This window comes from Qipengyuania atrilutea (assembly GCF_013370205.1).
Taxonomy (GTDB): domain Bacteria; phylum Pseudomonadota; class Alphaproteobacteria; order Sphingomonadales; family Sphingomonadaceae; genus Actirhodobacter; species Actirhodobacter atriluteus.
Genome location: NZ_JABWGV010000003.1, coordinates 286,903 through 344,573, shown reverse-complemented (window position 1 = coordinate 344,573; position 57,671 = coordinate 286,903). Strand labels below are relative to the sequence as shown.

44 protein-coding genes (2 of these 44 only partly in view) are annotated in these 57,671 nt (G+C 62.7%); 17 read left to right on the top strand and 27 right to left on the bottom strand.

Annotated elements, in window-relative coordinates:
• A protein-coding gene (locus HUV48_RS09765) for a TonB-dependent receptor plug domain-containing protein (protein WP_176267596.1) crosses the window boundary here: on the top strand, positions 1-355 show its 3' portion. 1,778 nt of this gene lie to the left of the window's left edge; the window shows 355 of its 2,133 coding nt (coding positions 1,779-2,133); the start codon falls outside the window, past its left edge; the stop codon is at positions 353-355.
• Positions 356-420: 65 nt separating this feature from the next.
• On the opposite strand, the gene HUV48_RS09760 is transcribed toward HUV48_RS09765, so the two are convergent.
• The 12 genes from HUV48_RS09760 to HUV48_RS14520 form a co-directional block, all read right to left on the bottom strand.
• The gene (locus HUV48_RS09760; protein WP_176267595.1) at positions 421-1,116 is read right to left on the bottom strand and encodes a PIG-L deacetylase family protein; all 696 of its coding nucleotides are present in this window, start codon (positions 1,114-1,116) and stop codon (positions 421-423) included.
• On the bottom strand, positions 1,113-2,336 hold the full coding sequence (locus tag HUV48_RS09755; protein WP_176267594.1) for a glycosyltransferase family 4 protein: 1,224 nt from the start codon (positions 2,334-2,336) through the stop codon (positions 1,113-1,115). Before HUV48_RS09755 ends, HUV48_RS09760 begins: the two co-directional genes overlap by 4 nt.
• The gene (locus HUV48_RS09750) at positions 2,333-3,166 is read right to left on the bottom strand and encodes a sugar phosphate isomerase/epimerase family protein (protein ID WP_176267593.1); all 834 of its coding nucleotides are present in this window, start codon (positions 3,164-3,166) and stop codon (positions 2,333-2,335) included. The genes HUV48_RS09755 and HUV48_RS09750 overlap by 4 nt, the downstream gene beginning before the upstream one ends.
• Positions 3,163-4,662: a YcaO-like family protein gene (locus HUV48_RS09745; RefSeq protein WP_176267592.1), complete on the bottom strand. Its 1,500-nt coding sequence runs from the start codon at positions 4,660-4,662 to the stop codon at positions 3,163-3,165. Before HUV48_RS09745 ends, HUV48_RS09750 begins: the two co-directional genes overlap by 4 nt.
• Positions 4,659-5,474: an MBL fold metallo-hydrolase gene (locus HUV48_RS09740; RefSeq protein WP_176267591.1), complete on the bottom strand. Its 816-nt coding sequence runs from the start codon at positions 5,472-5,474 to the stop codon at positions 4,659-4,661. The genes HUV48_RS09745 and HUV48_RS09740 overlap by 4 nt, the downstream gene beginning before the upstream one ends.
• Positions 5,465-6,463, bottom strand: coding sequence for a Gfo/Idh/MocA family protein (locus HUV48_RS09735; protein ID WP_225871625.1), 999 nt, complete (start codon positions 6,461-6,463; stop codon positions 5,465-5,467). The genes HUV48_RS09740 and HUV48_RS09735 overlap by 10 nt, the downstream gene beginning before the upstream one ends.
• Complete coding sequence (locus HUV48_RS09730) at positions 6,463-7,575, bottom strand: class I SAM-dependent methyltransferase (protein WP_176267589.1); 1,113 nt, start codon at positions 7,573-7,575, stop codon at positions 6,463-6,465. The genes HUV48_RS09735 and HUV48_RS09730 overlap by 1 nt, the downstream gene beginning before the upstream one ends.
• A complete protein-coding gene (locus HUV48_RS09725; RefSeq protein WP_176267588.1) occupies positions 7,572-8,465 on the bottom strand; it encodes an HD domain-containing protein in 894 nt (297 codons plus the stop codon). Before HUV48_RS09725 ends, HUV48_RS09730 begins: the two co-directional genes overlap by 4 nt.
• Positions 8,462-9,652, bottom strand: a complete 1,191-nt coding sequence (locus tag HUV48_RS09720; RefSeq protein ID WP_217906766.1) for an inositol-3-phosphate synthase — start codon at positions 9,650-9,652, stop codon at positions 8,462-8,464. The genes HUV48_RS09725 and HUV48_RS09720 overlap by 4 nt, the downstream gene beginning before the upstream one ends.
• A 170-nt stretch (positions 9,653-9,822) precedes the next feature.
• Positions 9,823-10,605, bottom strand: a complete 783-nt coding sequence (locus tag HUV48_RS09715; RefSeq protein ID WP_176267587.1) for a Crp/Fnr family transcriptional regulator — start codon at positions 10,603-10,605, stop codon at positions 9,823-9,825.
• A 236-nt stretch (positions 10,606-10,841) separates the two neighbouring features.
• Positions 10,842-11,879, bottom strand: coding sequence for a sugar kinase (locus tag HUV48_RS09710; RefSeq protein ID WP_176267586.1), 1,038 nt, complete (start codon positions 11,877-11,879; stop codon positions 10,842-10,844).
• The gene (locus HUV48_RS14520) at positions 11,864-12,049 is read right to left on the bottom strand and encodes an SDR family oxidoreductase (protein WP_318656086.1); all 186 of its coding nucleotides are present in this window, start codon (positions 12,047-12,049) and stop codon (positions 11,864-11,866) included. Before HUV48_RS14520 ends, HUV48_RS09710 begins: the two co-directional genes overlap by 16 nt.
• Before the next feature lie 438 nt (positions 12,050-12,487).
• On the opposite strand from HUV48_RS14520, the gene HUV48_RS09700 reads away from it, so the two are divergent.
• Together HUV48_RS09700 and HUV48_RS09695 are read left to right on the top strand one after the other, a co-directional pair.
• A complete protein-coding gene (locus tag HUV48_RS09700) occupies positions 12,488-13,462 on the top strand; it encodes a glycosyltransferase family 4 protein (RefSeq protein ID WP_176267585.1) in 975 nt (324 codons plus the stop codon).
• A gap of 316 nt (positions 13,463-13,778) precedes the next feature.
• The gene (locus HUV48_RS09695) at positions 13,779-14,870 is read left to right on the top strand and encodes a helix-turn-helix transcriptional regulator (protein ID WP_176267584.1); all 1,092 of its coding nucleotides are present in this window, start codon (positions 13,779-13,781) and stop codon (positions 14,868-14,870) included.
• Positions 14,871-14,918: 48 nt separating this feature from the next.
• Here the strand turns inward: HUV48_RS09695 and HUV48_RS09690 are convergent, their stop codons facing one another.
• On the bottom strand, positions 14,919-16,418 hold the full coding sequence (locus tag HUV48_RS09690; protein ID WP_176267583.1) for a tryptophan halogenase family protein: 1,500 nt from the start codon (positions 16,416-16,418) through the stop codon (positions 14,919-14,921).
• Positions 16,419-16,593: 175 nt separating this feature from the next.
• Between HUV48_RS09690 and HUV48_RS09685 the strand changes: the two genes are divergently transcribed.
• From HUV48_RS09685 to HUV48_RS09670, 4 genes are all read left to right on the top strand, one after another.
• Positions 16,594-19,947 (top strand): TonB-dependent receptor, encoded by a 3,354-nt coding sequence (locus HUV48_RS09685; RefSeq protein WP_176267582.1) that lies wholly within the window; start codon positions 16,594-16,596, stop codon positions 19,945-19,947.
• Positions 19,948-20,082: 135 nt separating this feature from the next.
• On the top strand, positions 20,083-21,165 hold the full coding sequence (locus HUV48_RS09680) for a LacI family DNA-binding transcriptional regulator (RefSeq protein ID WP_176267581.1): 1,083 nt from the start codon (positions 20,083-20,085) through the stop codon (positions 21,163-21,165).
• Positions 21,166-21,267: 102 nt separating this feature from the next.
• Positions 21,268-23,637 carry a glycoside hydrolase family 3 protein gene (locus HUV48_RS09675; RefSeq protein WP_176267580.1) on the top strand — a complete coding sequence of 790 codons (2,370 nt, stop codon included), beginning with the start codon at positions 21,268-21,270 and terminating at the stop codon, positions 23,635-23,637.
• Between the two features lie 19 nt (positions 23,638-23,656).
• Positions 23,657-24,547: a glycoside hydrolase family 16 protein gene (locus HUV48_RS09670; RefSeq protein ID WP_176267579.1), complete on the top strand. Its 891-nt coding sequence runs from the start codon at positions 23,657-23,659 to the stop codon at positions 24,545-24,547.
• A gap of 100 nt (positions 24,548-24,647) precedes the next feature.
• Here the strand turns inward: HUV48_RS09670 and HUV48_RS09665 are convergent, their stop codons facing one another.
• On the bottom strand, positions 24,648-27,017 hold the full coding sequence (locus HUV48_RS09665; RefSeq protein ID WP_176267578.1) for a TonB-dependent receptor: 2,370 nt from the start codon (positions 27,015-27,017) through the stop codon (positions 24,648-24,650).
• Between the two features lie 109 nt (positions 27,018-27,126).
• Between HUV48_RS09665 and HUV48_RS09660 the strand changes: the two genes are divergently transcribed.
• Positions 27,127-27,759, top strand: a complete 633-nt coding sequence (locus tag HUV48_RS09660; RefSeq protein WP_176267577.1) for a TetR/AcrR family transcriptional regulator — start codon at positions 27,127-27,129, stop codon at positions 27,757-27,759.
• A gap of 115 nt (positions 27,760-27,874) precedes the next feature.
• Here HUV48_RS09660 and HUV48_RS09655 read toward each other — a convergent pair whose 3' ends face one another.
• Complete coding sequence (locus tag HUV48_RS09655) at positions 27,875-28,192, bottom strand: PRC-barrel domain-containing protein (protein ID WP_176267576.1); 318 nt, start codon at positions 28,190-28,192, stop codon at positions 27,875-27,877.
• Positions 28,193-28,213: 21 nt separating this feature from the next.
• On the bottom strand, positions 28,214-28,756 hold the full coding sequence (locus HUV48_RS09650) for a hypothetical protein (protein WP_176267575.1): 543 nt from the start codon (positions 28,754-28,756) through the stop codon (positions 28,214-28,216).
• A gap of 465 nt (positions 28,757-29,221) precedes the next feature.
• On the opposite strand from HUV48_RS09650, the gene xylB reads away from it, so the two are divergent.
• From xylB to HUV48_RS09625, 5 genes are all read left to right on the top strand, one after another.
• Positions 29,222-30,679, top strand: a complete 1,458-nt coding sequence (gene xylB, locus HUV48_RS09645; RefSeq protein WP_176267574.1) for a xylulokinase — start codon at positions 29,222-29,224, stop codon at positions 30,677-30,679.
• Positions 30,676-31,989: a xylose isomerase gene (gene xylA, locus HUV48_RS09640; protein WP_176267573.1), complete on the top strand. Its 1,314-nt coding sequence runs from the start codon at positions 30,676-30,678 to the stop codon at positions 31,987-31,989. The genes xylB and xylA overlap by 4 nt, the downstream gene beginning before the upstream one ends.
• Before the next feature lie 88 nt (positions 31,990-32,077).
• Positions 32,078-32,692, top strand: a complete 615-nt coding sequence (locus tag HUV48_RS09635) for a (2Fe-2S)-binding protein (protein WP_176267572.1) — start codon at positions 32,078-32,080, stop codon at positions 32,690-32,692.
• A 4-nt stretch (positions 32,693-32,696) separates the two neighbouring features.
• A complete protein-coding gene (locus tag HUV48_RS09630) occupies positions 32,697-33,689 on the top strand; it encodes an FAD binding domain-containing protein (RefSeq protein ID WP_176267571.1) in 993 nt (330 codons plus the stop codon).
• Positions 33,690-33,693: 4 nt separating this feature from the next.
• The gene (locus tag HUV48_RS09625; protein WP_217906765.1) at positions 33,694-35,910 is read left to right on the top strand and encodes a xanthine dehydrogenase family protein molybdopterin-binding subunit; all 2,217 of its coding nucleotides are present in this window, start codon (positions 33,694-33,696) and stop codon (positions 35,908-35,910) included.
• 48 nt (positions 35,911-35,958) lie between these two features.
• On the opposite strand, the gene HUV48_RS09620 is transcribed toward HUV48_RS09625, so the two are convergent.
• The 3 genes from HUV48_RS09620 to HUV48_RS09610 are packed head-to-tail and all read right to left on the bottom strand — an operon-like array spanning position 35,959 to position 41,523.
• Positions 35,959-37,302, bottom strand: coding sequence for an efflux transporter outer membrane subunit (locus HUV48_RS09620; protein ID WP_176267570.1), 1,344 nt, complete (start codon positions 37,300-37,302; stop codon positions 35,959-35,961).
• Positions 37,299-40,424 (bottom strand): efflux RND transporter permease subunit, encoded by a 3,126-nt coding sequence (locus tag HUV48_RS09615; protein ID WP_176267569.1) that lies wholly within the window; start codon positions 40,422-40,424, stop codon positions 37,299-37,301. The genes HUV48_RS09620 and HUV48_RS09615 overlap by 4 nt, the downstream gene beginning before the upstream one ends.
• Complete coding sequence (locus tag HUV48_RS09610) at positions 40,414-41,523, bottom strand: efflux RND transporter periplasmic adaptor subunit (RefSeq protein WP_176267568.1); 1,110 nt, start codon at positions 41,521-41,523, stop codon at positions 40,414-40,416. The genes HUV48_RS09615 and HUV48_RS09610 overlap by 11 nt, the downstream gene beginning before the upstream one ends.
• Before the next feature lie 140 nt (positions 41,524-41,663).
• Here HUV48_RS09610 and ku point away from each other — a divergent pair, with 140 nt between their 5' ends.
• Positions 41,664-42,494, top strand: a complete 831-nt coding sequence (gene ku, locus HUV48_RS09605) for a non-homologous end joining protein Ku (protein ID WP_176267567.1) — start codon at positions 41,664-41,666, stop codon at positions 42,492-42,494.
• A gap of 1 nt (position 42,495) precedes the next feature.
• Positions 42,496-45,024, top strand: a complete 2,529-nt coding sequence (ligD, locus tag HUV48_RS09600) for a DNA ligase D (protein WP_176267566.1) — start codon at positions 42,496-42,498, stop codon at positions 45,022-45,024.
• Here the strand turns inward: ligD and acs are convergent.
• The 8 genes from acs to HUV48_RS09560 form a co-directional block, all read right to left on the bottom strand.
• Complete coding sequence (gene acs, locus HUV48_RS09595) at positions 45,021-46,922, bottom strand: acetate--CoA ligase (protein WP_176267565.1); 1,902 nt, start codon at positions 46,920-46,922, stop codon at positions 45,021-45,023. The genes ligD and acs overlap by 4 nt on opposite strands.
• Positions 46,923-47,006: 84 nt before the next feature.
• A complete protein-coding gene (locus HUV48_RS09590; protein ID WP_176267564.1) occupies positions 47,007-49,070 on the bottom strand; it encodes a TonB-dependent receptor plug domain-containing protein in 2,064 nt (687 codons plus the stop codon).
• Positions 49,071-49,212: 142 nt separating this feature from the next.
• Entirely contained in the window at positions 49,213-49,587 is a 375-nt protein-coding gene (gene rplL / locus HUV48_RS09585; protein ID WP_176267563.1) for a 50S ribosomal protein L7/L12, read from the bottom strand.
• Between the two features lie 93 nt (positions 49,588-49,680).
• The gene (gene rplJ, locus HUV48_RS09580; RefSeq protein ID WP_176267562.1) at positions 49,681-50,196 is read right to left on the bottom strand and encodes a 50S ribosomal protein L10; all 516 of its coding nucleotides are present in this window, start codon (positions 50,194-50,196) and stop codon (positions 49,681-49,683) included.
• Positions 50,197-50,518: 322 nt separating this feature from the next.
• The gene (locus HUV48_RS09575) at positions 50,519-50,776 is read right to left on the bottom strand and encodes a hypothetical protein (RefSeq protein ID WP_176267561.1); all 258 of its coding nucleotides are present in this window, start codon (positions 50,774-50,776) and stop codon (positions 50,519-50,521) included.
• A 62-nt stretch (positions 50,777-50,838) separates the two neighbouring features.
• Positions 50,839-51,078 carry a helix-turn-helix domain-containing protein gene (locus HUV48_RS09570; protein ID WP_176267560.1) on the bottom strand — a complete coding sequence of 80 codons (240 nt, stop codon included), beginning with the start codon at positions 51,076-51,078 and terminating at the stop codon, positions 50,839-50,841.
• Positions 51,078-51,614, bottom strand: coding sequence for a DUF2975 domain-containing protein (locus tag HUV48_RS09565; protein WP_176267559.1), 537 nt, complete (start codon positions 51,612-51,614; stop codon positions 51,078-51,080). Before HUV48_RS09565 ends, HUV48_RS09570 begins: the two co-directional genes overlap by 1 nt.
• 25 nt (positions 51,615-51,639) lie before the next feature.
• The gene (locus HUV48_RS09560) at positions 51,640-51,777 is read right to left on the bottom strand and encodes a hypothetical protein (protein WP_176267558.1); all 138 of its coding nucleotides are present in this window, start codon (positions 51,775-51,777) and stop codon (positions 51,640-51,642) included.
• A 422-nt stretch (positions 51,778-52,199) separates the two neighbouring features.
• Here HUV48_RS09560 and rpoB point away from each other — a divergent pair, with 422 nt between their 5' ends.
• The gene (gene rpoB, locus HUV48_RS09555) at positions 52,200-56,399 is read left to right on the top strand and encodes a DNA-directed RNA polymerase subunit beta (RefSeq protein ID WP_176267557.1); all 4,200 of its coding nucleotides are present in this window, start codon (positions 52,200-52,202) and stop codon (positions 56,397-56,399) included.
• A gap of 69 nt (positions 56,400-56,468) precedes the next feature.
• A protein-coding gene (rpoC, locus tag HUV48_RS09550) for a DNA-directed RNA polymerase subunit beta' (RefSeq protein ID WP_176267556.1) crosses the window boundary here: on the top strand, positions 56,469-57,671 show its start. Its footprint extends 3,123 nt past the window's final position; 1,203 of the gene's 4,326 nt are visible here — the first part of the coding sequence; its start codon is at positions 56,469-56,471; its stop codon lies off the right edge, out of view.

The window sequence follows — 57,671 nt, the reverse complement described above, 5'->3', positions numbered from 1 at the left end:
TCAGTGGAGCGGCTTCGCAACCCGGCAGGTCAGCCTGTTGCTTCGCCACGACATTCCCGCGAGCGACTGGGCCTACGGGCTGGAAGCCAGCCATGCGCACTTCGAACCCCGCTATCGCAGCAATCAGGTCGATCTCATGAGCGAGGGGCGATGGTTCGCGGGTGCATTCGTCGAACACAAAGACGTTTTCGGCCTAGCGGTTCAAGCCGGGATAGACAACATCCTGGGTGCCCGCTCCTATCGCTACCGTACGGTTTTCGAAGGTCTGAGGAATGCTAGTCCGATCGCCTTTATCGAAGATCGCGACCGCCGGATCGGCCCCATCTTCTACGCGTCGGTACGAGGTAATTTCTGACCAGCTACGGACACGAACGGTTAACAGTCTCCGCTTCTGTGTTGCGGACAGGTTGCGCTCCCCTTTTAGAAAGCGAATTGCCTGCGGGTCGAAAACCCTTCCATGCGCCAGTTCATCAGCGCCGCGCGCGCCTGCTCCGGTCCGCCGAACTGAAAGCCAAGCTGGCTTTCGTAACATAGCGTGGCAGCGGTCTTTCGTTCGGCATATTGCTGTGCGAGGGCGCTTCGATAAATGCCCTCGGGCGGCTCGGTCTCGCGCATCGCGTAAGGATAATCCTCCCACCATACGACATCTTCCGCCGTCCGCTCGAGAGCCCGGCGCACCGCTAGATGATCGACATGATTACCCACGGCCATCGGACCGTAAATGAGATCGGGCTGCATAGCGGCAATCGCATAGGCGAGAGCGCGCAGGAGTTCGTCCTCGATCAGGTCGTCCTCATGCCGTCCCGCAAACAGGGCCGTTGCGCTTTCGTACCCGCGGTGCGGCGCTTCGAGGAACGGCCAGTGAAGCGCCTGCGCCCCTATCTCGGTGCACGCAGCCACGTCCTCGGTGCGTCTCAGGCCCATGTAATCGACCCTCTGGTCCAGACCCTTGTCGAGCTGACACGCAAGCGCAAAGCCGGACGGGTGAGCGACGTTCCCGGTGAAACAGGTCAGCACCGTCACCTCGTCACCGGCGTCCGCAAGTGCAGCCAGAGTCCCCCCTGCCGAGAAAACCGCGTCGTCGAGATGAGGTGATACGGCGAGCACGCGCTTCACAAGAGGTGCGGCTGTTTGAGGAAGCGGCAAGCCGGATCGTGAGGGAGTTCGGGATCGAACGGCGGCGGGGCGCCGTTGCCTGCGACATCGCGGTAGATTTCGGCGATCATTCCGCCCACGACGTCCCAGCTGTAGGTCGCGCGGCATTCGGCAAGTGCGGTAGCGGCCAGACGCTGCCGCTCTCCCGCATCGTCGATAAGCAGTTGCAGGTTGGCGGCTTGCGCAGCGATGTCGCCCGGTTCGCTGAGCAATCCGTTCTCGCCGTCGCGCAGGCAGTCCGACACGCCGACCGCGTGGCAGGATACGATCGCCAAACCGCTCGCCATCGCTTCGAGAATAGTGTTGGAAAACCCCTCTGCGTAGGTCGGTGACGCGAAGACGTGATGCGCGTGGTAAATGTCCGGCACGTCTGCGTATTCGGCATACCCGGTAAAGGTGACCCGGTCTTCGAGGTCGCGTTCCGCGACAAGCGATTTCGCCGCTTCTGAGTCCGGCCCGATACCGGAAATGGTCGCACGCCAATTGCCGCTTAGCCGTGCGCAAGCCTTGATGAAGTCGAGCACGCCTTTGCGGGCATCGACGCGGCCGTGGTACAGGATGCGGACCGTGTCGTCCGCGCCAAGCGTACCGGGAGTGAAGCGATCCGTATCGACCGCGCCCGGAACATAGGTAAAGCGGTCTATCGGCGTTCCGAGCCGCTCGTTGACTTCACGCGCAAAACTCTCCCCGCCAATCAGCACGGCCTGCGGATGATCGAGTACGCGCAGCATCGCCTGCCGGTGCGTTTCGCAGCAGCTTCCCACCCAATGACCGTCGCCGCCCTGGATTGACACGACGACCGGCAAGCCGAGCCGCTGTCCTGTCACTAGCGTCGCCCAGCCCGTTGGATAACCATATTGCGCGTGCAGCACATCGAAGGGTTTGGCGGCGTGCTCGCGTACGATGGTCTTGATGATCGCCGCGATATCGCGCTCGAAATTGGCGGTGCCTTCGTTCGCTTCCTGCTCGCCCAGCTGTTCGAGGCCGATGACCTTTACGCCCGGCACTTCGGGCGGAGGGCCGCCGCCGTAGACGCCCTTGCCGAACTCATCGCCGCGGTACTGGCTGACCATCGTCACGTCGTGATCGCGCGCGATCAGTTGCCGCACAAGGTTGATCGCGTAGATCGACATGCCGGAAATGGCAGGGAAGAAACGGCGGCTGACGAAGCAGACCCTCATGTCGGCGCTTTCTGCCGCAGATACGCGATGCTCTCAGGGATAGCCTCGTGTGCGCGCGGGCTTTCGCGCGAGAGCTCGACCGAAACGAGGCGCTCGAAACCTATGTCGTTCAGCGCCTTCAGGACGGCAGGAATGTCCATGTCGCCCTCTCCGAACGGCAAGTGCACGTGAACGCCTCTTGCCATATCCTCGACTGCGACCGTGCCGAGGTGATCGGCATAGCGGCGCACCGCATCAGCGGGGTCGATATCCTGACTGACAATGCAATGCCCCGTATCGAGCGCGAGCTTCAGCCGCGGATGGCGCTCGTGTAGCGCATCCCACTCACCGCAGGTTTCGATCAGCATACCGGGCTCGGGTTCGAAAGCCGCATCTACTCCCGCTTCCTCCGCGTAATTGAGAACGCGCTCCAGCCCCGCGTGTAGCCAGTTATGAGCATCATCGCGTCCGACACCGGGGCGCGGAACGCCTGCCCAGAAGCTGACCGCATCAGCCTTCCAAATCGCGGCGATGTCGATCGCGCGCGTCAGTAACGCGACGCGGCGGTCACGGCCTTCCGGTTCTGGCGAAATCAGCGTCGGCTCGTGCTTCGCGCGCGGATTGAGCAGGAAGCGCGCACCGGTCTCGACGATCGCGCCAAGCCCCAGTTCGTCCAACAACCTTGCAATTCGCTTCGCCCCGCCGCGCCAGTCGTCGGCGAAGGGATCGCAGTGATGGTGGTCGAGCGTGATCGCCGCGCCCTGATAGCCGCTGTCCGCAATCAGGCGCAGCGCATCGTCCAGCCGGTGGTTGGCCGCGCCGTTGGTATTGTAGGCGTAGCGAAGCGTCATGCCGCTACGCGGTGCGAGGCGGCGTGGTGCGCTTCGGGCTCGCGGTAGAGCGGGTAGAGCGGACCGACGATTTCGGCAGCGCGTTTCGTATCGAACAGCGGCTGCCCGCCGAACCTGTCGATCGCTTCGGGTGTGACACGCACCGGCTCCAGTCCCTCGCGCCGCTTACCGAAAGTAATGAGTTCGCTGTCCATCTCGATCAGCTTGCGCGTTCCGCGCTCTCCGATGCGGTAATAGCTCATCGTTTCAACTTCCATGCCCGGAACGATCAGCTTCACCGTCGCCACCGGGCAGCCTGCGGGCGTCATGTCGACGTAGAGCGGATCGAACCCGGCATCGACCGCGCGCTCCAGCGCGATGCGGCCTCGGTCGCGTGGGCCCGGACAGGCCGAATGCGGCAAGTCGGCGAACGGCTTTCGATGCTTTTCGGACAGCATATTGCCGGAAAGCCAACCCCGGATCTCGCCCGCCTCGCGCAATTGCCAGTCGATCATCGCACCGAGCGCCCTGCGGTCCGAACTCTTTGCCGCTCCTCCGCTTCGCGCGAGGAAGCGGTCGACATAAGTCTCGGGACTAAGAGCCCGGGTGCGCGCGTCATCGCCGTGCGCATACGCCTTTCGTGCCCGGCTCGCCGCATATTCGGTCAGCACCTTTTCGAGCGCGGCATTGCGGTCGGGATGCGCTGCTTCGCCGCACGCCGAGACCATGATCGGTTCGGCAGGCGCGCCGCGCTCGTCCACACCGACGCAGTAGAGATTGCAGATGCCGAACTCGTCGGTCGCAAACTTCGGGATGGGGCGGACGCCGGCCGCTTCGTAATTCGCGAGCAGAGCGGCAGCGCCTTCGGGCAAGTCGTCAGGCAGGTCGATGGCGACCCCGCGGTCGAGCGCGCGGAACAGCAGACCGTTACCGTCGCGCTGCAATATCTCGCAAAGCCCATGCCCGACTGCCCAGTCGAGATCGGGTCCAGCGCCCATGCCGTTGGAGATAATCGTCGTGAACGGCTTGTAGCCTTCCGACAGCTCCGCCGAATTGTACGCCGCAAGGTCGATCGGGACGAGTACGGTCGATCCGTCGGTATGCCGGACCCCCTCCACCCATTCGAGCTGGGTATCGCGGCCGACGCTCGACCCGGCGGGCAGGCACAGGGTGAGCGGGTCGGCGACGGAGCGTTCGCCTACCGAAGCGGCAAGCTCGGCGTAAGAGCCGCGCGTCTTCTCTCTTGCGCCAAGCGAGAGTGCCGGGAAGGCCATTTCCGCAATCTCGCCCATCGCGCCGAGGATCGCCTGGCCTTCGTCCATGCCGTAGCCGACGCCGTAGGGCATGACCCCATCAAGGCGCGGTTGGTCTTCGGGAAACAGCGCGACGATCCACACCGGAATACCCACGCGGTCGATCGGATCGATCGGGAAGGCAACTATCTCGCCTTTCGGAAACGCATCCAGATACAGCCGCGCCGCATCGGGCAGATCGGCAGGCAGGCCGGAGTTCTTCATAAGGCTACTCGCTTGACTTGAGGGGGGCGCGACAGAGCTTCGTCGAGGACTTCGAGCGCGCGGTCTCTGCCGATTTCGGGCGCGTATTCGAATGGTGTGAGCAGGGCATCGAAGGCAAGCGGCGCGATCACGTCGCGGTACCGCTGCAGCTCGCCATGCGTCAGCGGGATGTCCTTGTGGAACGCCTTGTGACTCGAGATATGCGTCGAGCGCCCGCTTTCGTCCTGGTCGATCTTGAACATATCGCCGCAGAAAAGGCGCCCGTGTTTGGCATCGTGCAGCGCGGCCTGTCCGGCGTAGTGGCCGCCGACGTGGTGCAGCGTATAATTGTCCGCGAGTTCGAGCGTGTCATCATAGGGCGCCGTCACCCGGAGCGCCTTGGTGTAGTTGAGGTCGTCCGTATGGATAGCGACCACCGGCGGATCGAAATGGCGTTGCAACTGAAACAGCGCGCCGTAACCGTGCGGGTGGCTCGCCGCGAGATACGCTATCCCGCCGAGTGCCTCGATCTGTGCAAGCACTGCTTGAGAGTAATATGGCGCGGCTTCAAAGGCGATGTTGCCGCCCTCGCGAACGATCAGCCAGCCCGTTCCGCCTAGTCCGAGCTGCGGCTTGGTCGTGAACGCCCAAAGGCCGCTCGCAACCTCGCGGAAGCTGCCATCATGCACCGTGGCGACGTCCGTCTCGGGCAGGAAGCGCCACCCGTCTTCGGGAAGGTCGTTGCGCACGTCCGAACAGACCGGGCAGTCGGGCGGCGCGAAATGCTGCTGCCAGAAACCGCAATTGGCGCAGGCGAAATGGCTCAAAGGCATGTGCGCGCCTCCTCGAACGCGGCGAAGAACTGCCGGGCGGCGGCAATATCGCGATTAATGTCGAAATCGCCTGTGCCGTTGCGGACGAATTCGGAGAAAGCTGCAGCCTGGCGCGTAAAGGGCGATGTACCGGTGTCGAATGCGAGCGACTGCGTCGACCCGTCCTTCGCGTCGATCCGGGTCATGTGCCCGCCCGCGTCCTGCCCCATCGTATCGGTCGCGACGATCATCGCTTCGGTCCCGGCGATCTCGAGACGGCGGCGCGGCAGTTCCTCGGGCCAGTTGTAGCTTGTGTGGCTGGAGAACAGCGTGCCCGATGGCATCGCGCCGATGGTCATGCCGCCGTCCTCCACCGCGTAGTCGTGAATGCGCCGCTGAAGCCGCATGGTAAGGTTCTGAACCGGCTCGTCCATAAGGAACTGCGCGAGATCGAGCCCGTGCGGCGCAAGATCGAGCACCGCCCCGCCGCCGGCGCATTCGGGCCGGGCGCGCCAGTTATCGCCCGTATTGCGGCTCCAGTTCGGATCGACCCAGCAGCAGTAGACGATCCGGATTGCCGTCACCGTTCCGAGGTCGCCGGACGCGATACGCTCGCGGATGAGCGCATGGGCGGGATGATAACGCTGATCGAATGCCGTACCCATGCGAACCTCGCCGCTTTCCGCAACCCTGCCGATGCGTTCGAGATCAGCTGCCGAATGCGCTAACGGCTTTTCGCACAGAATGGGTATGCCGTACGGAGCGACCTGCTCGATTACGCCCGCGTGAAGGTGGTTGGGCGTCGCGACGTAGATCGCGTCGAGACCGCCATCGTCCAGCATCGCTCCCAGTTCAGCGTAAGAACGCGCGCCAAAGTTCGCAGCGTGGCCGTGCGCAGCAAGCGCGCAATCGCAAATGGCAGCCACCTCGCCTCCGGACGCACGGATGCCGGGCGCCATGTAATCGCGTGCCACCCAGCCGTAACCGACGATGCCCCAGCGCGTACCCATCACCAACGCTCCGGCAGGTCGACGAGGCGGCGGTCGCGTTCGGGCGCTACAGGCGACGTAGGGTCGGTCCAGGTGGCCGCCGGTCCGTACTCGGCTGCGTAGCGTTCCGACGGCCACATCGGTCCGTCCGGCTCAATAAGCGGATTGGCACGTAGGACGGCATTTTGCGGCGGCACGGCCAGCCCGCCGCCGATTGCGCGCGGCTGGTTGCCGCCTTCGACGATTGCCCAAGCTTCGACCTGCGGATCGGCAGTCCATTCCGCTTGCACGGGACGCTCTCCGGAAAGCAACGCACGGCGGAGTTCGCGCTCGTCATAGACATGTGCGTCCGGGAACAGCGTCTGCCATTCCGCGGCAGTTTTCGCCGGACCGAACGCGCCGCCTGCGACCGCATCGTTATGCAAATGGCCGACCGCAAGGACGCCTCCGTCGCTGAGCACGTTCCGCAGGCGGTCCGCAACCTTCGCCTGATCAGGCAGGAAATAGAATGCGTCCTGGCAATGCACGAGGTCGAAGGTCCGGCCCGCGACCGGCCAGCTATCCTTCGCATCGAAGATGACGTATTCCGCTTCGGGTGCGACAAATTGCTTCGCGAGCCAGCACTTCGAAAAGACGATATCCGCGCTGATGCATTTGACGCCGCGCCGCGTAAGCTCACGCGCATAGTGTCCGATGCCGCCGGCGAGTTCGAAGGCGCTTTCCGGCTCGTTCCAGTGCGCTTCGAGCAGCGCAAGCCCGGCGAGAAAGGTCGGGTCGGACCAGCGATGCGCGAAGTAATCGCCGACGGGCCCGTAACGCAGCAAAGTCATTGCTTCGCGAAGCGTCACCGTATCACGCCGGCGTACCAACTCCCGCAGTTCATCGAGATCGGTCGGCGGACCGTTCCACCACGTATCCTGATCGGTCAGCAGTGCGACCAGCGCTGCATCCGGGTTGCCCCCATCAAGTTCGCTCAGAGCTAGTGCGACTAGTCCCTCGCTCGCGGTACGAAGATAGGGAATGCCGTCCACCACCGGCCAGCGCTCGAATTGTCCATCGCTCAGCGAGTGCGGCGTGTCATAATGAAGCGCCCGGCTCGTAGTCGGTGAACGGAAGGGCGATTGGTCGCTCACGGCAGGCCAATCGCTTCGAGCGTCTCATCATGAAATGCTTTGACCGGACCGTCATGGACGAGACCGTAATCGTCCAGAACCAGCGCCATCGTCACGGCGAAGCGCTTCAGATGCTGTTCGATCTCCACCACGCGGTCGGTCACGTCGGCGGCGTGAAAGGCACGGGCGGCGGGCGAAGCGTCGTCGGCAATCGCAGCAAGGTGCCTGGCACTTACCTCGGCGAGTTCATCGGGAAGGTCCGCCAGCGCAAGTTCGCGGGCTCGGTCGACGACCTTGCCCAGAAGATCTCCCAGCAGGATTTCTCCCGAATAGCCTGCATCCGGCATCGCCGCGCTATGCAGATGGTGGACCATACCGTGCCAGAACGCTTCAGCGGGATCGGCATCGTAGAACGGCGCCAGCAGTCCGGCGTACAGCGCGACTATGAAGCTGTGCTCGGCGTGGTTCTCTTCAGGTTGCAGCATCACGCGGGGTTTGCCGGGTCCGGTAACACCCGCGCGGGGCTGATCGCGCAGGGCGGCGATAGTGTCAGGCAGATCACTAACGTCCGGCAATGGACTTCCCAACTGCGACTTCAGCCGCTTGACCAGCGCCGCATCAAGCGGACCCGCAACCTCGTCGACGCTGCGCTCCATCGCGGACAGTCTTTCTTCGTCAGACATTCCCAGTTCGCCGAGCTTCGCATAATCAAGATCACCCAGCCGCGCCGCGGCAAGACCGGCCGCCATCGCGCGGTAGGCGATGTCAGTTTGATCTCCGCCACCCAGCCATGCCGACCAGCCGCTTTCGAACAGCCGGGTCGCAATCGAACCGGCCCGTCCTGCCGAGCGGATGCGCTTCAGATCGCCCAGTTCGCGCAGCAAAGGCAGGACTGCAGGCGTAAGGCTCATCCCTTCTCGCCGCCTTCGATCAGCCAATGATCCAGCATGGCCTGCTGCTTGTCGAACGCGTGCTCCGGCGCTTTACCGTTTGCCATCTGCGGGGCTTTGAAAAAGAGGCTAAGTTCTTCGCGCACGCCGCCCTGTCCGCGCTTGGCGGCCAGATCGAGGCAGCGCGCGATCTCGACTGCTAACGGCGCGGCAAGGATGGAGTCCTTGCAAAGGAAATTCAGCTTCAGTTGCATTTTCTGGCCCATGAAGCCGGTCAGATCGACGTTGTCCCAAGCTTCCTTGTCGTCGCCGCGCGGACGGTAATAATGGATCATGATGATGTGATCCTCGACCTTGTAACCTAGGATGTCGTCGAGCACGCTGCCCTTGGTATCTAGCTTCGAGGCAAGCGATTTGGGATCGTCGAGCGCCAGACCGTCCGAGTTGCCGAGGATGTTGGTCGAAAACCATCCGTCGACGTGCAGCGCACGGTCGCGCAGCGCCGGAGCGATGACCGTCTTGAGGAACGTCTGCCCGGTCTTGCCGTCCTTGCCCGCAACCGCGACGTTCTCGTCGGCGGCAAGCTGAGCGAGAGGCACCACGTCGGCAGCCATTGACGGGGTGAAGTTCGCGTAAGGCGTACCCGCTCCGATCGCAGCATAGGCATAGAGCATCGCTGGGCTGATCGCCGGATCGTCCGCATCAAGGCCGCTCTCGAAGGCATCAAGGGATGCAAGACTCGTCTCATCCGAATCCGGCATTTTCTCAGTCGATGCGAGATTAATCACTACCATGCGGTCGAGCCCCCGATCCTGCTTGAACTGATCGAGGTCCTCGCGAATTTGCTCGACTGCCGCGCGGTGACCGCTCGCCATCCGGTTGTTGCCGTCGATATTGGCGCAGTGCGCTTTGCTGCCGACGGCCGGCCACGCCTTCATTCCGCGAAGACTGGATGCGCCGTCCTGCAAGTCGTTTTCGGACAGAACGCCGTGCCGCATGGCGCAGCTTCCGAGGTCGCCTTCCGCCAGGTCCCATCCGCCGAACTCAAGGTCGCTGTAAGCGCTCATGCCGTCCACATTGCGGTCGGCGAGCGGCAGGCCCGACAGGTCGTTCGAGCCGGCCTTTATCATCTCGATCCCCGCGATGGCCGTGGTGGCTACTGCCCCTCCGACCCCGATGACCGCTACGCCTACCTTGTCCGACATCATATAACTCCAAACCTGCGACGCCCTTTGGCATCGTTTTGTTCGGGCTATGTATATTGAAGGGCGCTTCCCACCCCCTGCGGGCGGCCGTATTAACTAAGCTAATTCGCGCAGTGACATAGGTACGCTTTGAGCGCGGCGAGGGTAATCTATGTCATTCGCGGCGAGCGAAATCAGGGAAGCCAATCGGTAGCGACGTGTGTCAGCCGGTCGTGATAATCAACGAGTCGCGTAAGCTCGTCGACATCAACGATGCGAATGATCCTGCCGTCGCGTTCTACAAGTCCACGCTCTTCCAAGTTTTTCAGCGTTCGGCTGACATGCGTATTGGTCAGGCCAACCGCGTCGCCCAAATCCTGCAGCGTAAGCGGCAATTCGAACACCGACCCGTTTTCTCCGTCGACCACGCGCAACTGCGCGCGAATATCGAGCAGCAAGGTGCTGACCCGCGTTAGTGCATCGGTCCTGCCGACCGACGTCAGGCGCTCTGCCATTGCGACCTGCTCGGCGGCGCTGACGGCATAGAGCAATCCGCCCAGCCGTGGGTGATCGCGGAACAGGCGGCCAAGCGCATCGCGAGGCAACTCGAACAGCGTGCAATCGCTGACGGCTGTCAGGGTGGCGGCGCTGACGTTCCAGGCGATGGAAAAAGTCGAAGTCAGGTCACCGAGAAAATAGAAGCGCAGGATTTGCCGCCCGCCATCAGGCAGTTGCTTCGATCCATGCAGCCATCCCGATGCGACGATATGCAAAAGCGCCGTTTCCTCGCCTTCACGGATTACGATGCTGCCGGCTTCGAACGTGCGTTCACGCCGCTCCAGCCAGCGCAGCGCGTCGCGTTCGGAGTAGGTAAGCGCAAGGTAATGACCGAGCTTCGCTTCCAGAGCGCCGCCGCGATCGGAAATACGCTGCTGGTCTTCCGACGACTTTTCAGAGGATGTTGATGGCTCGTACAAATGCGATAACTTTCATCGATTTCGCAAATCTTGCAGCTTGCTGCGGCGATCCGTCAAGCCCGATCGAATCTGATGCGGGTCGTTATGGTGGGGGCACAAATCGCATCATCGTCATGACAGACCCCGCTCCGTGACAATCTTGTCACCTTCGATCGCGAGCCGCACCGAACACTGGCCCTGTTAACAACATGGAACCTATCAGTCCGCCGGCAATCATGCCGCGGCGAGTGATCCCGTCAACGCCGGACATCGCTTCCTCCGAGGTTGAAGTTTTCGAGATCGTCGCGCGTAACGGCGATCGAATCTCCTGGAATACCATGCTTCATCACCGCTAGGGCCAAGCCGGTCTCAGCCATTTCCTGTGCCGAGCCTCCTTCGAGCCAGCGCAGCAAGACACCGGCAGCGAAAGCGTCCCCGGTGCCGATACGGTCGACGATCGGAGCGATACGGATTTCATCGGTTTGCCAATGCGTATCTCTCAAATCTATGCGAGCGGCCAAGCCGTTAGCGGTGCCGCTTTCCATGTGACGCGCAGTGGAAGCTATGACCTTTAGGGTCGGAAACCTATCGAACGCAGCCTCCGCCGCTTCGCGGCGGCGGTCAGGTCCTTCGCCGGAAAACGTTCGCCCGAGAAGAAGCGAAATGTCGCGGTGATTGCCGATCAGGATGGTTGCGTGCTCGACAAGGTGAGACAGGATCGCGCGCGGATCGCTATCCCAGGCGTCCCACAGGTTTGCGCGGTAGTTGCCGTCGAAGCAAACAGGTACGCTCGCTTCTTTCGCAGCGGATACGGCCGCCTCGGCAAGTGCCACCCCGTGCTCACCGAGCGCTGGCGTGATGCCGGAAAGATGGAGAAGCGAAGCGCCCTCCAACGCTTCTGCAAAGTCGAGATCGGCAGGTGTAGTCTTGACGAACGCGCTGTCCGCCCGGTCATAGGTGACGCGCCCCGCGATCGGACCAGACGGCGGTTCGAAGAAGTAAGCACCCATGCGCCCTGCGGCTTGCTTCACGAAGGCGCGCTCGACTCCTGCTTCTCCCAGGGCGGCTAGCGCACGGTGACCCAGCGGATTGTCCGGAACCGCACTGACCATGCGGGTCGGCACACCAAGGTTCGCGAGGGCGATTGCTACATTCGCTTCCGCTCCGCCTACCGCCAGGTCGAGGTCATGGGTGCGCGATAGCGGTGTACCTGCTGGCGGCGACAGGCGCAGCAGCAATTCGCCGAAGCAGACGACGGGCCCCCGCCCCGCCCCCTCGATCATCGTGCCAGCCATTCGCCATCGACCGCGAGAATGTGGCCCTGAACGTAATCCGCGGCGCTGCTCGCAAGGAAGACTGCCGCCCCGCCGATATCCGCAGGATCACCCCAGCGCCCTTCAGGAATACGCTCCATGATCTGACGGTTGCGCGTTTCGGACGGATCACTTCGCGCTACCGGGGTCACCTCGGGACCTGGCTTTTGAAGTGCGAGGCCGGTGTCCTGTCGATGCTTGCTCTGCTGCAAGTGACCTTGGTTAGATCGAAAGCTTTATCGGACATGCCCTGCTCCAGATGCCGTCAAAGGCTGCGAAGATAGTCGCCGCTTGCGCGCGTTCCTGCAGCAAACAGCAAGAAAAGCTGGTTCTCACACCACGATTCTCCATGCAAGGTGTCACTGCGCTCATTTAGTAGCCGTTCCAGAATTGGAACGAAACAACGCCTGCACAAATTTCATGTCCATTAGCAATTTCAGACTAACAGCGCCTAGACATTCGCTCAGGCATCGCCGTTAGTAAATTTATTCTCGAGGTTCAAATTGCCATTCCATATCGTACTCAGCCAGCACATCGACTTCGACGAAATCAGTCGCAAAGCCGCAGTTTGCGAACGCCCTCGTCACGCCATGAAGCAACTGGCCGATCGGCTTGATGCAGAAGTACATAGTCCGCCGGGAAAAAGCGGAAAGCTTTTGGACAAGGTTCGGTCGCAATTTATCGGCACGCCGGAGTTGTGGGGCTATGCCCGCGAATTGACCCGTCAGTTCACGGCGAAGGATGTCGTTTACTGTCCAGATGAAGAGGTTGGCCTTCCCTTGGCAGCGCTGTGCTCCCAAAACCAGAACGGGGCAAAAATTGCGCTCATGGTGCACAATGTCGATCGACCCCGCGCTCGGCTGACCTTGAAGTCCAGCGCCGCATGTCGTTCCGCTGCCATGTATCTGGCCGTCTCCCATCGCCAACTAACCTTCCTTGAGCGAACTATCGGTATCGACGCGTCGCGGACGGCTTTTGTAGCCGACCAGACCGACATGCGTTTTTTCACACCCGGCCCACCCAATCCACAAAAGGTTCGCCCACTACTGGTAAGTGCGGGACTGGAGAAACGCGATTACGCAGTTCTGTCCGAGGCGGTCGAGAATTTGGACGTGGATGTGCGCATAACCGGCTTTTCAGCCGATGCGAAATCCGGAAGTAGTCGTTTTCCGCAGAGCTGGCCGAGCAATTTCGACCGTCGACGGTATGAATGGACGGAACTGGTAGATCTCTACAGAAACGCGGACATTGTCGTGGTTCCAGTCATTCCTAGCTCGTATGCTGCAGGCGTAACCACAATTGTCGAAGGAATGGCAAGCAGACGGCCTGTCATTGCCAGCAACAGCGAAGGACTGACAGGATATCTCGATGACACGGATGCCATTCTTTCCGTAGAACCTGAAAATCCAGGCGAGCTTCGCGATGCGATAGTTACGTTGCTCGAAAACCCGGAACGCGCCGAACGGATGGGACAGCGCGGGTTCGAAATTGCCGGAGAGCGCTACTCGTCGGAAGTACATGTCGAGAATATAGCTAAAATTATGGAAGACCTCGCTGCTGGTTAGAGGGGAATTCGAGCAAACCGTCGACATCCAAGCCAGTCGATTTGCTGCGAGGCGAAAACCGCGCCGGCTTTCGCCGACGCGGTCCCCCGAGTCGCCTCGGTAACCAAGTTAGGCCAGTTGCGCCGACTGCGCCGTAAAGAACGTGCTGCCGGCTTGGAACAGTCTCGGGCTGACGTATTTCGATAACTTACGCCGCTTCCTTGCTGCCGCTATCCCCATTTCTGGGGATACGGAGAATTTTTCGCGTCGCTCATCTAGGCATTTAAAAAAGCCGTTTTCAGTCGACATTCGAATGAATTAGCGACACAAAAAGCTGATGATGCGCTTAAGCTTCGAGCGGGCCTACGAGGCGGTGACCGATGATGGGCAGTTCCTGAACATTCTCGACGAAGTCGCCGCCACTATCGACGCCAAGGGTTACGCTGCCGGATGGGCCGCCCATGGACTGATCGAAAGCATGTTCGCCATCAAGAACGACTGGTCGGCAGACATGATCACGGATTATCACACCAATCACGCTCCCTCGGATCCGTGGGCCGCCGCGGTCTTCAGTGCGGGCAACTTCGGGACCTTTCAGAACCTCAGCCAATTGGTGCCCGACAAGAAGTTCGGAGCGAGCGAGCTCTATAACGAACTACTGCGTCCGGGCGGTGACGACACGTTCTATGCCGCCGGACTGACAATGCCTCTGCCGGATGGCGCCGCTGGCGGCGTCACCTTCTACCGCGGGCGGCGGCAGGGCGGCTTCGACACCGATGCAATGAAAGCCCTGCACGAGATCGAAGCAGATCTGGCGCGGCTCGTTAGCCTAAAGGCGCGGCTGCACGGACAATCGCTCGCCGGAAGCCACTGGCGGGAGGCGGTGTCCCGGCTCGCGACACCGGCGTTTGTCCTCAATGCCGAGATGGCACTGGTGGACTACAACGCGGCTGCCGAGGTAATCTTGGCGCTGGGTCGAGGTCTGACACTGCGCCGCGGTCGGCTCATGGCAACGTTTCCCGCCAGCCATGTCGAACTCGAAAGCGCCTGTAATGCCGCGCTGAACGGAAAGATCGGCGGTCTTTCGGCGGTCCGGGTCACGTGCGGAAATATCGAACGACGCTTTACCGTGCTCGCGTTGCCGAACCTTGGCGGTGGACAACGCGTCCTTCTCCTCGGTGATCAGCCGGAAGCGGTCGGCAGAACCCAAGGCGACCTACTGCGCCTGCGGTATCGGCTGTCGCCCGCCGAAGCCACCCTGATGTGTGCGCTTGCTTCCGGCGCGTCGCCGCAAGAGCAGGCATTGGAGCGTGAAGTGAGTATCGAAACCGTCCGTACGCAGTACCGCTCCGCGGTCAGGAAGATGGACTGCAAAAGCCTAACCGACGCAATCATCGCGGTAAGGCGGATCCTGGTTCTCGCTACTTGAAGTCGCCTCTTTCCTGAATTTACGATAGCCGTAGGCGATTTCGGAACGTCAGGAAGCCGGACAATACTTCGCCAGATACTGCGCGTGAGGCGACATACGATCGACGAGCCAACGGATCGAGCTCGCCATCTCGTCGATCTCGCTTCCGTGACGGTGGGCTGCGGCGTCAGCCATCGGACTAGTTCCGTCCATCGTGATGCCTTGGCCCATCATCACGGCGGCCCAACTGGTCGTGGTGAAAAGCTCGTCATCTTCCCGGAACACCTGACCGTTGGCTTTGAAAACCTCGATCTTCTCAGCGAGCGAATCCGGTATCGCCATCGTTCGACAGTAATTCCAGAATTCGGAATCGTCTCGCCGCGTGGCCGTGTAGTGAAGAACGAGGAAATCGCGAATCCGCGCATATTCTTTCGTCGCCAGCCGGTTGTACGTACTCTGCTGCGCCTCGGTAATACCATCGAGCGATAGCGTCGCGATCAGCTTGTTCACGCCGGTGTTGATGAGGTGGATCGAGGTGCTTTCGAGCGGTTCCATGAACCCTGACGCGAGACCCAGCGCGACAACGTTCTTGTTCCAGAATTTCTTCCGGTGCCCGGTTACGAAGCGCAAATGGTTCGGTTCGGCCGTCGGTTTTCCGGCCATATTCGCGACGAGAATATGATGCGCTTCGTCCGCCTCCATAAACTGGCTGCAATAGACGTGACCGTTGCCGTTGCGATGTTGCAAAGGGACTTGCCACTGCCATCCCGCCGAATGCGCTGTCGCCCGCGTAAAGGGCGGCGGCGGAGAGCCGTCGTCGCGGTTGCATGGCAAGGCGACGGCACGGTCGCAGGGAAGGTAGTGCGTCCATTCTTCGTAACCGGTCTCGAGCGCCTGCTCGATCAGCAGCCCGCGAAAACCGGTACAATCGACAAAGAGATCGCCTTCGATCACCGCATCATCGTCCATGGTGACGCCGGTGACGAAGCCGGTCTCTCCGTCGAGCGCGACATCCTTTACGATACCCTCGCGACGCACGACGCCGTTCTTCTCGGCGTAGGATCGCAGGAAGCGGGCGTAGGCGGTCGCATTGATGTGGTAAGCGTAATTCATCGGCGGAAGATCATCGCGTGCGTAGTCAGCCGTCCGTGAGAACTTGCCGAAATGCGCCGCCATCGTCTCGAGATTGAACAGTTGCAGCGGTCGCTTGTCGCCCTGTTCGCGCAGCTTGTGCCAAACCTGATGAAAGCCGATGCCGCCTAGATCGTAGCCGTAATTGCCGAAAGGGTGGATGTAGCTTTCACCCACCTGACCCCAGTTCACAAACTGAATGCCGAGCTTGAAGGTGCCCTGCACCGCGGAGAGGAGCTCGCGCTCGCTTATTTCCAGTGCCTGGTTGAACTCAACGAGCGGCGGAATGGTCGCTTCACCGACGCCGACCGTCCCGATCGTTTCGGATTCGATGACGGTAATGCCGAGGTCGCGCCCGCGGCGTATGCGCGACAGCGCTGCAGCCGCCATCCAGCCGGCCGTGCCCCCGCCGACGATTACGATATGCTCGATTGCCATTCCGATCCCCATGCCCGCGATCGCCCCCTGTTACCAGAGTGCAACGCCTTTTGAGAACGTTCATATTGCGTCTTGTGAACGCTCACAAGTAGGGATATCAAACTTCCAACGCAGGGTCATCCTGCCAGAATTGTGAGTCGAACCCGATACAAAGATCGGGGACATGGGAGGATATATGTTTCGCAGAACGACTGGCGTCGCTGCCTTGCCGCGCCGTATTGCAGCACTGACCACGGCATCGGGCCTTGCTCTTGCCGCCGCCCATCCCGCACTGGCGCAGACCGTCGATGAAGACGATACGATTACCGAAGAATCCGCTGGCGGTACTCCGGAAACACTGGACGACGAGAATGTCATCGTCGTTACGGGCATCGCCGCTTCGCTCAGTTCGGCGCAGAACATCAAGGAGCGCGCGGATACGGTCGTCGACGTCATCACGGCAGAAGATATCGGTGCGCTGGCTGACCGTTCGGTTGCCGAAGCGCTTCAGCGCGTGCCTGGGATCGCCATCGGCCGGTTCGAGAAAACTTCCGACCCGACCCGTTTTTCGGTCGAGGGCACCGGCGTTATCATTCGCGGCCTACCCGACAACTTCGGCCGTTCGGAACTCAATGGACGCGACATCTTCTCGGCAAATGGTGGCCGCGCGCTAAGCTTCGAAGACGTTTCTCCCGAACTCGTCGGCCGTGTCGAAGTATTTAAGAACGTCACTGCCGACATGATCGAAGGTCAAATCTCCGGCCTCGTGAATCTTGTCACCCGCAAACCGCTCGATACGCCTGGGTTCCGCATTGCCGGTTCGGTCGAAGCGAATTACGGCGACCTGCGAGAAGAGTGGTCCCCCACTTTCAACATCATCGCATCCGACACTTTCGAAACAGGTGCCGGTACGTTCGGTCTGCAAGCAAGCTATTCGAAATCGAAGCTGAAAAGCCGTACCGACTCCTCGCAGGCGATCGACACCTGCTATCGTCCCGCCGATCTTAGCGGCGGTTGCCAGCGTATCTTCGATTTGAATTCCGGCGGCTTCGGTGATGCGCCTAATTATACTCCCGAAGAGTTTCCGCCTGAAGGTTCCGTCCTCGTGCCGCAGTATGCCGGTGTCCGTTCGACGACCCTAGACCGCGACAGGGAAGCGATCTCCGGCGTCGCCCAGTTCGAGACACTCGACGGCGGGCTATTGATGACGCTCGAGTACCTTCGCTCCGAAACGACGTTCTTCACCGAAGAATACGCGCTTATCGGGCGCATCGATGACGGGGTATCCTCACCAGACCTGCGTTCGGACAGTGATACGGTCTTCGAAGATGGCCGGTTCGTCAGCGGGATACTCACCGATAATGTCGGCGATGCGTATGCGACGCCATTCGGCTTTGGTGGCATTCCGCTCGACTCGCTCCGGTTCCTCCGCGAACTGAAGAGCACCACGCAGGATATCTCGTTCGATATCGATACGGAATTTTCCGACCGATTTCGCGGCAATTTCGAGGCTCAGTACTTAACCTCGAAGCTAACTCGCGATTCCGTCTTCGGCGCGCTCAGCACGTGGGCAGATATTGATATCGACCTTTCCGGTGAGACACCGGACGTTCAGTTCCTGGCCCCGATCGGCGCACCAGCAGATTATTTTAGCTCGGGCTTCTACACTTATTACTGGTTCGGGCTCGACAGCCGTGAGCGTAACGACGGCGATCTGTTCAGCCTGCGGGGTGACTTCGAATACGACATCAGCGACGAGGGCTTCCTCAAGAAAGCACGTTTCGGAGCACGTTGGGCCGCGCGCGATCGCACGACCCGTAACACGAACTTCAGCACTTGGGGCAACCTGTCTGCACCGTGGGCGGGACGCGGCGGCTGCCTGCCATGGGGCGAAGGGCCCGGCTGTTTCTCGGAAGGTGCAGGACCATTTGGTAATGGCTTCATTCCAGGCCGCTTCTACACCGGACTTGACGGGCAGGAGTTCGCCATTGCGGGCGGCGCATTCACCGATGAATTTCCAAATTATTCGCAGTTGCGCAATCCGTTCGCCAACGACTTCCAGCGCGGCGAGACCAGCACACCTATCGAGAACGGTGCCGCTTATTTCTACGGCGGCGATGATTTTCTCGACGACTACCTGAACGGCATTACCGACCAGCAATGGGACGAGATAGCTACCTTCGGGCAGTCCCCGGAACGCTTTAATCTAGGCGTAAATGGCCGCACGAGGACGTTGCTTGATGGAACAACCGTCGAATGTGATCCCTTCTGCCCCGCCGAAATCTCCGATGTTACGGAATTGACTAAGGCGGCATACGCCCGCGTCGATTACGGGATGGACTTCGGGAGTGGCTGGTCGTTGGGAGGCAACATCGGTCTGCGATACGTCGAGACGGAAGTGCAGACCGGCGGATTGCTGGCGTTCCCGGATCCCGGCCAATTCGACAGCACGACGATCGGGGGCAATGGCGACGGCGTCGTTCAAGTGAGCGAAATCGACGCATTGTGCTCAACCCCGGCGCCTCCGGGACAGCAACGTCAGTACTGCTTGCTGACTGGCGCCCGGAAAGCTGAATTCGCGTCTCTATTCACCGGTGATCTGGTGCGCGACGACCGTGACATTAACTTCGATCACTGGTTGCCGAGCTTCAATATCAGACTCGACAGCGGAACCGGCATCGTGCTTCGCGGCGCCGTCTCTAAAGGGATTGTGCGTCCCGAGCTGAACTACTTCAGTGCGAATGGCGTGTTTGGTTTCAGCGGCCGTATCGATACCGGCCCGCTGCTGTCGATCCAGACCGGCAACCGCGGCGTCAAGCCCGTCGAGTCCTGGAACTATGACCTATCCGCCGAGTGGTATTTTGCCGATGTGGGTTCGCTTACTGCAGCCTTCTTCCTGAAGGATATCACAGGCTTGATCGATAACGGGACGGGCCTGCAGACCTACACCGGCGGAAACGGCACGACTGCCGATGTGATCATCACGGGTCCGGCCAACGATTACGATGGCGTGCTCAAGGGTATGGAACTGGCCTACCAGCACAAGTTCGACTTCTTGCCGGGCTTGCTGAGCGGGTTTGGGGTGCAGGCATCGTACACTTACGTCGATGCTGGGGACTTCCCTAACCCTGCGCTGTCGTCGATCGGATCTCCGTCGGTGGCAAACGGAGCGGCACCGCTGAATGCAAGCCCCTTCCAAGAACAGTTGCCGCTTCGAGGCTTCTCGGAGCACACCGTAAATGGGGTGCTATTCTATGAAAAAGGTCCGCTTTCGGTACGCGCTGCCTACAACTGGCGAAGCGAATTCCTCGTAACACCACGCGATGACCTGTTTCCGTTCTCGCCGACGTTCCAAGAAGCTGGCGGCCAGCTCGACGGATCGATCTTTTACACGGTCAACGAATTCCTTAAGCTGGGTGTTCAGGGTGTGAACCTGCTGGACGAAGTTACGAAGCTTTCGACCGTAGTCGATTACGACGGCACGCGCGTCATCAGCAACGCGTTCCGAAACGATCGCCGCTTCACCTTTATCGCTCGGTTCGCCTTCTAGGCTAGACTTTGCTAAAAGGGCTTCGGCACATCGCCGGAGCCCTTTGTCTTCATACGAACGGTAGCGCTACCATTGCCCTGCGGCTGCGGTGCGAATACTACGGCGTCTCAAGGACGATTGCGGAGAAGTAAGGACATGGCTCGGCGGCGCCAGTCGGTGACGATCAAACATGTTGCAGCGGACGCGGGCGTGTCGCTGCAGACGGTAAGCCGCGTCATCAACAATGAACCGAACGTCCGGCCTGCGATGAAAGAGCGGGTGCAGGAAAGCATCGACAAGCTCGGCTACGTCCCGTCGATCGCAGCCCAGCGGATGAGCGGGTCGCGTTCCTACATCATCATGGCGATCAACGACCGCGATCTGACGATTGCGGACTGGCGCGCGCGCGAGGGGCGCGACTGGATCGACCAGATGCTGCTTGGCGGGATGCTGACCTGCGCCGAACACGGCTACCGGATGCTGATCGAGCTCGTGGATACGCATAACGACCATGTCGAGCGCGAACTTGGCGCGGCGATTGCCGCCTTGCAGCCCGATGGAATCATCCTGACGCCGCCGCATTCGGAGAACCCGCTGATTACCGGCCTGCTTGCCGAGCGGGGTATTCCTTTTGCCCGCATCGGCTCGAAACAGGGCGGTCTGGGCATTGCGATGACGATGGGCGATACGCATAACGCGCGGCTCGCGACCGAGCATCTTATTCAGCTGGGACATACGCGGATCGGGTTCATTGCCGGGCCGGAAGAGTTCAGTCTGTCGAACTGGCGCGTAGACGGCTGGAAAAGCGCGCTTGAAGCTGCCGGCCTGTCTGCGGAAGGCCTGTGCGAGCGCGGCGATTTCGGGTTCGCCAGCGGCTCGATCGCTGCAGAGAAACTGCTGCGAACGGACGATGCGCCGAGTGCAATCATTGCGAGCAGCGACCAGATGGCGCTTGCGACGCTCGAGGTCGCGCGCGGCCGCGGCCTTCAGATACCCCGCGACCTATCGATCGTCAGTTTCGACAATTCGCCTATCGTGCGCTTTACGCAGCCGCCGCTTACCGCCATCGACCAGCCAATCGCGGAAACGACCTCGCGCGCGGTCGAGCTGTTGATTGAGAACGCAAGCGGGAAGCGGCCCGCAGAACCGATCAGTGTGCCCGGCAAGCTGATCGTACGCGCCTCTACCGGCAAAGCTCCGTCCGCGAATCTTTCCGAACCCCGCACGCGTTCGGCGTAACCGCCGCGAGCCATTCGCTATGGCTTGATTTTGCACGCCGGGCGTGTCACCCCTTCAATTGATAACGTTCTCAAAGAGCGAAAACGGGTAGGGATGTTTGTTATGAAATCTGTGGGTACGGCCCTCTTCGCCGCTGCGCTTCTTGCTGGTTGCAGCACGGTCACTCGGGTCGCCGAGATGCCGGCAGCCACCGCAGCGCGACCGAGCGAGGACGCGCGGGTCGCCGATCTGCTTTCGCGCATGAGCGTCGAGCGCAAAGTCGCGCAGCTTATTCAGCCGCAAATCAACAGTTTCACCGCCGAAGACATGCGCCGCTACCGCTTCGGAAGTTATCTCAACGGCGGCAACGGCGGTCCCTATGGCGAGGAATTCGCGGAAGCTTCGGAGTGGCTGAAGCTTGCCGACGAAATGTATCTCACGTCGGTCGCACCCATGCCGAACGGCGAACCGGTCATCCCGACGATGTGGGGCACGGATGCGGTTCACGGACATACCAATGTCATTCGCGCGACGATCTTCCCGCACAATATCGGACTCGGCGCGACGCGTGATGCCGACCTCGTGCGGCGGATCGGCGAGGCAACCGCGACCGAGATCGAGGTCACGGGCATTGACTGGAACTTCTCGCCGACCATCGCCGTCGCGCAGGACGACCGCTGGGGCCGGACCTACGAAAGCTATTCGGAAGATCCGGCGATCGTCGCGCCGCTGGGCGCCGCTCTTGTCGAGGGACTGCAGGGCCGCTGCGGCGAAGCGGACCGGCTCGGCGCGGGCCACGTGATTGCGACGGCCAAGCACTTCTTCGGCGACGGCGGGACCGACCAGGGCGTCGATCAGGGCGAAGTCACCGGCGACATCGAAGCGCTGAAACGCATTCACGCCGCGCCATACCCAGCCGCGATCGAAGCTGGCGTGGAAGCGGTCATGGCGAGCTTCAACTCGATCAACGGGCGCAAGATGCACGGAAACGAAGCGCTATTGACGGGCGTCCTGCGCGACGAACTCGGCTTCGACGGCCTCGTCGTGGGCGACTGGAACGGCCACGGACAGGTGGCAGGCTGCACGAATACCGATTGCCCGCAATCGCTGCTCGCCGGACTCGACATCTACATGGTTCCCGACGAATGGAAGGGCTTGCTGGAAACGACCGTGCGGCAGGTCGAGGACGGCACGATCCCGATGGCGCGGCTCGACGAAGCGGTCGGGCGCGTGCTGCGCGTGAAAATGCGGGCAGGCCTGCTCGACGAGATGGTGCGCCCTTCCGAGCGGCCGAATGCGGGCGACTATGACCTGCTCGGTTCACCCGAGCATCGCGCCATCGCACGCGAGGCAGTCGCCAAGTCGCAAGTCCTGCTCAAGAACACCGGCGTCCTGCCGCTGAAACGCGGTGCGAATATCCTCGTCGCAGGAAGCGCCGCCGACGACATCGCGCAGGCTGCGGGCGGGTGGACGTTGACCTGGCAAGGCGGCGGCGACCTCGACAACAGCTACTTTCCGGGCGCCACGTCGATCTGGAGCGGATTGAGGTCCGCCGTCGGACAGACCGGGGGCCGGACCACCCTGTCCGCTGACGGAAGCTACGCCGCAAAACCCGATGCCGCCGTCGTGGTCTTCGGTGAAGAGCCTTACGCCGAGTTTTCCGGAGACCGGAAGAACCTCGCCTTTTCGGACGAGGAAGGGCTGACGCTGCTCCGCAAGTTCAAAGCCGAAGGCGTGCCGACCGTCGCGGTCTTCCTGTCGGGCCGCCCGATGTGGATGAACCGCGAGCTGAACGCTGCCGACGCGTTTGTTGCATCGTGGCTGCCGGGCAGCGAGGGCGCGGGCGTCGCGGATGTGCTGACCGGCGCGCGACCCTTCACCGGCAAGCTAGGCTTCAGCTGGCCGAGCCGCTGCGACCAGGGACCGCTCAACGGGCCGCAGGGCGCGCTCTTCCCGGTCGGATTTGGCCTCGACGCACGCCAGCGTTCGAGCCTCCCCGCGCTCGACGAGACCTGCGCGCCGCTGCTCGCAGGTCAAGGGTCAGACTGGTTCGTGCGCGGCCGTTTCGAAAGCGGCGTAACGGCGCGCGCTGGTAATACGATGCTACCTGACCTCCGCGGATCGGCATCCGGCGTGAGCGCGACCGGCATCGACCGCAATGCGCAGGAAGACTCGCGCCAGATCACCTTCACGCCCGGCTCTTCCCTGACGATCGCGCAGGAAAGCGCCGGCAGCGGAGCCTACCGGATCCTGTACCGCGTAGCCGAACGGCCGGGCGAGCCGGTCACGCTGACCATCGGGGACGCGGCGCTCGACCTGACGCAGCCCCTTTCGGTCGCTGCGGGAAAGGATTGGCGCGAAATGGTCATTACCGCGGAATGCGCGCCGGGCCTCGGCGACAGCCTGACCTTCACCAGCGCCGGCGCTTTCAGCTTCGACATTGCCGAGATCGGCCGCGAGGAACTGGCTGACGGTACCCGGTGCTCGTTCTGAAACTGATCGGGACAGCGTGATGAAAACCTTGAAAGCCCTTACGATTGCCGCCGCCGGGCTCGTTGCTGCAAGCGGCTGCGCGCAGCAGAAGGAGCCAGAAATGCGCGTCGCACCGGCTGGCGAGACCTTGATCTTCGCCGACGAGTTCAATGCGCCCGCGCTCGACCGGTCCAAATGGGAAGTCATCGGCCCGACCTTCTGGGTGAACGAGGAAGAGCAGGCCTACATCGATTCCGAAGATACGATCTTCATCGCGTCCGAGAACGGCAGCGAGCCAACGGGAACCGGCAGCCTGTTTTTAAAGCCGCAATTTCGCGAAGGCTTCGAAACGCCGACCGGGCGCAAGGCCGACTTCGTTTCGGGCCGCATCACCTCGCAGGGGAAGTTCGACTTTACCTACGGCCGGGCGGTAGGACGGATCAGAATGCCAGACGCGACCGGCGTATGGCCCGCCTTCTGGCTACTCGGCAACGGCGAATGGCCGGGTACGGGCGAGATCGACATCATGGAATATGTCGGCGAACCCGACTGGATCGGCGTCGCGCTTCACGGACCCGGATATTCAGGCGAAACGCCGCTCGTGAACAAGTACTTCTTCGATGCCGGTACCGACATTACCGACTGGCATGAATACGAGGTCGACTGGAACGCGGACCGGATCCTGTTCAAGGTCGACGGCCGGCTGATCTACCGAGTCACGCGCGCGATGGTCGAGAACTACGGCGAATGGCGCTTCGATACACCCAAGCACATCATCCTGAACTTCGCGGTGGGCGGGGTCTACCCGTTCAAGACGAACGGAATTTCAGAACCCTACAAAGGCATGCCGGCCGAAACCGCAGAGCGCATCAAACGCGGCGAACTCGTCATGGAAGTCGACTGGGTCCGAGTGTATCAAGCTCAAGAGTGAGCCATCGCGGAAGTCGGCCACTAAAGATGCGGTCCGACTCGCTTCGGACGGACCGCGCCTGTTTCATCCTCGATCGCCTCAGTCGAGGCGACCGAGCGCACTAGTAATTCGCGCGCAGCGTCACGAATACCTGCCGCGGATTGCCGTAGAACGCAGTGAGCGTTCCTTCAGGCCCCAGCGTCGGTATGGGAAAACCGTTCGCGCCCGTTGGGATTACGCCGGTCACTGGATCTGCAGCGACGAAGGTGTAGCCGCTGGTTTTGTATTCCTTGTCCAGCAGGTTCTTACCATGCAAACCGATCGACCAGCGATCGGACGGCGCAGTATAGACGAGGTTTGCGTCGAGTAGCGCGTAGCCGCCCTGATCGAGATAAGGGTTCGGGATTTCGAACTGGAAGGTCTTGCTGCGATAGCTAGCGGTGACGCCCGCATAGAGGTCGCCCGCCCCCACCGCCGCTGTATAGCCTACCGTTCCGCTCGCCGTCAGTTCGGGCGTGTTCTGCACCTCGCGGAACTCGGCCACATCGGTTGGCACACCGCCGATGTTAGTAATGTACTCGTCGTACTGGGCGTCGATGTATCCGAGCGATCCAGCAAGGCTAAATGCCCCGAGCCGCCAGGACCCTTCTGCCTCGATCCCCTTGAAGGTCGCTTTACCGGCGTTTGATACGATGCCGCAGAACGAGGGTGTCGGCTGTCCATTGACGATGGTGGTGCACGCTACCGAGCCTGGTATCTGCACGTCGGTATAGTCAGCGTAGAAGCCAGCGAGTGCGATATTCGCGCGCCCGCCATCAAAGGAGCCTTTGTATCCGACCTCGTAACTATCGACCTCCTCGGGGCGGAAGCTCAGGAACTGAGCGACTTCGCTCTCCTGTCGGACGCCGTCGTCATTCAAATCAGGCGCGTTTGTGCCCACCCCGCGTGGGTCGAAGCCGCCGCCTTTGAAGCCCTTCGAGAAGCTGGCGTAGATATTGTGATCGGGCGTCGGCATGAAGCTGATCGAAGCGCGCGGAGTGAACTTCTCGAATTCAGCACTGCCGTCGAAGTCCGTGCCCGGCGCACCGAAGGGTACTCCCGCGCCGCCGAACACCGGTGAGCCGCCGCCCAGATAGCTCTGCCGCAGAATATCCGCGAAGCGCTTGTCCCATGTGTACCGACCACCTGCCGAAACCGAAATCTGGTCAGTAACATCGAAGGTGAAGTCGCCGAACACTGCGTAAGTCTCGGTATCGACGTTTGCTTGCGTGAAGGCCGTGAGCCCAGCGAAAGTCGTGAAGATGCGAACGTCAAACAGCGTGTCGGCCTTCGCGTCGAGGTAGTACGCGCCGAGCAATCCGGTGAACGCACCCCCGTTATCGAATTGCAGCTGGAGCTCTTGGCTGAGCTGCTCATTTCGATAAATTGCGGGAACGTCGAGGTCCACCGCTGGCAGCGCGTCGAAGTCGATCGGGGATGCGCTGTCGTCCTTGCGGAAGGCCGAGATAGAGCGGACGGTGAAAGCGTCCGACAGTTCGATGTCGGCATTCATCATGACGCCCCAGCTCTCGACGTCCTGTTCCGGATCATTCAGAGCGCCGCGAGAATCGAACACGTCATCCAGTACCGGCGCGCCGGACACGAGCCCGGGGATCAGCCGATGGCCGCCGCGCGGATTGCTCTTATCGCGCGTGTAGTCGCCTTGGATGCGGAGAAAGACGGGCTCGCCGTAACCGCCCACTTCTAGGCTCGCGCGTCCCGCCCAGATATCCTTGTTGTAATTTTCGAGGCCCGTAGTCAGGTTCTCCCCGAACCCGCCGCGGGACAGACGCGCGACCGACCCGCCGACGCGAATAAGATCGTTCACCGGAGCGGAAGCGGAGACTACGCCTTCCGCTTGGTCGTAGGTGCCGTAGGTCGCCCGTGCACTGAGGGAGAACTCCTGCGGCAGGCGGCGTGTGACGTATTTGACTGCGCCGCCGATGGTGTTGCGGCCGTAAAGCGTGCCCTGCGGTCCCCGCAGCACTTCGATCCGCTCGACATCGTAGATATCCAGCACCGCAGCCTGCGGCCGGTTCAGATAGACGTCGTCAAGATAGATGCCGACGCCCTGCTCGAAGCCCGATACCGGATCCTGCTGCCCTATACCGCGGATGAAGGCGGTCAGGGTGGAGTTCGTCCCACGGCTTGCCTCGAGCGTGACGTTCGGTACGGTCTGGCCGACGTCAGTTATGTCGAGCGCGCCTCGTGTCGCCAGTTCCTCGCCCGAAATTGCGGTTACGGCGATCGGAACATCGATAAGCCGCTCCTCGCGGCGGCGCGCGGTAACTACGATGACGCTGTCCACGCCCGGTTCGTCGGAAACCGCAACCTCAGCATCTGCCTCCAGATCGGGTACCACGACCTGTGCAGAAGCACCGGGAGCGACGAGCGCAGTTCCGGCCACACCTGCAAGCAACAGCGAACCGCTGAAAAAACGATGGATGTTCATGATACTCTCCCTGCCTCTTCTGCGCGGCAATAATGAAAGTTGAACCACCTTTCAAGTTTAATGTTGTTATGAGAGACCGGCTGCGATAGTCCAAACGCGGAGGGCAGGCATGGCGAGCGATCCGGAAATTCAAATCAAGCAGCCCCGTACGAAGCGCGGTCAGGTCACGATGCGCAAGTTGCTGGATGCGGCGACGGCGGAGTTCGGCGAGCGCGGATTTCACGAAGCGTCGATCAGCTCGATCACGAGCCGGGCTGGCGTCGCGCTGGGTACGTTCTACACCTACTTTCAGAGCAAGGATGCCCTGTTTCGCGCGCTAATCGTCGATCTGAGCGGACAAATCCGTGCCGATGCCAGCGCGGCGATCGCGGGGGAATTAGATCCTCTCGCCATAGAGCGGCGAGCGCTCCACGCGTTTCTGGAGTTCGCTTCCGAGCACAAGGAAATCTACCGGATCATCGACGAGGCCGAGTTCGTCGATCCGGAAATGTACCGATATCACTATACGACGATCGCCGGGCGGATTGCGCAGCGACTTCGCGACGGGTCGAAGAACGACGCGCTAAGGGCCGACATTGGAGAGATCGAGGCATGGGCCATCATGGGAATGAACGTCTTCCTCGGTCTTCGGTACGCGGTCTGGCGCGCGGCCGACGATGCCGGATTGGATGACGTGTCGCGTACCGCCAACGAGCTACTGGAGCGCGGATTGTCCCGAGGTACATCCGAGACGGCTCGCTAACTCGATATCTGCCTCGCGAAAAGGCGGCTATGTCGTAAATACAGCTTTGGCCGGAACGAGGTTATCTCGTCCCGGCCGTAGTCGTTGGGTGGCTTTAGCGTGGTCAAGGCGCCGATTAAGTCCGGCGGTTAACCGTCACGGTCCCGCGCCGGATATTGCGCTCGCGTTTGGGTACCTTGCTGAAGCCGGTTGCGTCGACAGGATCGATGTAGGCATCACCGTCGCGTATCTCGATTTCAGACACGGGCACGAAACGGTGATCTTCGAGCACCAACGCCGCGACATGGTTCCGGTCAGGGTCGACGAGCATCCGCTGCACGGTTCCCAGCCGCTCTCCATCATAGGTATAGAGCGCATGTCCCCGCAGATCCTGCTCGCTGTTTTCGAGCTGGTAACTGTCAAGTTCGTGTAGGTCTTCATAGTTCTTGGCCATTTGGTCTCTCCTGTTCAGCGATTATGCCGCTTCGACAATTTCGATGTTGGCTTCGTCGATCACCAGCACTGCTTCCTGGTCGGAGAGGACGTTCATGGTATCCTGATCAAGCGCATCGCCTTCGATCTGCTGTGCCGCAATCGTCGAAGGATCGCGAACCGTTCCGCCGTTGAGGCGCAAGGTCGCTCCTTCATTGATGTCGATCCGGCGCTCGCGCGGCTGATCGATCACGATGGCGAACATCCGGGCACCGTCGTTCTCGATCCAGAAACCGCGATCGGTCAAAGGCCCGCCAACGTTTACTTCACCGGTAAAGCCTTCCGCACCGTAATAGGCGCTAGGGTTTTCCAGGATCGACGCAATAGTGAGAGCACCGTCCGAAGTAGTAGGCGCAACGACGACGGCATCCTCGCTCTGCTCGGCAACAGTCTGATCTACGACAACCTCTTCGGCAGCGTCATCATCAGCAAGAACCCACCAGAGAATGAGGGCCGCCAGCAAGAGAAGGAGCAGTATCCATAACCAGCTCAAGCTCGATTTTTTCTCGACGGGTATTTCTGCCATATTCGCTCTCCTCTGTTAAAGTCGCTACAAATCGAGCGAGCGGCACTGGCCTTTTGTTCCGACTTTCCCCGTTTGATTTAAGTTAATGATGAGAATTAGCCTGTCGGCGGCGCCACTACGATGTCATCTCGCGCTCCCGTGGCAGAGATGAACCGGGCGAACAGCTAGGCAGGAGTGGCCGATCATGCGGAAATCGGTAAGAGACATAGAGGGGACTTTCGTGGTGGATGACGAGTAGTACGCGCTACCCGTTCCTAACGACCGCCCGGCCGACAGGATTCATCAGGCGCAGGACTATGGACTTCTCAAGGTCGAGCGGCACACTTGCGAATAAGCGGCGACCTGCCCTATTGTAGGAGCAATATCGCAACACGCAGGTCAGGCTTCCCATCCCGCACTTTCATTCAACCACGCTTCGCTTGCGCGCCGAACAAGGCGCGCCACCGGGAAATCAGGTAAACATCCATGTATCTCGGCATTGATCTCGGCACCTCGGGCGTAAAGGCTGCGCTGATCGCCGATGACGGCGGGGTCGTCGCAGACGCGACCGCGCCGCTTACCGTCCAGCGGCCGCAATCCGGCTGGTCGGAGCAGAACCCGGCAGACTGGTGGGAAGCGGTCGACAAGGCGATCGGTGCACTGAGCGCATCGGACCGTGCTGCCGTGCGCGCGATCGGTCTTAGCGGACAGATGCACGGCGCTGTCCTGCTAGATGAAAACCAGGCGGTCTTGAGGCCCGCGATCCTGTGGAACGATGGGCGCAGCGCTGCGCAATGCCGCGAACTCGAAGCCGCCATTCCGGCATCGCATGATATCACAGGCAATCTGGCGATGCCGGGCTTCACCGCGCCCAAGCTGCTTTGGGTCAGGGAGCATGAGCCGGAAATCTTCGCTGCCACGCGAACGGTTCTGCTGCCGAAGGATTACCTGCGGCTGCGCATGACCGGCGACCTCGCCTCCGATATGTCGGACAGCGCCGGCACGCTCTGGCTCGATGTTGCGCAGCGCACATGGTCGGACAAGATGCTGGAAGCATGCGGCCTCTCGGTTTCCCACATGCCCTCCCTCTTCGAAGGATCGGAAGTGACCGGTACGCTTTCGACTGAGGTTGCTGCGCGGTGGGGAATGGAGCGCGTGCCGGTCGTCGCAGGGGCGGGAGACAATGCGGCAGGAGCAATCGGTGTCGGCGTGACCGCGCCGGGCGATGCCCTGCTCTCGCTCGGCACATCAGGCGTCACCTTCGTTGCGACCGACGGCTTCCGTCCCAATGTCGAAGGTGCGGTGCATACCTTCTGCCACGCCCTTCCGGGCGTATGGCATCAGATGGCCGTGCACCTGTCTGCAGCCTCCTGCATCGACTGGGCGATGCGGCAGCTCGGCATCGGCTCGCCGTCCGAGTTCTTCGGGCTTGCACAGCAGGTCGAGCCCGGAAGCGGACCAGAGATTTTCTTGCCCTACCTGAGCGGAGAGCGCACGCCGCACAATGACCCATCATTGCGCGCAGGCTGGCTTTACTGCGACGACACGACGACGCCTGCGCGGCTTGCAGCAGCCGTGCTGGAAGGCGTGGCGTTCACATTCGCCGACGGGATCGATGCTTTACGGGCAGCGGGCTCGCCAGTCAGCGAGGCGATCGCGATCGGGGGCGGCTCGCGATCGCGCCATTGGGGCCAGATCATCGCCAGCGCCACCGGGACGCAGCTTTCGTTCTGTTCGGGTGGCGATATCGGCCCGGCGCTGGGTGCTGCCCGTCTTGCCCGCATGGGGGCGACCGGTGAAGATGCAGCGACCGTTTGCACCGCCCCGCCGGTCGAAGATACTGCGAGCGTCGATGCCACCATGGCCAAACGCCTCGAACCCAAATTGCACCAGTTCAGAAGGGCCACTCGCGCCCTCGCCGAAACCACGAAAGGAATACGATGAGCGCCGACTATTTCTCCGACTTCTCGACCGTCCGTTACGAGGGGCCAGATAGCGACAGCGATTTCGCCTACCGGTTCTATGACAAGGATCGCGAGGTTTTGGGCAAGCGGATGGAAGACCATCTGCGTTTTGCCGTCTGCATGTGGCACACCTTCTCATGGCCGGGCAGCGACGTCTTCGGCGCAGGCACGTTCGACCGCCCGTGGCTGAACGGCCCGAACGACGCGGCAGCGGCCAAAGCGAAGCGCGAAGCGGGCCTGTCCTTTGTCGAGAAGCTGGACCTGCCCTTCTACTGCTTCCACGATGTCGACGTCATGGCCGACGCCGACGAGATCGGCGCGTTCCGCGATAGTTTTGCCGAAGCGGTCGACCATCTCGAGGAATTGCAGGAACAGCATGGCCGCACGCTGCTGTGGGGTACGGCGAACCTGTTCAGCCACCCGCGCTACATGGCGGGCGCTGCGACCAACCCCGATCCCGAAGTCTATGCCTGGGCGGCGAGCCAGGTCCGGGACGCGCTCGAAGCGACGCACCGGCTCGGCGGCGCGAACTACGTGCTGTGGGGCGGCCGCGAAGGCTACGACACGATCCTCAACACCGAGATCGGAACCGAGATGGACAATTTCGGGAGGTTCCTGTCGCTGGTCGTCGATTACAAGCACAAGATCGGGTTCGAAGGCACGATCCTGATCGAGCCGAAGCCGCACGAGCCGACCAAGCACCAGTACGACTTCGACACGCAGAGCGTCTTCGCCTTTTTGAAGCGCTACGGCCTCGAAAACGAGGTGAAGGTGAATATTGAGGCGAACCACGCCACCCTCGCCGGTCATGCATTCGAGCACGAGCTTGCCATGGCGCGTGCGCTCGGCATTCTCGGTTCGGTCGACGCGAACCGGGGCGATCCGCAGAACGGCTGGGATACCGACCAATTCCCGAACTCGGTCGAGGAATGGACGCTGGCGATGCTCGAGTTTCTGCGCGCCGACGGCTTCACGACCGGCGGGTTCAACTTCGATGCAAAGGTGCGCCGCCAGTCGATCGACGCAGCCGATCTGTTCCACGGCCACATCGGCGGCGTCGATACGATCGCGCGCGGTCTGCTGCGTGCCGCCAAGCTGATCGAAGACGGACGGCTCGAAGATTTCCGCTCGCAGCGTTATGCCGGCTGGGACGGAGAGCTTGGCCGGATGATCCACGCGGACGGCACGGGCCTCGCCGACATTGCCGACCATGCGGTTTCCAACAAGCTTGCGCCGGAGCGGCGTTCGGGCCGACAGGAATGGTGCGAGAACCTGCTCAACCGCGCATGACCCGCAAGCTATTTTCCGCGCCGTCCTTGTGATACCGGCTGGTTGCGTTAAGAAATCTTAATGCAACCTCGAATTGGAGACCCCGCGCATGGCTGACAGATCACCTTCCTTCGATCAGGTCAGCCGCAGGGGATTGATCAAGGGCGGCGTCGCCGGGGCCGCCGTTACCTCCGTGCAGGCAAAGGCGCAGGTTCGCGGCGGCGCGGAAAACACCGCCGCCGAACCTACGGTCCAGCGGGTTCCGATCACGCTAGACATCAACGGGCAGCACCGCGAATTGACGGTCGACACCCGCTCGACCCTGCTCGACGTGCTGCGCCACGACCTGGAACTGACCGGCTCGAAGAAAGGCTGCGACCACGGCCAGTGCGGGGCGTGCACGGTGCATCTCGACGGAACGCGGACGCTTTCGTGTCTGACGCTTGCCGTGCAGGCCGAGGGGAAGGCGGTCACCACGATCGAGGGGCTCGGCAGCCCCGATAACCTCCACCCGATGCAGCGCGCTTTCGTCGATAACGACGCGTTCCAGTGCGGCTACTGCACGCCGGGCCAGATCATGTCGGGCGTCGCCTGTATCACCGAGGGCCACGCGGGAAGCGACGCCGAAATCCGTGAATATATGTCGGGCAATCTGTGCCGCTGCGCAGCCTACCCCAACATCGTGGCTGCCGTGAAGCAGGCGCGCGGCGAAATGGAGGGCTGAGAGAATGCGACCGTTCCACTACGATAAGCCTGCAACCGCCACCGATGCGGTGACGAACTTCCGGCCCGGCGCGCAGTATTTCGCCGGCGGCACGACGATGGTCGATCTCATGAAGCTCGACGTGATGAAGCCAGCGCGGCTCATCGACATTTCCGGGCTGGAGAAGGGCCGCTACGACTTCATTAAGTGGTCGGGCAAATCGCTGCGGATCGGGGCGCTTACTCCGATGACGAAGCTGGCCGACGACGACAAGGTGCGCGCGCGCGTGCCGATGCTGTCGGACGCGCTGTGGCTCGCTGCGAGCCCGCAGATCCGCAACATGGCGCGTATCGGCGGCAATGTCCTGCAGCGCACCCGCTGCCCCTACTTCCGCGATACGAGCTACGAGCAGTGCAACAAGCGCAAACCCGGTTCGGGCTGCGCGGCGCTCGATGGCGGCGTGACCAGGCACCATGCGGTGCTCGGAACCTCGGACAAGTGCATCGCGACCTACCCCGGAGATTTCGCGCAGGCCCTTGTCGCGCTTGATGCGGTGGTTGAGATTCTGGGAGAGGACGGTCCGCGTTCCCTGCGCTTTGCCGACCTTCATGTCCTGCCCGAAGCGCGTCCGGACCGCGAAACGACACTGGCACCGAGCGACCTCATCATCGCGTTCTCCATTGAGGATGCCGATTTCCCGCGTTCGAAATATCTGAAGATCCGCGACCGCGAATCCTACGCCTACGCGCTCGCCTCGACCGCGTCCGCGTTGCGGATGGACGGCAACACGATCGCAGACGTACGGCTTGGGCTCGGCGGAGTTGCCACGACTCCGTGGCGCGCGCGCGAGGCGGAGGCCGCGCTGCGCGGCGGACCTGCGACCGAGGCGCAGTTTGCACGGGCGGCGGACATCGCCTTCGCCGGCGCATCCACGACGGACGAAAACGCATTCAAGGTCGAACTCGGCAAGCGCACGATGGTCCGCTCGCTGCTGGAGACCGCCAGGATGGAAGGCTGACGCGATGGCTCAGGATTATACCCCGGTTCCCGCCGCCAAGGAAAACATGGGCCAGCCGATCGCGCGTTACGAAGCCTTGCAGAAGGTGACGGGCGCGAAGATCTATGCCGACGACCTGCCGGTACCGGGCCGCCCTGCCTATGCGTGGATGGTTACATCGGGCATCGCGAAAGGCCGCATTACCTCCATCGACGACAGCGCGGCGCTGGCCGTGCCCGGCGTCCAGATGGTGATGACCCATGAGAACCGCCCGCCCCTCGGCGATGCGAAGACGTTTTCTAGCGGCGGCCTTGCGATCACCGAACTGGCGCCGCTCGCCGGACCGGAAGTGCACCACGACGGCCAGCCGGTCGCCCTCATCGTCGCCGACACGTTCGAGGCCGCGCGTGAAGCTTCGTTCAAGCTGAAGATCGCCTACACCGAGGATACGCCGACCGCGACCTTCGGCAGCCCGGGCGCGACGCAGAAGAACCTCAAGGAAGTCAATCCGAGCTTCGAACCGATCCGCTTCAACGATGCCGGTGCGGCTCTCGCCGGCTCTGCGCACACCATCGATTCTGAATACTACACGCCGATCCAGCACCACAACGCGATCGAGCTGTTCTCGACCACCGCTTACTGGGACGGCCCGCGGCTCGTGCTGCACGAGCCGAGCCAGTTCGTATGGGGACTGAAGAACGCCGCGGCGGAGCAGTTGCAGACCGACAGCGAAACAGTGCGTATCAAATCCCCGTTCGTGGGCGGAGCCTTCGGTTCCAAGGCCGCGATGACCCATCGCACCGCACTTGCCGCGATGGCGTCGAAGCAGCTCGGCCGCCCGGTCAAGCTCGTCGCGATGCGCGACCAGGGCTTCACCCATTCGGGGCACCGGCAGGAAACGCGCCAGCGCGTGCGCCTCGGCTGCGATGCCAGCGGCAAGCTGACCGGATACGACCATACGCAGTGGGAATTTACCGCGCGCACGACGCCCTACAGCAACGGCGGGCTCGAGAAGACCGCCGCGATGTACGACTTCAAGGCGGTGAAATCCGACAATTACGTGGTTCAGGGCGACCGCAACGTGCCGACCTTCATGCGCTCGCCCGCCGAAGTGCCGACCGTCTACGCACTCGAAGCGGCAATGAACGAACTTGCCGCGGAGGCGGGAATCGACCCGGTCGAGTTCCGCAAGATGAACGATACCCGCGTCGATCCGGTGAAGGGCGTGCCCTATACCAGCCGCTCGCTCAACCAGTGCCTTGATGCAGCCGCCGAACGCTTCGGCTGGAGCCGGCGCAATCCGCAGCCGCGTTCCATGCGGCAAGGCGAATGGCTGATCGGCTGGGGCTGTTCGATGGCGATGTATCCAACGCAAATGTCGCCTTCGACCGCGCGCGTGACCCTTAAGCGCAACGGCACGGCTTCGATCGAGGTCGCGGCGCATGATGTCGGCACAGGCTGCTATACCATTGCGGCGCAAGCAGCGGGCGAGCGGCTCGGCATCGATCCGACGCGGATCTCGGTGCAGATGGGCGACAGCCGCCTGCCGCCCGGCCCGGTGTCCGGCGGCTCGATCTCGACCGCCAGCGTGACCAGCGCGGTCGCGAACGCCTGCGACCGGCTCAACGAGCGCCTCGGCCTGCCCGCCGATGCGACCGCCGACCAGCGGCGAGCGGCCATAGCGGCGATGTCGATGCCCGAACTCGACGCGACCGGATCGTGGTTTCCTGCCGAGCTCGACCAGAAGGCAGTCGACGCGCTCTACGAAGGCGGCGTGCGCATAGTCGGCGGCTCCACGGACAAGCGCGCTATGTATGCATTCGGCGCGGAAATGGTCGAGGTGCGCATCAACGAGCGTACCCGCGAAGTTCGCGTACCGCGGATCGTAGGCGCCTTTGCTGCGGGCCACATCATGAACCCGCGTACGGCGCACAGCCAGTATCTCGGCGGGCTCATCTGGGGCATTGGGTCGGCGCTGCATGAATCGACTGAGATCGATCACAAGCGCGCGCGCTACACCAACGATAACATCGCCGAATACCTCATCCCGGTGAACGCGGATATCGGCGAGGTCGACATCATCATGGTCCCCGAGGTCGACGACGAGATCAACGTGCTCGGCGTCAAGGGCATCGGCGAGCTTGCCAATGTCGGCACGCCTGCGGCCATTACCGATGCGATCTGGCACGCGACCGGCATTCGCATCCGCGACCTTCCGGTACGGATCGAGAAGCTGCTGTAAGTGCACCGAGAAGGGGTCTAGCGATGCCTAGACCCACTTAAGCGTCGTCTAGTCCGACCCTATCGCCGCGTGAAAGGCTGCATGCGAGGCGGCCAGGGCGGCGTCGCTGTCGATCAGCGACTGGCGGCTCGCAATGAGCTGGCGCTGCGCGTCGAGCACGTCGAACAGCGAAGCCAGCCCCTCGCGGTAAAGCGCGTTCGATTGCGACAGCGCGGTCTCGCTTTCTTCGATTGCGTCGGCCAGTGCGTCGCTGCGCTGCTGGTACGCTTCGATCGCGACGAGCGCATTTTCGACTTCGCCGAGCGCGTCCAAAAAGACCGCGTTGTATTCGGCGAGCCGGGCCTGCGTTTCGAACTCTGCGGCCGCCACTTCCGCCCGGCGCCGTCCGCCGTCGAACAGCGGCAGGTCGAGCGCCGCGCCCACGCCGATGAGGAAGTCGCGGAACAGGCCGCCAAGCGTGCCGTCGCCGATGCCGAGCGTGCCGGGAATGGTGAGCGAGGGCCGAAGGTCCGCCCGCTCGATCCCGATCTCCGCCGCCGCCTGCGCCAGCCGAGCTTCCGCCGCGAGAATGTCGGTTCGCCGCCGCAACAGGTCTGCCGGAACCCCGGCCGGCGGTCCGAACCCGTAGTCGGGTATCTCCGCCTCGCCCGCATCGGGGACCGCGAAGTCACCGGGCGGCTCGGCCAGCAGCACCGCCAGCGCGTTTTCCGCCTCGTTCCGCGCGATCGCGATGAGGCCGCGCCGGGCCCGCGTCTGCGCAAGGTCGGCGGCGGCTCTGCGCACATCGAGATTGGCCGCCAGCCCCGCCTCGAAGCGCAGCGTGACGATCCTGAGCGTCTGCTCTTGAAGGTCGGTCGATTGTTCGAGCAGTTCGAGCTGCGCGCCGGTACGCCGGTACTCGATATACTGGTTGGCGATGACTGCCGCGACGATCCGCCTTTGATCCGCGAGGAAATATTCGGCTTCCGCGTAATCCGCCGCCGCTGCGCGGACCTCCGCTGCCAGCCTTCCGTTGATGTCGGGATTGAACAGCCCGAACAGCCCCGCCGTCGCAGTCAGGGCGCTGTCGGTCGTCACCGACAAGCCCGCCTCCGCCGTGCCGTCGACCGACGGCGCGAGGTCCGACCGCTCGGCCCGCAAAAGCGCCGCTGCCGCCCCCAGCCGGTCCGCCGCGGCGTCGATGTCGAGATTGGCCGCAAGCCCCTGCCGCACGAGCGCATCGAGCACCGGGTCGCCGTAACCGAGCCACCAGTCTCGGTCGATGCCGGACGGCGGCAAGTCCGTCGCGTAGTCCGGTGGTACCTCGACGAGCGGGACAGTCACTTCCTGCTCGGTGGTCGCACAGGCGGACAGCAGCGTCGCCGCGCATAAGGCTCCGGCGAGTGCCTTCATGCAGGGGCCATCGTCATGTCTTCGTCCACGTCCTCGATCTCGGCGCGGAGCCGCTCCAGATCGACGCTGCGGGGTTTGCCGAAGCGCGCGACCGCGAGATAAATGACCGGCGTCAGGAAAAGGGTGAAGACGCCGGCGATGCCGAGCCCGCCGAAGATCACCCAGCCGATCGACTGGCGCGCTTCCGAACCCGCCCCGCTGGCGAGGATCAGCGGCAGTGCGCCGACCACGGTAGAAATTAGCGTCATCGCGATCGGCCGCAGGCGGATCGCCGCCGCCTCTTCCACCGCCTCGCGCACGCTGCGTCCCTGATGACGCAGCTGGTCGGCGAACTCGACGATCAGGATGCCGTTCTTCGCCATGAGGCCAATGAGCATGACGAGCCCAATCTGCGAATAGATGTTGAGCGATACGCCCGAGATGAACAGCGAGAAGATCGCCGCGGCCAGCGCGAAGGGTACGGTCAGCAGCACCACGAGCGCGCTCGTCAGGCTTTCGAACTGCGCCACCAGTACAAGGAACACGATGACCAGCGCGAAAGCGTAGGTCAGCAGCAGGTCGTTCGAGGTTTCCTCTAGGCTTTCGGCCTCGCCCTGCAGCAGCATGTCAATGCCCGGCCCGACCGCCTCTTCCGACAGGCGTTCGATCTCGTCCACCGCATCGCGCAGCGGCGTGCCCGCTTCGATGTTGGCGCTGACCTCGATCGCGCGGCGCTGCTCGGTCCGGTCGAGTTCGGCGGCAATTCCCTGTTCGTCGATCTCCGCAACGCTGGACAGCGGGATGAGCGATTCCTGCCCCCCGACGGTGCCGCGCACGTAGAGATTGCGTAGGTCGGAGGGGTTGGTGACGGTCACCGCCTGCGCGGTCAGGAAGATCGGCACCGCCTGGTCGCCGACGTTCAGATCGACGAGGTCGTCTCCGCCCACCATCGCACGCAGGGTCTGCGCGAGATCGTCGAGGTTCACGCCTAGGTCGGCGGCGCGCTGCCGGTCGATCCGCACCGACAGCTGCGGCTGCGTCGGCTGATAGGATATCTCGGCGTTCGACAGGATTTCGGATTCGGTATCGATCGCGGTCGCAAGCGCCTGCGCCGAATCGTAGATCGTGTCGTATTCCGCTCCGGTAAGGGCGACCTCGATCCCGTTGCCGCCGCCGCCGAAGCTGAGCGTACCGCGCCCCCGCGCATTGGTGCGCGAACCGGGTATCTCCTGCAGCGGCTCGTTCAGTTCCTCCACGATCTCGGTCTGGCTACGGTCGCGGTCGTCCCAGTCGGCGAGCTGTGCGGTTACCCGAACGCGGTTGGGATCGTAGCGCCCGACGATGGAGAAGGTGCTCTCGATCTCGCCGCTGTCGAGATAGGGCTGAAGCACTCGCTCGACCTCGTCGAGTTCGCCGTCCATGAAATCGATGCCGACCCCGTCCGGGCCGGTCGCATCGACGGTGATGACGCCGCGGTCTTCGTCGGGCACGAGTTCGTTGTCGAGCTGCGAGTAGAGCAGGCCCGCCGCACCGGCGATGACGATGGAGACGATGCCGACCAGCTTGGGCCGGTCGAGGCAGCGCACCAGCGCGCTTTCGTACCAGTCGTTCGCCTTGTGACCCCAGCGCGACAGCCGCCCGCGCTTCGTTTCGTCCTCGTCCTCCTTGTCGCTCGTTAGGTCGAACCGGGCGGCAAGCGCCGGGACGAGCGAGAGCGCGACGAAGCTCGAGATGATTACGGCGACGGCGAGGACGAAGCCGAACTCGCGGAACAGGCGGCCCGCTTCGGACGGCAGGAAGCTGATGGGGACGAACACCGATACCAGCACCGCGGTGGTCGCGACCACCGCGAAGAAGACCTGCCGTGTCCCGAGCACGGCGGCGGCGCGGCGCCCCAGCCCCTTGTTCTGCAACCGCTGAGCATTCTCCAGCACCACGATCGCATCGTCCACGATGAGGCCGGTCGCAAGCACCAGCGCGAGCAGCGTCAGCAGATTGATCGAAAAGCCCATCAGCCAGATGCCCGCAACCACGCCGACGAGCGCGACGGGGATGGTGGCGCTTGGCACGATCGTCGGCCGCCACGCGCGGAAGAACACCAGCATCGTGCCGATCACGACGAGGATGGTGAAGCCCAGCGTAATTAGCACTTCCTGCACCGAAATGCGGATGAACTCGGCATCGTCGGACACGACTTCGATCGAAAGGTCGTCGAACCGCTCGTTTAGCGCGTCGACCCCCTGCCGGATGCTGTCCGAAATCTCGATCGTGTTCGAGCTTGCCTGCCGCACGACGCCCAGCCCGACGATGGGCCGCCCGTCGAGCCGCACGAAGTTGCTCGCATTGGCGGGGGCGAAGTCGGCCTGCGCAACGTCGCCGACCCGCGTGGTGCCGGAAACGACGACATTCTCGATAAGGGCGGGATCGGTCGCGCTCGCCTCGGCCCGGACCACCAGTTCCTGCGCGTCCGAACGGAACGAGCCGACGGGCACGTCGTAAGGCGCGTTCTCCAGCGCATCGGCGACATCGGTCAGCGTCAGGCCGAACCGGTTGAGCCGCGCCGGATCGACCGACACGCGCATCTGCCGCGCGCGGGTGCCGAACTGTTCGATGCTCGCCACCCCTTCGGCGGCAAGCAGTTCGGGCACGATGTCGTTCTCGACGATGCTGGTAAGCTCCGCCTGGTCGTATTCGGTCGACTGGACCGCCAGCGTCATGATCGGCTGCGCGTCCTGATCCGCCTTGACCACGGTCACCTGCTCGACCCGCTCGGGCAGGTCGCGGTTCACCCGGCTGACTGCCTCGCGCACGTCGGATGCCGCGGTGTCGAGGTCGATGCCGGGATTGAACTCGACCCGGATACGCGAATTGTTCTCTTCGCTGGACGAACTGATCTGCCGCACCCCGGAAACGCGCGCGACTGCATCCTCTAGGATGCTGGTCACCTCGGAATCCATTGTTTCCGGCGCCGCGCCGGGGAGGCTCGCCGTGACCGACACGATCGGGCGGTCGACATTGGGCAATTCGCGCACTTCGGCGCCGAGCAGGGCAGCGATCCCGGCGATGACGATCAGCAGGTTGAGCACGCCGATCAGCAGCGGCCGCTTGACCGCCAGCATGGGCAGGTCGAGCTTATTCTTCATCGGCTGCGGGCGTAGGGGCGGCCTTCTGCGGATCGCGCATGCGGACTTGCTGCTCGCGGGCTCCGCCGCTGCGCACGATCCGGATATCCTGCCCGTCGCGAACCTTCTGCACGCCTTCGACGATCACGCGGTCGTCGCGCCGGATCGCGCCGTCGACGAACACGTTGCCCTCGCGCCGCGCGGTGATGGTGACCGGGATGCGGACCGCCTTGCCCTCGCGGATGACGAACAGGTGCGAGCCTTCCCCGCCCCACACGATCGCCTGCTCGGGAACGACGGGCCTCGCGTCGCCTGCGCGGTTGAAGACAACGCGGAAGCTCATGCCGGGGCGCAGCCGGTCGTTCTCGTTAGGGATCGCGGTGCGCACGATGAAATCGCGGCTGTCCTGCGAGATGCGGTTGTCGGTCGTCACCACGCGCGCGTCGATCGTGCGCGACGGGTCGGAGAACGGCGTGACCTGCACCACCTGGCCGGGCCGGAGTGCGTTGAAAACTGCCTCGGGCGCGGGAAAGTCGACGTAGAGCGTACCGCGCTGGTCGATCTGCGTGATGGGGGTCGAATCGTTCACGCGGTCGCCGGGGTCGATCTCGGTAAGCCCGACGTGTCCGCTGAACGGTGCACGGACCACCCGGTCGGCCAATGCCGTTCGCGCCTGTTCCAGCGCGACGCGGGCCGAGGCAAGCGCGGTTTCGCCCGCTTCGATCTGGCTTTCGGAAATTGCGCCCGTATCCTCGATCCGCCGGTAGCGGCCGAGAAGCTGGTCCGCCTCGCGCACATCGACCTGCGCCGCCTCGACCGCGAGCCGCTCCTGCCGGGAGTCCAGCCGCAGGAGGGGCTCGCCCTCTCGCACATAGTCGCCGGCACTGAACAGCACGCTCGTCACCCTGCCCGCAGTCTCGGGGTAGATTTCCGCCGAAGTCGCCGCGCGTGCCGAGCCGATGGCCTCGATCTCGAGCTGCTCGGGAAGGACCGCGATCGCCTCCGCCACGACCGGAACGGCTTCGCGTTCGGGCTCGCTCTCCTCTTCGCTGCAGGCGGCGAGAGACAGAAACAGGGTTGCGGCGGCTAGGCGAAGTGGGGGGAACGGCACGGGGCTCATGCCTAACGGTTAACGATAGGAGGGGAAAGCGCTATTGTCGGGATTGGTACGACTAATGGCGCTCAGGCCGAACATAGGTCACCCGCCCCTTGAAACCATTGCGCGGCCCGTGCGCTTATTCCTCGCATAAAGGAGGCAGCATGGCAGCGCGCGCATATTGGCAGGGACAGATAAGGCTCGCCCTCGTATCGATCCCGGTGGAGATCTACTCGGCGTCGAAATCCGGCGCGAAGATCAGCTTCAACCAGATCCACGAACCCAGCGGCAAGCGCGTCAAATACGAAAAGACCGTGCCCGGCATCGGTCCCATCGACACCGACGAGATTATCAAGGGCTACGAAGTCTCGAAAGGCGAATACGTCCTCCTCGAAGAGGAAGAGATCGAGGCGGTGAAGATCGAGAGCCGCAAGACGCTCGAACTCGTCCAGTTCGTCGACCAATGCGAGATCGACCCGCTCTATTTCGAGAAGCCCTACTACGTCGCGCCGAAGGACGATCTGGCCGAAGAAGCCTTCGTCGTCCTGCGCGAGGCGCTGCGCAAATCGAAGAAGGTCGCGCTGGGCCAGTTGTCGGTGCGCGGCAGCGAGAAGCTCGTGGCGATCAAGCCGTGCGGCAAGGGACTTCTGCTCGAAACGCTGCGTTATGCAGACGAGGTGCGCAAGGGACAGATGTTCTTCAGCGAGATTGACGAGGCCAAGCCGAAGAAGGAACTGCTCGATCTCGCGACCACGCTGATCGACGACCGCAGCGCACCTTTCGATGCAAGCGAGTTCGAGGATCGCTACATCGATGCGCTGAAGAAACTGATCGACAAGAAGGCGAAGTCGAAGAGCAAGAAAGCGATCATCGAAGACGCGGACGAGCCCGAAACCTCGGGCGGCAACGTCGTCGACCTGATGGCCGCGCTCAAGAAATCGGTCGGCGATAAAGCGCCTGCAAAGTCGCGGGCGAAGACCAAGAAGTCGGCCTGACATGGCACGCGCGAAGAAATCCGCCGATCCGCTCGAAACGTACAACGCCAAGCGCGACTTCAAGAAGACGCCTGAACCTTCCGGCGAGGCGCAAAGCAGCGACAGCGGCAATCTCTTCATCGTGCAGAAGCATGACGCCACACGGCTGCATTGGGATTTGCGGCTGGAAGCGGACGGCGTCCTCAAAAGCTGGGCGGTCACGAAAGGCCCCTCGCCCGATCCCGACATCAAGCGGCTCGCGGTGCGGACGGAGGACCATCCGATGTCCTACGCCGAGTTCGAAGGCACGATCCCCAAGGGCGAATACGGCGGCGGCACGGTGATGCTGTGGGACCGCGGGACCTGGGCGCCGATCGAGGGCAAGAGTGCGAAGGACCTCGAAAAGGGGCATCTGCATTTCACGCTCGAAGGCGAGCGGATGAAGGGCGAGTGGCTGCTCATCCGCCTGAAGAAGAAGCCGGGCGAGAAGCGCGAGAACTGGCTGCTGCGTAAATTGCAGGACGATCACGCGGAAGAGGGCGACGCGCTGGTCGAACGCGAACTGACGAGCGTGCTGACCGGTCGGTCGATGGCGGAGATTGCAGCCGACAAGAAAGGCGAATTCTCGCTCGAGGGGAAGAAGGGCGACGCCTTTCTCGAGCAGATGGAAAAGGCCTCGGACCGGAACGCAAAGAAGGCGAAGTCGCGCAAGCGCGGCTCTGCTCCGCTGCCCAAGTTTCGCAAGCCGCAGCTCGCAACGCTGGTCGACGAAGTGCCGACCGGCAATGGCTGGATGCACGAGATCAAGTTCGACGGCTACCGCGCCGTTCTGGCAGTCAAGGGCGATGACGTGCGCGTCTACACGCGCAGCGGCAAGGACTGGACTGACAAGTTCGAACCGCTTGCCGAAACCCTCGCCGCGCTCGACCTGCCCTCATGCCTGATCGACGGCGAGATCGTCGCAACCGATGCCAAGGGAAATCCCGACTTCTCCACCCTGCAACAGGTGCTGAAGCGCGGACACGGTAGCCAGACGAAGGCGGACCGACTGGAATATCACGCCTTCGACCTGATCGAACTCGATGGCGAAGACCTGGCCGACCTTCCCAATATCGAGCGCAAGGAACGGCTGGAGGCGCTGCTGTCCTCCGCCCAGCCGCCGATCTTCGTCGCCGACCACGTCATCGGCGCGGGCGAGAAGCTTTACGACACGATGTGTGATGCCGGACAGGAAGGGATCATCGCGAAACGCATCGACGCCCCCTACCGCCATTCGCGCAGCAAAAGCTGGGTGAAGGTCAAATGCACCCGGCGGCAGGAATTCGTCATTGTCGGCTGGAAGAAATCTTCGGCCAAGGGACGGCCGTTCTCCTCACTGCTGATGGCGCAACACGAGGATGGCGAACTCGTATACAAGGGGAACGTCGGCACCGGCTTCACCATGGACGACCTCGAAAGCCTTGCATCGAAGATGAACCGGCTGGAGCGCAAGACGCCTCCGGTCGAAACCGACAAGGCGAGCGCTCGCGGCGTGACCTGGCTTACACCCAAGCTGGTGGCCGAAGTCGCCTTCGCCGAGTTCACCGCCGACGGTAACGTGCGGCACGGCAGCTTCCTCGGCCTGCGCGAGGACAAGGACGCCGCGAAGGTAACGCCGGAAAAACCCGCTTCCGCTCCGAAGGAAGGGGGCGAAGGCGTCAAGATTTCCAGCCGCGATCGGGTGGTCTTTCCCGAAAGCGGGCAGACCAAGGGCGAACTTGCCGATTATTACGCCGCGGTGGCTCCGCTCATGCTGCCCTTCGTCGGGCGGCGGCCGGTCAGCCTCGTCCGCTGCCCGCAAGGCCGGTCCCGCAAGTGCTTCTTCCAGAAGCACGACAGCGGCAGCTTCGGCGACAGCGTCCACCACGTCCCCATCAAGGAGAAGGACGGAGGGAGCGAGGATTACCTCTATGTCGAGGATGCGCGCGGCCTGCTCCAGTGCGTACAGATGGGCACGATCGAGTTTCACGGTTGGGGCGCGCGCACGAGCGACGTGGAAGCACCCGACAAGATGATCTTCGACCTCGATCCCGATGAGGGGCTGGACTTCGGCGACGTGAAACAGGCTGCAAGCGACATCAAGGCGCGGCTGTCCGACATCGGCCTCGTCAGCTTCGCCATGCTGTCGGGCGGCAAAGGCGTGCACGTCATCGTGCCGCTGGAAACCGGCCATTCGTGGGAAGCGCACAAGGACTTCGCGCGCCGCTTCGCCGAGGCGCTCAGCCTGGCGGAACCGGACCGCTTCACCGCGACGATGAGCAAGGCGAAGCGCAAGGGGAAGATTTTCATCGACTGGCTGCGCAACCAGCGCGGATCGACCGCCGTCGTGCCCTACTCCGCCCGCGCCCGCACGGGAGCGCCCGTCGCGGTGCCGATCGCGTGGGACGAGCTTAAGAAGATGCAGGACGCCAAGCCCTTCAGCATCGACGACGCGGACAAGCTGCACGAGCGCGCGCAGGACAAGGCGCTATCGGGCTGGGGCTTTGCGGCGCAGACCCTGCCCGACGTCTAGGAGCCGCTCACCCGGCCCGCGACGAGGTCGTCGACCACGCCCGGATCGGCGAGCGTCGAAGTATCGCCCAAACTGTCCGTGTCGTTCTCCGCTATCTTTCTCAGAATGCGCCGCATGATCTTGCCCGAGCGCGTCTTGGGCAGGCCCGGCGCGAATTGCAGCGCATCGGGCGTAGCGATCGGGCCGATCTCGCCGCGGACCCACGTCTTCAGCTGTTGGCGTAGTTCTTCGCTGTCTGCGACGCCCGCTTTCAGCGTCACGAAGGCGTAGATGCCCTGCCCCTTGATGTCGTGCGGCATTCCGACGACCGCGGCTTCGGCGACGTCCTCGTGCGCGACGAGAGCGCTTTCGACTTCCGCCGTGCCCATCCGGTGGCCGGACACATTGATGACGTCGTCCACCCGCCCCGTGATCCAGTAGTAGCCGTCCTCGTCGCGGCGGCAGCCGTCGCCGGTGAAATACTTGCCCGCATAGGTGCTGAAATAAGTCTGGAAGAAGCGCTCGTGATCGCCGTAGACGCTGCGCATCTGGCCGGGCCAGCTTTGCGCGATGACGAGATTGCCGGACGTCGCGCCCTCCAGCACCGCGCCTTCCGCGTCGACCAGCTGCGGCATGACGCCCGGCAGGGGCTTCGTCGCCGAACCCGGCTTGGTATCTACCACGCCCGGCACCGGCGCGATCATCGCGCCGCCGGTTTCGGTCTGCCACCAGGTATCGACGACGGGGCAGCGCCCCTCGCCCACGACATTCGCGTACCAGTTCCACGCTTCGGGATTGATCGGCTCGCCCACCGTGCCGAGCAGTCGCAATTGCGAACGGTCGTGGCGCGTTACCCATTCATCGCCCTCGCGCATGAGCGCACGGATCGCCGTCGGCGCGGTGTAGAAGATCGTGACGCCCAGCCGCTGCGAGGTTTCCCAGAACCGGCCCGGATCGGGATAGTTCGGGACGCCGTCGAACATGACCGTCTTCGCCCCGTTCGCGAGCGGCCCGTAGACGACATAGCTGTGCCCCGTGACCCAACCGACATCGGCGGTGCACCAGAACACGTCGTCCGCGTCCGCACCGAACAGCGTGTCGAAGGTGTAGGTGACCCAAAGCAGATAGCCGCCGGTCGTATGCAGCACGCCCTTGGGCTTGCCGGTCGAGCCGGAGGTGTAAAGGATGAACAGCGGATCTTCCGCGTTCATCCGCTCGGGCTCGCACTCCGCGCCGACTTCGCCGCGCCGCTCGTGCCACCAGACGTCGCGCTCGTCCGTCATCGCGACATCGTCGCCGGTCCGGCGAACCACGATGACGCTTTGAACGTCCGGGCATTTGGCGAGCGCCTTGTCCGCATTCTCCTTCAGCGGAATGCGCTTGCCGCCGCGCCTCCCCCCGTCCGCGGTAATCAGGATCGTGCTTTCGCAGTCGGTGATCCGGTCGGCGAGGCTGTCGGGGGAAAAGCCGCCGAACACCACCGAATGCACCGCGCCGATCCGCGCGCAGGCGAGCATCGCGATCGCCGCTTCGGGGATCATCGGCATGTAGAGCGTCACCCGCGTGCCTTTCTTGCACCCTTCCGCTTTCAGCACGTTGGCGAATCGGCACACCTCTTCGTGCAGCTCGCGGTAGGTGAGCGTGCGCCCCTCGCCCGGCTCGTCGCCTTCGAAGATGATCGCCGTCTGGTCGCCGCGCGTGGCGAGATGTCGGTCGATGCAGTTTGCGGACACGTTCAGCTCGCCATCGGCGAACCAGCTGATCCCGAAATCCGCTTTCTCGAAACTGCTCTCGTTCGCTTTTTCGGGGAGGCGTATCCAGTCGAGCCGCTCTGCTTGCTTCAGCCAATAGGCGTCAGGGTCACGCTCCACCGCTTCGTGACTCTGCGCAAGCTGCTGCGCTTTGGCGGTGTCCGGCATATCGTTATCCTCTCGAAATCGGGCGTTTGCATGCGAGCATAACGAAGGCTCGCCGCGGCGGAAAGGACGATAAAGCCGCGCCGGTCAGCGTATCCGGTAGCGCACTCCCGCCCACAGGGTGCGCGGCACGCCGAGGTCGATGGAGCCTGACTGGTTGCGGGTGACGATCCGCTCGTCCAGCAGGTTCTCGCCCCGAAGCACCAGCGAGAATGCTTCGGTCAGGCCGAACTCGGCGAAGGCGTCGAGCGTCGTCGCGGCGGGCAGGACATCGGTTTCCTGGTCGTCCTCGAACTGCGCGGAAACATGGCGCAGCGTCGCTGCGATCTGCACATCGGCGCTCGGTACATAGGCAAGGCGCGCGCTGCCAGCGAACGTCGGCGTCTGCGGCGGGCGGTTGCCGTCGAGCAGCGCGGAAGCGTCGCTACCCTCGATCTCCGCGTCGGTCCAGGCGATCGAGGCGTCCACCTCCCATGCGCCGAAACGTGCGTCCGCCGCCGCCTCGATCCCGCGCGACCGCACGGCATCGACGTTGCGGCGCTGGCGCAGGTTTTCCTCGAGCGTTACGTTGGCGATGGCATTCTCGACCTGGTTGTCGAAGGCTGTGAGCGATAGGCCGATATTTGCAGATGGGGTCAGGTCGAAGCCGACTTCGTATCCGCGCAGTTGCTCGTTTGCGAGTTCGGCATTCGCCTCCGTGACGACCGGAAACACCACGAAGGGCCGGTAAAGCTCGTTGAGGGTCGGCACGCGCAGACCGCTGTAGGCCGCGGCGCGCAGAGCGAGCACATCGCTCGGCCGGTAAAGGATGCCGCCGCGCAGCGAGGTGTCCCAGCCCGACCGGTCCGCATAGATATCGTCGCGCTCGACCGCGCCGCTCCCGTCCACCGCGCGGTAGAAACCGTCGCGAATGCTCCAGCGGTCGAGCCGTACGCCGCCGGTGAGGATTACGTCGGCGATCGTCCAATCGTGTTCGGCGAACAGGCCCAGATCGCCGTTCGTCCCCCCGGCCCTGCGACGCGAGGTGAGGTTGCCGCTGAACGCGCTGTAGGCCTCTTCGTTGAGCGTACCCGAAGCGCCGCGATAGTCGGCTCCGACACGCAGCACGTGGTTCGGCCCGAGCGGCGGGCGCACTTCGAGCTTTCCGCCGTAGCCGGTCGAAGGGGTCTTGCGCTGGTCGAGCACCGGTACGAAGCGGGTCGAGCTGATGACGATATTGGAGAAGTCGCGCCGCTGGACGTAGCCGAGCGCATCGAACTGCCACGCGCCCTGACCGACCAAGCGCAGGCTCATATCCTCGCCGCTGCTGCTGCTGTCCGCCCCCTCGAAGCGCAGCGTGCGCTCGTCGCGGAACACGAGAGCGCGCGCCTGAAGCTCGGTATTGGCGGCTACCGGCGCTACTCCGCGCAGCGACACGGACCAGCTGTCGTAATTGGATCGTGAGGTCGCGGGTACGCGCTGATCTACCGGCGTGGTGAAGAACCCCGGCCCGCGGTCATAGCGCCCCGACACCGAAGCAAAGCCCGAGCCGAGCTGCGGATTGAGCGAAGCGCCGACTTCCGTCCCGCCGCGATCGTTCGCGAGAACCGAGGCGCTGGCGAACCCGAGCGTTGCTGCGTCCGCGCTCTCCAGTTCGATCGTCCCGGCGACTGCGCCCGAACCGAAAGCGCCCGATCCGCCGCCGCGCGTCACGCGGATCGAAGCGAGCCGCTCCGGCACGAGCGCAGGCAGCGGGATATAGCCGAAGAACGGATCCGCCATCGGCACGCCGTCGAGGAGCACCAGCGCGCGGCTGGTCGCATTGCCGCCGAGCGCGCGCAGCGTGACGCCCTGCGCCGACGGATTGGACGAGCGGCTGTCCGAGCGGCGGAACTGCTGGAAGCCCGCTACGCTTGCCAGCACATCCTCGATCCGGCCGGACGCCGACGAGGTAATTTCCTCGCGGTCGATAACCTGCATAGCGTAAGCGGGCGTTGCGGGCGCATCGGGCAACCCGCGCCCGGTGACGATGATTGTCTCGGCGACGGTCTCTTCTTCGGGCAAGTCTTCTTCGGTGTCCGTCGCCGCGTCCTGCGCGAAAACGGGCTGGGCGAAGCCGGCGAGCGCAGCGGACAGAAGCGGGTAGATGGATCGGCGTAGGGGGAACGTCATGGACGCAGTCCTTTGCATGGCCGCACGCGCAAGACCAGCCTTCGGCCCGCAGACGGCACGAGAAAGGGCGGCACCCGCGAAGGCACCGCCCCTTTCTTGTTCGTCCGAATACGCACCTTTGAAAGCGCGCATCCAAGAGCGATTACTTGAGCTCGACGGTACCGCCGGCTGCTTCGATCTTGCTCTTGATTTCTTCGGCTTCTGCCTTGTTGACACCTTCCTTGAGCGCCTTGGGAGCGCCTTCGACCAGTGCCTTGGCTTCGCCGAGGCCGAGACCGGTGATGCCGCGGACTTCCTTGATCACCTGGATCTTCTTGCCGCCGTCGCCGGTCAGGATGACGTCGAATTCGTCCTTTTCTTCGGCTGCCGGTGCGTCGCCGCCCGCTGCCGGGCCGGCTACTGCAACTGCTGCAGCGGCGCTAACGCCCCACTCTTCTTCGAGAGCCTTGGCCAGTTCGGCCGCTTCGAGGACGGTCAGTTTCGAAAGTTCTTCAACAAGTTTGGCGATGTCTGCCATGATTGATTACTCCAATAAATCGGCAGGGTGCATCTGTGATACAGCCCCTCAGAATTTGATCGCGAAATCGCGAATTAAACCCAATGCCTTGCGTTATGCCGCTTCCTTGGCGCCGTAAGCACCGAAGACGCGGGCCAGCTTGTTCGCCGGTTCGCTGACGACACGTGCGATTTTCGTCGCAGGTGCGTTGACGAGACCGATGAGCGTGCCGCGCAGCTCGTCGAGGCTCGGCATGGAGGCAAGTGCCTTCACTCCGGCTTCGTCGAGCATCTGTCCACCCATCGAACCGCCGACGATTTCGAGCTTGTCGTTCGTCTTGGCGAATTCCACCGCAGCTTTCGCAGCCGCGACCGGGTCTTCGGAATATCCGAGAGCGATCGGGCCGGTCAGAAGGTCGGACAGACCTTCGTACTGGGTGTCTTTCAGGGCGCGCATGGCAAGACGGTTCTTCGCAACCTTGTAGGCCGCACCGGCTTCGCGCATCTTCGTCCTCAGGTCGGTGGACTGTGCCACCGTGAGGCCGAGGTTGCGGGTGACAACCACCACGCCGACCTCGTTGAAGATTGCGTTGAGCTGGGCAACCGCATCGGTTTTCTGCGAACGATCCATGCCTTACTCCTTCTCACAAATGACCGTGCGGGATTGCGCCTGCACGGCCGGCTCACATTTCGCCCCGCCGCTAACCGGCAAGGGCGAAGTCCAACGATGGGGAAAGGAGGTGCGCAAATTGCGCGTGAGGCTGCGGGATGGCAGCCGAAAAATCTCTGTTCCCCGCCTAGGCTGGAAATTAAGACCGGCTATTTCCGGTCACCAACTGTCTCGGACGGACGAACGGCGCACGAAAAAGGCCCGCCGTTCAGTGGCGGGCCTTTAGCGGTTTCATCGTAGCCGTCAAGGACGTTCGGGTCTTCCGATGTCCCTCGGCGCCGACTTACATCCCCGGATCGGTTTCTTCCATCGCGGGATCGGTCATCATCTCGGGGTTTTCGGTAGCCGTCGGGGTCGGCTCGATCTCGGTCTGCAGCATGCCGTCTTCCGCCGGGTTCTCACCCATCATTGTGTCCTCGCCGCCCGGTGTGGTCACAGTGTCGGCTTCAAGATCGGCGGTATCGCTGCCGTCGATCGGTTCGCCGCACGCACCGAGCGCGGTGATCATCGGGGCGAGCGCAATGAAAAGTGTCTTTCGCATAGTATGTCTCCTGACTTCGCTAATGCAATGGACCGCGCTGCCCGTCGTTCCCGTAACGCCGCTTACTCGCCGGCGGTAGGGTCGGCGTAAGCGAGCAGGTCGCCCGGCTGACAATCGAGTTCCCGGCAGATCGCTGCGAGCGTCGAGAAACGGATCGCCTTGGCCTTCCCCGTCTTGAGGATCGACAGGTTGGCCAGCGTCAGCCCCACCCGCTCCGCAAGCTCGGTCAGGGTCATGCGGCGCTCGTGCAGCAGGTCGTCGAGCTTCACCAAAATGCTTCCTCCGTCGTTATCGCCTGGCATCACACAGTCCCTTCCAGATCGGCGCGCAGCGATGTGCCGTGACGGAACACGCGGGCGAGGATGAAGAGGACGATTACCAGCAGAATACCGCTGAAATCGACGTCCGTGTCGATCGAGGCATTGACCTCCTCGAAGACGCGCTGAATGTAGATCGTCAGCGCGGCGGCAGGGATGACGAGCAGCTGAATGCCGAGCATGAGCCAGGCCATCGCGGTCAGGCGGTCGGCGTTTTCCGGTACGAAGGGGTCACCCTCACCTACCGTGTCGACGATGCGACGCATGTGGCGCAGGAAGAAGAAGGCCAGCACCACCACGGCAAGCCCGATCGCCATCACGCCGAGCACCGGCAGCAGCGGGAAGGCGATGTCGGTGCGGCCGGTCTCCTCTCGCATTTCGGCGGTAACCCGGTCCTGCAAAACAACCAGGAGTGGTATACCGACAACCAGGGCAGCGGCGGCGATGCCCATGATTCCCTGCCCGATCAGGATCAGCACGCGGGCGACGGCTAGCAGCGGGTCACTTGGTCTTACGGTCATGAGGCATCTCCCTTTCGCGGTGATTTCAAACGATAAGCGTGATGTCTGTGGCAATTACGCTAGCTGCCTCGACCGGGGGAACGGTAACGACCGCCTGAAGGCTGCCGAAGGTGAGCAGCAAAGCAGCAAATACCGCGGCGAACTGGGAAGAGAATTTAACCATTTATCGATCTCCTTGATATGAGTTATCGAAGAACGATATGGACTTCGCGATGCATATTGTCAATCGATAATATCGGATTACGATAAATCGCGCATCGATAAATGATGTCCTTGGCTTTCAACCACTTTCCGGACGTCATGCCGTTTGACATGGGCAGGCGGGGTTCCTACATGAGCCTCGACCGCCAGCTTCGAGCAGGCCTGATTCAAGCGCGGGAATCGGGCATAGGATGGAAGCGGCGCGCTCCATATTCGCGACGATTTTGTTAGCTGCAGCACACCCCGGCAAGGCGGGGTCGGATCGCTGCGGCTTCTTTGCGTCGCAGGTGATATGGGCGTTTCTCCCCGTGTGAGACACAGGTTTTTACCGCCGCGCGCGCGTCCTCGCCCGCCCGGCTACAACTGAAGAGGCGATACTCCTTCATGGCAACCAAAGCTCCGAAAAAGATGACCCGAATGAACCGTTCGGGTACCGCGAAGAGGCGCATCCGGAAGATTTTCGGCGACATTCACGAAGTCGTCGAAATGCCCAACCTCATCGAAGTGCAGCGCGAAAGCTACGAGCAGTTCCTGCGCTCCGATCCTGCAATCGATTACGTCTCCGGCCTCGAAAAGACGCTGCGCGGCGTATTCCCGATTCGCGACTTCGCCGGAACCGCGGAACTCGACTTCGTTCACTACGAACTCGAGCCGCCCAAGTATGACACGACCGAATGCCGCCAGCGCGGCATCACCTACGCAGCGCCGATGAAGGTGACGCTGCGCCTGATCGTGTTCGAAGTCGATCAGGAAACCGAAACCCGCTCCGTCCTCGATATCAAGGAGCAGGACGTCTACATGGGCGACATGCCGCTCATGACGTCGAACGGCACGTTCATCATCAACGGCACGGAGCGCGTCATCGTATCGCAGATGCACCGCTCGCCCGGTGTGCTGTTCGATCACGACCGCGGCAAGACGCACTCGTCCGGCAAGCTGCTGTTTGCCGCGCGGGTCATCCCTTACCGCGGTAGCTGGCTCGATTTCGAGTTCGACGCCAAAGACATCGTCAACGTCCGCATCGACCGGAAGCGCAAGCTGCCGGTGACCTCGCTGCTGTATGCCCTCGGCCTCGACAGCGAAGACATTCTCCACCACTTCTACGACACCGTCACCTGGGAACGCTCCGGCGGCAAGGGCGGCGATGCGGGCGGCTGGAAGCTGCCGTTCGATGCGGAAGCATGGCGCGGTGTGAAGCCCGCGTTCCCGCTAGTCGATGCCAAGACGGGCGAGGAAGTGTTCCCCGCGAACCAGAAGATCTCGCCCCGCGCCGCCAACAAGGCCGGCAAGGACGGGCTCGAAACCCTGCTGATCCCGACCGAAGAGATTTTCGCGCGCTACGCTGCACGCGACATGATCGACGAGAAGACGGGCCGCATCTACATCGAGGCCGGCGACGAAGTAACGCCCGACCACCTCGAGGCATTGGACAATGCAGGCGTGGACCGGGTCGAACTGCTCGACATCGACGAGATCAACACCGGACCCTGGATCCGCAACACGCTGGCCGCCGACAAGGCCGAAAACCGCGAAGAAGGCCTCGAGGCCATCTACAAGGTGATGCGTCCAGGCGAACCCCCGACCAAGGAAACCGCCGAAGCGCTGTTCGAAGGCCTGTTCTTCGACAGCGAGCGTTACGACCTTTCCGCCGTCGGCCGCGTGAAGCTCAACATGCGTCTCGAACTCGACGCGGAAGACACCGTCACCACGCTGCGCAAGGAAGACATCCTCGCGGTGGTGAAGGAACTCGTCCGCCTGAAGGACGGCAAGGGCGAAGTCGACGACATCGACAACCTCGGCAACCGGCGCGTGCGTTCGGTCGGCGAACTGCTGGAGAACCAGTACCGCGTCGGCCTGCTGCGCATGGAACGTGCGGTCAAGGAGCGCATGTCGAGCGTGGACGTGTCCACGGTCATGCCGAACGACCTCATCAACGCGAAGCCCGCCGTGGCTGCGGTGCGCGAATTCTTCGGCTCCAGCCAGCTTTCGCAGTTCATGGATCAGACCAACCCGCTGTCGGAAGTGACGCACAAGCGCCGCGTGTCCGCCCTCGGGCCGGGCGGCCTGACCCGCGAACGCGCCGGCTTCGAAGTGCGCGACGTTCACCCGACGCACTACGGCCGTATCTGCCCGATCGAGACGCCGGAAGGCCCGAACATCGGCCTGATCAACTCGCTCGCGTCGTTCAGCCGCGTGAACAAGTACGGCTTCATCGAGACCCCCTACCGCAAGATCGTGGACGGCAAGGTTTCGGAAGAGGTCGTGTACCTGTCCGCGATGGAAGAGCAGAAGCACACCGTTGCGCAGGCGTCGGCCGAGCTGACCGAAGACGGCAGCTTCGTCGAGGAGCTCGTCTCCGCCCGTCAGAACGGCGACTACTTCATGGCGCAGCGCGAGCAGATCACGCTGATGGACGTTTCGCCCAAGCAGCTCGTTTCGGTCGCGGCATCGCTTATTCCGTTCCTGGAAAACGATGACGCCAACCGCGCTCTCATGGGATCGAACATGCAGCGCCAGGCCGTGCCGCTCGTAAAGGCGGAAGCGCCCTTCGTCGGTACCGGTATGGAAGAAACGGTTGCCCGCGATTCCGGCGCCGCTATCGCTGCCGGACGCGGCGGGATCGTCGACCAGGTCGACGCAACTCGTATCGTGATCCGTGCGCAGGGCGATGTCGAAGCCGGCCAGTCGGGCGTCGACATCTACACGCTGCAGAAGTTCCAGCGCTCCAACCAGAACACCTGCATCAATCAGCGTCCGCTGGTGAAGGTGGGCGACGTGGTCGAGCAGGGAGACATCATCGCCGACGGTCCTTCGACGGATCTCGGCGAACTGGCGCTCGGCCGCAACAGCCTCGTCGCGTTCATGCCGTGGAACGGATACAACTACGAGGACTCGATCCTCATTTCCGAGCGCATCGTGAAGGACGACGTGTTCACCTCCATCCATATCGACGAGTTCGAAGTGATGGCACGCGACACGAAGCTGGGTCCGGAAGACATCACCCGCGACATTCCGAACGTAGGCGAAGAAACGCTGCGCAACCTCGACGAAGCAGGCATCGTCTACATCGGTGCGGAAGTGCATCCGGGCGACATTTTGGTCGGCAAGATCACGCCGAAGGGCGAAAGCCCGATGACGCCGGAAGAAAAGCTTCTGCGCGCCATCTTCGGCGAAAAGGCGAGCGACGTGCGCGACACCTCCCTGCGACTGCCGCCGGGCGTTGCCGGTACGATCGTCGAAGTCCGGGTCTTCAACCGTCACGGTATCGAGATCGACGACCGTACACGGGCGATCCAGAACGAGGAAATCGAACGCCTGCGCAAGGACAGCCAGGACGAACGTGCGATCCTTAACCGGGCGACGTACAACCGCTTGCACGACATGCTCCTCGGCCAGACCGCTTCTGCAGCGCCCAAGGGCGTCAAGAAGGGTACGGAAGTCACCGACGACCTGCTCGAAGGCATCGAGAAGCACGACTGGTTCAAGTTCGCGGTCGCGGACGATAGCCGTCAGGCGCAGCTCGAAGCGGTGAAGTCGCAGTACGACGAATCCGTGAAGTCGATCGACGAGAAGTTCGAGGACCGGAAGGAAAAGCTCGAGCGCGGCGACGAGCTGGCTCCGGGCGTGCTCAAGATGGTCAAGGTCTTCGTCGCGGTGAAGCGCAAGCTGCAGCCGGGCGACAAGATGGCCGGACGCCACGGCAACAAGGGTGTGATTTCACGCATCCTGCCGCAGGAAGACATGCCGTTCCTCGAGGACGGTACGCCGGTCGACATCGTGCTCAACCCGCTTGGCGTTCCCAGCCGCATGAACGTGGGTCAGATCTTCGAAACCCACCTCGGCATGGCGGCGCGCGGTCTCGGCCAGCAGGTCACCAAGGCGCTGGAGGAATGGCGCGAAGCCAATCCCGATGCGCAGGCGGCGAGCCCGCCCGATGCCGTCAAGGAACGGCTGAAGGACGTCTACGGCGAGGACTACCACGAGGATATCGATGGCCGCTCGAACGAGGAAATCGTCGAGCTTGCCGGCAACCTCACCAACGGCGTTCCGATGGGTACGCCGGTGTTCGACGGCGCGCGCGAAGGCGATGTCACCACCATGCTGGAACAGGCCGGTCTGCCCGGCTCCGGCCAGGTGACGCTGTTCGACGGGCGCACCGGCGAGGCGTTCGACCGCAAGGTGACGGTGGGCTATATCTACATGCTCAAGCTGCATCACCTCGTGGACGACAAGATCCACGCACGCTCCATCGGTCCCTACAGCCTCGTCACCCAGCAGCCGCTGGGCGGTAAGGCGCAGTTCGGCGGCCAGCGCTTCGGCGAGATGGAAGTGTGGGCGCTGCAAGCCTACGGCGCGGCCTACACGCTGCAGGAAATCCTCACCGTGAAGTCCGACGATGTCGTCGGCCGGACCAAGGTCTACGAAGCGATCGTCAAGGGCGACGACACCTTCGAGGCCGGCATTCCGGAAAGCTTCAACGTGCTGGTGAAGGAAATGCGCAGCCTTGGCCTCAATGTCGAACTCAAGAATTTGAGCGACGATGATGAGGACGACGACGGCGCCTTCCAGATCGCGGCCGAATAACGGGTGGGGCGGCCCGCGGGTCGCCCTTTCCAGCCCACCCGAACGATTTCACCCTTCAGGGATGACAACATGAACGAACTGACCAAATTCACCAACCAGCTCGCAAAGCCGGAAACCTTCGACCAGATCCAGATCGGCATTGCTTCGCCGGAACGGATCCGCTCGTGGTCTTTCGGCGAGATCAAGAAGCCGGAAACGATCAACTACCGTACGTTCAAGCCCGAGCGTGACGGCCTGTTCTGCGCGCGCATCTTCGGTCCGGTGAAGGACTACGAGTGTCTGTGCGGCAAGTACAAGCGCATGAAGTACAAGGGCGTCGTGTGCGAAAAGTGCGGCGTCGAAGTCACCGTGACGAAGGTCCGCCGCGAGCGCATGGGCCACATCGAACTGGCCGCGCCGGTCGCGCACATCTGGTTCCTGAAGTCGCTGCCGAGCCGCATCGGCCTCTTGCTCGACATGCAGCTGAAGCAGCTCGAGCGCGTGCTCTACTTCGAAGCCTACATCGTGACCGAGCCGGGCCTTACGGCGCTCGAAAAGAACCAGCTTCTGACTGAAGACGAGCTGCTGGAAGCGCAGGACGAGTACGGCGAAGACGCGTTCTCCGCCGATATCGGTGCGTCCGCGGTCAAGACCATGCTAATGGATCTCGACCTCGAGCAGGAACGCGACGATCTGATGGAAGAGCTGGCGACGACCAAGTCGAAGCTGAAGCCCGCCAAGATCATCAAGCGTCTGAAGGTCGTGGAAAGCTTCATCGATTCCGGCAACCGCCCGGAATGGATGATCCTCGAAGTCGTGCCGGTCATCCCGCCCGAACTGCGCCCGCTGGTGCCGCTCGACGGTGGCCGCTTCGCGACCTCGGACCTCAACGATCTCTATCGCCGGGTCATCAACCGCAACAACCGCTTGAAGCGCCTTATCGAGCTGCGCGCGCCGGACATCATCGTCCGCAACGAAAAGCGCATGCTTCAGGAATCGGTCGATGCATTGTTCGACAACGGCCGCCGCGGGCGTGTCATCACCGGCGCAAGCAAGCGTCCGCTGAAGTCGCTCAGCGACATGCTCAAGGGCAAGCAGGGCCGCTTCCGGCAGAACCTGCTCGGCAAGCGCGTCGACTATTCGGGCCGCTCGGTCATCGTGACCGGCCCTGAGCTCAAGCTGCACCAGTGCGGCCTGCCGAAGAAGATGGCACTCGAGCTGTTCAAGCCGTTCATCTACGCCCGCCTCGATGCGAAGGGTCTCTCGATGACCCTGAAGCAGGCGAAAAAGTGG

Coding starts and splice junctions, on each gene's coding strand:
- HUV48_RS09575 (WP_176267561.1), bottom strand. CDS start 50,776: ATGCGAAAGACACTTTTCATTGCGCTCGCCCCGATGATCACCGCGCTC.
- HUV48_RS09700 (WP_176267585.1), top strand. CDS start 12,488: ATGAAGCAACTGGCCGATCGGCTTGATGCAGAAGTACATAGTCCGCCG.
- HUV48_RS09725 (WP_176267588.1), bottom strand. CDS start 8,465: ATGAGCCTTACGCCTGCAGTCCTGCCTTTGCTGCGCGAACTGGGCGAT.
- HUV48_RS09625 (WP_217906765.1), top strand. CDS start 33,694: ATGGCTCAGGATTATACCCCGGTTCCCGCCGCCAAGGAAAACATGGGC.
- acs (WP_176267565.1), bottom strand. CDS start 46,922: ATGCCGGACACCGCCAAAGCGCAGCAGCTTGCGCAGAGTCACGAAGCG.
- HUV48_RS09670 (WP_176267579.1), top strand. CDS start 23,657: ATGAAAACCTTGAAAGCCCTTACGATTGCCGCCGCCGGGCTCGTTGCT.
- HUV48_RS09570 (WP_176267560.1), bottom strand. CDS start 51,078: ATGCCAGGCGATAACGACGGAGGAAGCATTTTGGTGAAGCTCGACGAC.
- HUV48_RS09755 (WP_176267594.1), bottom strand. CDS start 2,336: ATGAGGGTCTGCTTCGTCAGCCGCCGTTTCTTCCCTGCCATTTCCGGC.
- HUV48_RS09565 (WP_176267559.1), bottom strand. CDS start 51,614: ATGACCGTAAGACCAAGTGACCCGCTGCTAGCCGTCGCCCGCGTGCTG.
- HUV48_RS09610 (WP_176267568.1), bottom strand. CDS start 41,523: ATGAGCCCCGTGCCGTTCCCCCCACTTCGCCTAGCCGCCGCAACCCTG.
- HUV48_RS09660 (WP_176267577.1), top strand. CDS start 27,127: ATGGCGAGCGATCCGGAAATTCAAATCAAGCAGCCCCGTACGAAGCGC.
- HUV48_RS09695 (WP_176267584.1), top strand. CDS start 13,779: ATGATGCGCTTAAGCTTCGAGCGGGCCTACGAGGCGGTGACCGATGAT.
- HUV48_RS09665 (WP_176267578.1), bottom strand. CDS start 27,017: ATGAACATCCATCGTTTTTTCAGCGGTTCGCTGTTGCTTGCAGGTGTG.
- HUV48_RS09690 (WP_176267583.1), bottom strand. CDS start 16,418: ATGGCAATCGAGCATATCGTAATCGTCGGCGGGGGCACGGCCGGCTGG.
- xylA (WP_176267573.1), top strand. CDS start 30,676: ATGAGCGCCGACTATTTCTCCGACTTCTCGACCGTCCGTTACGAGGGG.
- HUV48_RS09740 (WP_176267591.1), bottom strand. CDS start 5,474: ATGCCTTTGAGCCATTTCGCCTGCGCCAATTGCGGTTTCTGGCAGCAG.
- HUV48_RS09650 (WP_176267575.1), bottom strand. CDS start 28,756: ATGGCAGAAATACCCGTCGAGAAAAAATCGAGCTTGAGCTGGTTATGG.
- xylB (WP_176267574.1), top strand. CDS start 29,222: ATGTATCTCGGCATTGATCTCGGCACCTCGGGCGTAAAGGCTGCGCTG.
- ligD (WP_176267566.1), top strand. CDS start 42,496: ATGGCACGCGCGAAGAAATCCGCCGATCCGCTCGAAACGTACAACGCC.
- HUV48_RS09675 (WP_176267580.1), top strand. CDS start 21,268: ATGAAATCTGTGGGTACGGCCCTCTTCGCCGCTGCGCTTCTTGCTGGT.
- ku (WP_176267567.1), top strand. CDS start 41,664: ATGGCAGCGCGCGCATATTGGCAGGGACAGATAAGGCTCGCCCTCGTA.
- HUV48_RS09745 (WP_176267592.1), bottom strand. CDS start 4,662: ATGAAGAACTCCGGCCTGCCTGCCGATCTGCCCGATGCGGCGCGGCTG.
- HUV48_RS09635 (WP_176267572.1), top strand. CDS start 32,078: ATGGCTGACAGATCACCTTCCTTCGATCAGGTCAGCCGCAGGGGATTG.
- HUV48_RS09750 (WP_176267593.1), bottom strand. CDS start 3,166: ATGACGCTTCGCTACGCCTACAATACCAACGGCGCGGCCAACCACCGG.
- rplL (WP_176267563.1), bottom strand. CDS start 49,587: ATGGCAGACATCGCCAAACTTGTTGAAGAACTTTCGAAACTGACCGTC.
- HUV48_RS09620 (WP_176267570.1), bottom strand. CDS start 37,302: ATGAAGGCACTCGCCGGAGCCTTATGCGCGGCGACGCTGCTGTCCGCC.
- rplJ (WP_176267562.1), bottom strand. CDS start 50,196: ATGGATCGTTCGCAGAAAACCGATGCGGTTGCCCAGCTCAACGCAATC.
- HUV48_RS09685 (WP_176267582.1), top strand. CDS start 16,594: ATGTTTCGCAGAACGACTGGCGTCGCTGCCTTGCCGCGCCGTATTGCA.
- HUV48_RS09710 (WP_176267586.1), bottom strand. CDS start 11,879: ATGGCTGGCACGATGATCGAGGGGGCGGGGCGGGGGCCCGTCGTCTGC.
- HUV48_RS09735 (WP_225871625.1), bottom strand. CDS start 6,463: ATGGGTACGCGCTGGGGCATCGTCGGTTACGGCTGGGTGGCACGCGAT.
- HUV48_RS09630 (WP_176267571.1), top strand. CDS start 32,697: ATGCGACCGTTCCACTACGATAAGCCTGCAACCGCCACCGATGCGGTG.
- HUV48_RS09615 (WP_176267569.1), bottom strand. CDS start 40,424: ATGAAGAATAAGCTCGACCTGCCCATGCTGGCGGTCAAGCGGCCGCTG.
- rpoB (WP_176267557.1), top strand. CDS start 52,200: ATGGCAACCAAAGCTCCGAAAAAGATGACCCGAATGAACCGTTCGGGT.
- HUV48_RS09680 (WP_176267581.1), top strand. CDS start 20,083: ATGGCTCGGCGGCGCCAGTCGGTGACGATCAAACATGTTGCAGCGGAC.
- HUV48_RS09720 (WP_217906766.1), bottom strand. CDS start 9,652: ATGATGTCGGACAAGGTAGGCGTAGCGGTCATCGGGGTCGGAGGGGCA.
- HUV48_RS09655 (WP_176267576.1), bottom strand. CDS start 28,192: ATGGCCAAGAACTATGAAGACCTACACGAACTTGACAGTTACCAGCTC.
- HUV48_RS09590 (WP_176267564.1), bottom strand. CDS start 49,070: ATGACGTTCCCCCTACGCCGATCCATCTACCCGCTTCTGTCCGCTGCG.
- HUV48_RS09560 (WP_176267558.1), bottom strand. CDS start 51,777: ATGGTTAAATTCTCTTCCCAGTTCGCCGCGGTATTTGCTGCTTTGCTG.